The sequence below is a fragment of the Bradyrhizobium oropedii genome (genome assembly GCF_020889685.1).
In the GTDB taxonomy this organism is placed as follows: Bacteria; Pseudomonadota; Alphaproteobacteria; order Rhizobiales; family Xanthobacteraceae; genus Bradyrhizobium; species Bradyrhizobium oropedii.
Genome location: NZ_JACMYO010000018.1, coordinates 1 through 57481 on the forward strand (window position 1 = coordinate 1; position 57481 = coordinate 57481).

Annotated in this window: 52 protein-coding genes (1 of these 52 cut by a window edge); 26 read left to right on the top strand and 26 right to left on the bottom strand. The window is 63.8% G+C overall.

All coding sequences use genetic code 11. The features are described from left to right. Positions 1–717: 717 nt before the first annotated feature. Together H8A95_RS07640 and H8A95_RS07645 are read right to left on the bottom strand one after the other, a co-directional pair. Positions 718–1332, bottom strand: a complete 615-nt coding sequence (locus tag H8A95_RS07640; protein WP_229182616.1) for a hypothetical protein — start codon at positions 1330–1332, stop codon at positions 718–720. Positions 1333–1569: 237 nt separating this feature from the next. Then, positions 1570–1785, bottom strand: coding sequence for a heme-binding protein (locus tag H8A95_RS07645; RefSeq protein ID WP_229182617.1), 216 nt, complete (start codon positions 1783–1785; stop codon positions 1570–1572). A gap of 47 nt (positions 1786–1832) precedes the next feature. Between H8A95_RS07645 and H8A95_RS07650 the strand changes: the two genes are divergently transcribed. Further along, a complete protein-coding gene (locus tag H8A95_RS07650) occupies positions 1833–2603 on the top strand; it encodes an SDR family NAD(P)-dependent oxidoreductase (RefSeq protein ID WP_229182618.1) in 771 nt (256 codons plus the stop codon). A 157-nt stretch (positions 2604–2760) separates the two neighbouring features. Here H8A95_RS07650 and H8A95_RS07655 read toward each other — a convergent pair whose 3' ends face one another. From H8A95_RS07655 to H8A95_RS07665, 3 genes are read right to left on the bottom strand one after another with little or no spacing between them, the layout of a single operon-like run. Then, complete coding sequence (locus H8A95_RS07655) at positions 2761–6279, bottom strand: error-prone DNA polymerase (RefSeq protein WP_229182619.1); 3519 nt, start codon at positions 6277–6279, stop codon at positions 2761–2763. After that, on the bottom strand, positions 6276–8048 hold the full coding sequence (locus H8A95_RS07660) for a Y-family DNA polymerase (protein ID WP_420839347.1): 1773 nt from the start codon (positions 8046–8048) through the stop codon (positions 6276–6278). Before H8A95_RS07660 ends, H8A95_RS07655 begins: the two co-directional genes overlap by 4 nt. Continuing rightward, the gene (locus H8A95_RS07665) at positions 7939–8733 is read right to left on the bottom strand and encodes an ImuA family protein (protein WP_229182621.1); all 795 of its coding nucleotides are present in this window, start codon (positions 8731–8733) and stop codon (positions 7939–7941) included. The genes H8A95_RS07660 and H8A95_RS07665 overlap by 110 nt, the downstream gene beginning before the upstream one ends. A gap of 257 nt (positions 8734–8990) precedes the next feature. On the opposite strand from H8A95_RS07665, the gene H8A95_RS07670 reads away from it, so the two are divergent. Both H8A95_RS07670 and H8A95_RS07675 read left to right on the top strand, forming a co-directional pair. After that, entirely contained in the window at positions 8991–10424 is a 1434-nt protein-coding gene (locus H8A95_RS07670) for a UdgX family uracil-DNA binding protein (protein ID WP_229182622.1), read from the top strand. Positions 10425–10964: 540 nt separating this feature from the next. Next, positions 10965–12587, top strand: a complete 1623-nt coding sequence (locus tag H8A95_RS07675) for an inorganic phosphate transporter (protein ID WP_229182623.1) — start codon at positions 10965–10967, stop codon at positions 12585–12587. Positions 12588–12673: 86 nt separating this feature from the next. Here the strand turns inward: H8A95_RS07675 and H8A95_RS07680 are convergent, their stop codons facing one another. Next, positions 12674–13594, bottom strand: a complete 921-nt coding sequence (locus H8A95_RS07680) for a LysR family transcriptional regulator (protein WP_229182624.1) — start codon at positions 13592–13594, stop codon at positions 12674–12676. 137 nt (positions 13595–13731) lie between these two features. Between H8A95_RS07680 and H8A95_RS07685 the strand changes: the two genes are divergently transcribed. Continuing rightward, complete coding sequence (locus H8A95_RS07685; RefSeq protein WP_229182625.1) at positions 13732–14913, top strand: cytochrome P450; 1182 nt, start codon at positions 13732–13734, stop codon at positions 14911–14913. 150 nt (positions 14914–15063) lie between these two features. On the opposite strand, the gene H8A95_RS07690 is transcribed toward H8A95_RS07685, so the two are convergent. Continuing rightward, positions 15064–16236 (bottom strand): M20 aminoacylase family protein, encoded by a 1173-nt coding sequence (locus H8A95_RS07690; protein ID WP_229182626.1) that lies wholly within the window; start codon positions 16234–16236, stop codon positions 15064–15066. Between the two features lie 208 nt (positions 16237–16444). Between H8A95_RS07690 and H8A95_RS07695 the strand changes: the two genes are divergently transcribed. After that, positions 16445–16906 (top strand): T6SS immunity protein Tdi1 domain-containing protein, encoded by a 462-nt coding sequence (locus H8A95_RS07695; RefSeq protein ID WP_229182627.1) that lies wholly within the window; start codon positions 16445–16447, stop codon positions 16904–16906. Positions 16907–17022: 116 nt separating this feature from the next. Continuing rightward, positions 17023–17448: a hypothetical protein gene (locus H8A95_RS07700; protein ID WP_229182628.1), complete on the top strand. Its 426-nt coding sequence runs from the start codon at positions 17023–17025 to the stop codon at positions 17446–17448. A gap of 45 nt (positions 17449–17493) precedes the next feature. Here the strand turns inward: H8A95_RS07700 and H8A95_RS07705 are convergent, their stop codons facing one another. The 3 genes from H8A95_RS07705 to H8A95_RS07715 all read right to left on the bottom strand — a co-directional run bounded on the left by H8A95_RS07705 (position 17494) and on the right by H8A95_RS07715 (position 20472). Next, the gene (locus H8A95_RS07705; protein ID WP_229182629.1) at positions 17494–18114 is read right to left on the bottom strand and encodes a pyridoxamine 5'-phosphate oxidase family protein; all 621 of its coding nucleotides are present in this window, start codon (positions 18112–18114) and stop codon (positions 17494–17496) included. Between the two features lie 106 nt (positions 18115–18220). Then, on the bottom strand, positions 18221–19558 hold the full coding sequence (locus tag H8A95_RS07710; protein ID WP_229182630.1) for an amidohydrolase: 1338 nt from the start codon (positions 19556–19558) through the stop codon (positions 18221–18223). Positions 19559–19701: 143 nt separating this feature from the next. Continuing rightward, positions 19702–20472: an IclR family transcriptional regulator domain-containing protein gene (locus H8A95_RS07715; protein WP_229182631.1), complete on the bottom strand. Its 771-nt coding sequence runs from the start codon at positions 20470–20472 to the stop codon at positions 19702–19704. Between the two features lie 183 nt (positions 20473–20655). Here H8A95_RS07715 and H8A95_RS07720 point away from each other — a divergent pair, with 183 nt between their 5' ends. From H8A95_RS07720 to H8A95_RS07745, 6 genes are all read left to right on the top strand, one after another. Further along, positions 20656–21147, top strand: a complete 492-nt coding sequence (locus H8A95_RS07720; RefSeq protein WP_028331684.1) for a MaoC family dehydratase — start codon at positions 20656–20658, stop codon at positions 21145–21147. An 11-nt stretch (positions 21148–21158) separates the two neighbouring features. Further along, positions 21159–21611: a MaoC family dehydratase gene (locus tag H8A95_RS07725; RefSeq protein ID WP_229182632.1), complete on the top strand. Its 453-nt coding sequence runs from the start codon at positions 21159–21161 to the stop codon at positions 21609–21611. 233 nt (positions 21612–21844) lie between these two features. Then, positions 21845–22231: an MFS transporter gene (locus tag H8A95_RS07730; protein WP_229182633.1), complete on the top strand. Its 387-nt coding sequence runs from the start codon at positions 21845–21847 to the stop codon at positions 22229–22231. After that, positions 22114–22692: an MFS transporter gene (locus H8A95_RS07735; protein ID WP_229182634.1), complete on the top strand. Its 579-nt coding sequence runs from the start codon at positions 22114–22116 to the stop codon at positions 22690–22692. Before H8A95_RS07730 ends, H8A95_RS07735 begins: the two co-directional genes overlap by 118 nt. Before the next feature lie 198 nt (positions 22693–22890). After that, the gene (locus H8A95_RS07740) at positions 22891–24510 is read left to right on the top strand and encodes a GMC family oxidoreductase (RefSeq protein ID WP_229182635.1); all 1620 of its coding nucleotides are present in this window, start codon (positions 22891–22893) and stop codon (positions 24508–24510) included. 6 nt (positions 24511–24516) lie between these two features. Next, positions 24517–25419: an alpha/beta fold hydrolase gene (locus H8A95_RS07745; protein ID WP_229182636.1), complete on the top strand. Its 903-nt coding sequence runs from the start codon at positions 24517–24519 to the stop codon at positions 25417–25419. A gap of 45 nt (positions 25420–25464) precedes the next feature. Here H8A95_RS07745 and H8A95_RS07750 read toward each other — a convergent pair whose 3' ends face one another. Further along, a complete protein-coding gene (locus tag H8A95_RS07750) occupies positions 25465–25659 on the bottom strand; it encodes a hypothetical protein (RefSeq protein WP_229182637.1) in 195 nt (64 codons plus the stop codon). A 131-nt stretch (positions 25660–25790) separates the two neighbouring features. Beyond that, positions 25791–26183, bottom strand: coding sequence for a hypothetical protein (locus H8A95_RS07755; RefSeq protein ID WP_229182638.1), 393 nt, complete (start codon positions 26181–26183; stop codon positions 25791–25793). Positions 26184–26591: 408 nt separating this feature from the next. Here H8A95_RS07755 and H8A95_RS07760 point away from each other — a divergent pair, with 408 nt between their 5' ends. Both H8A95_RS07760 and H8A95_RS07765 read left to right on the top strand, forming a co-directional pair. Then, complete coding sequence (locus H8A95_RS07760) at positions 26592–26825, top strand: hypothetical protein (RefSeq protein WP_229182639.1); 234 nt, start codon at positions 26592–26594, stop codon at positions 26823–26825. A gap of 162 nt (positions 26826–26987) precedes the next feature. Continuing rightward, positions 26988–27317, top strand: a complete 330-nt coding sequence (locus H8A95_RS07765; RefSeq protein ID WP_229182640.1) for a hypothetical protein — start codon at positions 26988–26990, stop codon at positions 27315–27317. 82 nt (positions 27318–27399) lie between these two features. Here the strand turns inward: H8A95_RS07765 and cax are convergent, their stop codons facing one another. Then, the gene (gene cax, locus H8A95_RS07770) at positions 27400–28503 is read right to left on the bottom strand and encodes a calcium/proton exchanger (RefSeq protein WP_229182668.1); all 1104 of its coding nucleotides are present in this window, start codon (positions 28501–28503) and stop codon (positions 27400–27402) included. 358 nt (positions 28504–28861) lie between these two features. Between cax and H8A95_RS07775 the strand changes: the two genes are divergently transcribed. Then, positions 28862–29239 (top strand): Spy/CpxP family protein refolding chaperone, encoded by a 378-nt coding sequence (locus H8A95_RS07775; RefSeq protein ID WP_229182641.1) that lies wholly within the window; start codon positions 28862–28864, stop codon positions 29237–29239. 159 nt (positions 29240–29398) lie between these two features. Next, entirely contained in the window at positions 29399–29668 is a 270-nt protein-coding gene (locus H8A95_RS07780) for a hypothetical protein (protein WP_229182642.1), read from the top strand. A 120-nt stretch (positions 29669–29788) separates the two neighbouring features. Here H8A95_RS07780 and H8A95_RS07785 read toward each other — a convergent pair whose 3' ends face one another. Beyond that, entirely contained in the window at positions 29789–30196 is a 408-nt protein-coding gene (locus tag H8A95_RS07785; protein ID WP_229182643.1) for a GFA family protein, read from the bottom strand. Positions 30197–30446: 250 nt separating this feature from the next. Here H8A95_RS07785 and H8A95_RS07790 point away from each other — a divergent pair, with 250 nt between their 5' ends. The 4 genes from H8A95_RS07790 (at position 30447) to H8A95_RS07805 (ending at position 33167) form a co-directional block, all read left to right on the top strand. Beyond that, positions 30447–31406, top strand: coding sequence for a metallophosphoesterase family protein (locus tag H8A95_RS07790; RefSeq protein WP_163163131.1), 960 nt, complete (start codon positions 30447–30449; stop codon positions 31404–31406). Positions 31407–31430: 24 nt separating this feature from the next. Continuing rightward, on the top strand, positions 31431–31754 hold the full coding sequence (locus H8A95_RS07795) for a cupredoxin domain-containing protein (RefSeq protein WP_229182644.1): 324 nt from the start codon (positions 31431–31433) through the stop codon (positions 31752–31754). A 94-nt stretch (positions 31755–31848) separates the two neighbouring features. After that, positions 31849–32406: a sigma-70 family RNA polymerase sigma factor gene (locus H8A95_RS07800; protein WP_229182645.1), complete on the top strand. Its 558-nt coding sequence runs from the start codon at positions 31849–31851 to the stop codon at positions 32404–32406. Continuing rightward, positions 32403–33167 carry an anti-sigma factor family protein gene (locus tag H8A95_RS07805; RefSeq protein ID WP_229182646.1) on the top strand — a complete coding sequence of 255 codons (765 nt, stop codon included), beginning with the start codon at positions 32403–32405 and terminating at the stop codon, positions 33165–33167. Before H8A95_RS07800 ends, H8A95_RS07805 begins: the two co-directional genes overlap by 4 nt. Positions 33168–33269: 102 nt before the next feature. Here the strand turns inward: H8A95_RS07805 and hpnO are convergent, their stop codons facing one another. Then, a complete protein-coding gene (hpnO, locus tag H8A95_RS07810; protein WP_229182647.1) occupies positions 33270–34661 on the bottom strand; it encodes an aminobacteriohopanetriol synthase HpnO in 1392 nt (463 codons plus the stop codon). A gap of 102 nt (positions 34662–34763) precedes the next feature. Here hpnO and H8A95_RS07815 point away from each other — a divergent pair, with 102 nt between their 5' ends. Next, a complete protein-coding gene (locus H8A95_RS07815) occupies positions 34764–35420 on the top strand; it encodes a DUF2147 domain-containing protein (RefSeq protein WP_229182648.1) in 657 nt (218 codons plus the stop codon). 83 nt (positions 35421–35503) lie between these two features. On the opposite strand, the gene hpnN is transcribed toward H8A95_RS07815, so the two are convergent. Further along, the gene (gene hpnN / locus H8A95_RS07820) at positions 35504–38119 is read right to left on the bottom strand and encodes a hopanoid transporter HpnN (protein ID WP_229182649.1); all 2616 of its coding nucleotides are present in this window, start codon (positions 38117–38119) and stop codon (positions 35504–35506) included. A 454-nt stretch (positions 38120–38573) separates the two neighbouring features. Here hpnN and ispH point away from each other — a divergent pair, with 454 nt between their 5' ends. Next, positions 38574–39500, top strand: a complete 927-nt coding sequence (ispH, locus tag H8A95_RS07825) for a 4-hydroxy-3-methylbut-2-enyl diphosphate reductase (protein WP_229182650.1) — start codon at positions 38574–38576, stop codon at positions 39498–39500. Between the two features lie 46 nt (positions 39501–39546). Continuing rightward, complete coding sequence (hpnH, locus tag H8A95_RS07830; protein ID WP_229182651.1) at positions 39547–40707, top strand: adenosyl-hopene transferase HpnH; 1161 nt, start codon at positions 39547–39549, stop codon at positions 40705–40707. 281 nt (positions 40708–40988) lie between these two features. Here the strand turns inward: hpnH and H8A95_RS07835 are convergent, their stop codons facing one another. From H8A95_RS07835 to H8A95_RS07860, 6 genes are all read right to left on the bottom strand, one after another. Next, the gene (locus H8A95_RS07835) at positions 40989–41747 is read right to left on the bottom strand and encodes a phosphorylase (protein ID WP_420839348.1); all 759 of its coding nucleotides are present in this window, start codon (positions 41745–41747) and stop codon (positions 40989–40991) included. After that, a complete protein-coding gene (gene shc, locus H8A95_RS07840; RefSeq protein ID WP_229182652.1) occupies positions 41744–43705 on the bottom strand; it encodes a squalene--hopene cyclase in 1962 nt (653 codons plus the stop codon). The genes H8A95_RS07835 and shc overlap by 4 nt, the downstream gene beginning before the upstream one ends. A 163-nt stretch (positions 43706–43868) precedes the next feature. Beyond that, positions 43869–45119, bottom strand: coding sequence for a hydroxysqualene dehydroxylase HpnE (gene hpnE, locus H8A95_RS07845; protein WP_229182653.1), 1251 nt, complete (start codon positions 45117–45119; stop codon positions 43869–43871). Continuing rightward, positions 45119–45955 (bottom strand): presqualene diphosphate synthase HpnD, encoded by an 837-nt coding sequence (gene hpnD / locus H8A95_RS07850; protein WP_229182654.1) that lies wholly within the window; start codon positions 45953–45955, stop codon positions 45119–45121. The genes hpnE and hpnD overlap by 1 nt, the downstream gene beginning before the upstream one ends. Beyond that, positions 45952–46830 (bottom strand): squalene synthase HpnC, encoded by an 879-nt coding sequence (gene hpnC / locus H8A95_RS07855; RefSeq protein WP_229182655.1) that lies wholly within the window; start codon positions 46828–46830, stop codon positions 45952–45954. The genes hpnD and hpnC overlap by 4 nt, the downstream gene beginning before the upstream one ends. A gap of 196 nt (positions 46831–47026) precedes the next feature. Then, on the bottom strand, positions 47027–47263 hold the full coding sequence (locus H8A95_RS07860) for a hypothetical protein (protein WP_229182656.1): 237 nt from the start codon (positions 47261–47263) through the stop codon (positions 47027–47029). A 406-nt stretch (positions 47264–47669) separates the two neighbouring features. Here H8A95_RS07860 and H8A95_RS07865 point away from each other — a divergent pair, with 406 nt between their 5' ends. Continuing rightward, positions 47670–48173 carry a hypothetical protein gene (locus tag H8A95_RS07865; RefSeq protein WP_229182657.1) on the top strand — a complete coding sequence of 168 codons (504 nt, stop codon included), beginning with the start codon at positions 47670–47672 and terminating at the stop codon, positions 48171–48173. A gap of 81 nt (positions 48174–48254) precedes the next feature. Here the strand turns inward: H8A95_RS07865 and H8A95_RS07870 are convergent, their stop codons facing one another. The 4 genes from H8A95_RS07870 to H8A95_RS07885 form a co-directional block, all read right to left on the bottom strand. Next, a complete protein-coding gene (locus tag H8A95_RS07870) occupies positions 48255–50639 on the bottom strand; it encodes an efflux RND transporter permease subunit (protein WP_229182658.1) in 2385 nt (794 codons plus the stop codon). A gap of 197 nt (positions 50640–50836) precedes the next feature. Beyond that, complete coding sequence (eutC, locus tag H8A95_RS07875) at positions 50837–51631, bottom strand: ethanolamine ammonia-lyase subunit EutC (protein ID WP_229182659.1); 795 nt, start codon at positions 51629–51631, stop codon at positions 50837–50839. A gap of 4 nt (positions 51632–51635) precedes the next feature. Beyond that, entirely contained in the window at positions 51636–53222 is a 1587-nt protein-coding gene (locus tag H8A95_RS07880; protein ID WP_229182660.1) for a B12-binding domain-containing radical SAM protein, read from the bottom strand. Between the two features lie 128 nt (positions 53223–53350). Further along, positions 53351–54733, bottom strand: coding sequence for an ethanolamine ammonia-lyase subunit EutB (locus tag H8A95_RS07885; protein WP_229182661.1), 1383 nt, complete (start codon positions 54731–54733; stop codon positions 53351–53353). 346 nt (positions 54734–55079) lie between these two features. On the opposite strand from H8A95_RS07885, the gene H8A95_RS07890 reads away from it, so the two are divergent. Together H8A95_RS07890 and H8A95_RS07895 are read left to right on the top strand one after the other, a co-directional pair. Further along, positions 55080–56786: a methyl-accepting chemotaxis protein gene (locus H8A95_RS07890; RefSeq protein WP_229182662.1), complete on the top strand. Its 1707-nt coding sequence runs from the start codon at positions 55080–55082 to the stop codon at positions 56784–56786. Positions 56787–56957: 171 nt separating this feature from the next. Then, positions 56958–57481 carry the start of a sensor domain-containing diguanylate cyclase gene (locus H8A95_RS07895; RefSeq protein ID WP_229182663.1) on the top strand. It continues 979 nt past the right edge of the window, so only the first 524 of its 1503 coding nucleotides appear in the window; the start codon lies at positions 56958–56960; its stop codon lies beyond the right edge, outside the window.

Below are 57481 nucleotides of genomic sequence, written 5' to 3' on the forward strand. Positions count from 1 at the left end.
TGCGCAATTGCGCACGGGAGCAAGGACCCATAACCACAGGATCAAGTTGTTGGGCACGCTATGGCTCCAGCAACGCCTGATAAGTGCCATTCGTGGTTATGGGTCCCGGGTCGCGCTGCGCTTGCCCGGGACGACATCGAATGTGTTGCATCAAGCGAGAGTCATACGTCCGCGATCTCGCGACATGATCTGTCCGAGCTTTGCTCTTCGTTCCGCCCTCCTCTCACAGAGGGCGCAGGGAAAGCCGGGTGCCGATCGCACCCATGGGCCCCGTGCAAAAGGTAGAAAGCACGGGGGTAGGACCACAGGTGTAACCGGAAACAACCCGGCTTTCCCTGCGCGATGGTTGTGCGGCTTACTTCGTGCTCTCCCCGGCGAGACTGGGCTTTCTTGTCACCGCCTTCGCAACATGCTTTCGCATCTTGCGCGAGGACACCTGCCACTAGGGCGTCAGGACCACACGACTTCGCCGTCCGCTTCATGCGCACTCGTCAGTTGCGCAATCGGCGTCCACCGCATCTCGACCCACGTTCGTGACGACCGCGAAGCGCCCCTCGTGCCGGGTGAGACGGGAGCATTGAACATCTGAGTTGGGTGCGGCGTCAAGTTAAATTCTGAAAAGCCGAACGAATAGATTGCCGGCTCGAAGGATGGGTAGAGCGCAGCGAAACCCACCCACGATTCCCTTCGAGCTGCAGCGGACAGATCCCGCATTCCTCATTTTGCAGCCTGCGCGGCGAACCGCCGCAATCGACGTCTCCAGATCACCCACAAGGCAAATCTGACAAACCAGTTCGGCACATTGAGGTGGCGCAGGGTTTCAATGTGGCCGTGATCCTCACGCTGCTGGAAGTTTGGATCAGAGAAATATTCCCGATCGCTCGCACACCACTCAATCGTCCGAACGATCTCGTCCCGCGCATGCTCCGTGTCAGGCAATCCGGCGAGGAAGTTGAGTTCGCGGCGCAGGCAGACCGCCTCGATCCGGTATCGGCTTTTCTCGTAATAATAGATCCCCCGCCCCTCGATCCTCGCATGGGTTGCTTCATGGACGATGGTGGATGCGATCTTCGCGACCGTCATCGTCTCCTGGAGGACATAGCGCTCATCCAGCACACAACCGTTCAGCGATTGATCGTAGTGCGCCTGGGCACTCGGGATCAGATTCACCCAGATCCGATCGAGCCTGCTGATGACGCGTGAATAATGCAGCGCGTTGTGACGCTTGATCAAGGCGAGCGCCTCCAGGACGAGATCCAGGGCAGGATGCGGTTTGCCTTCGCTGGTCCCGACCCAGAGGCCGTCAATCGTTCGGCTCTTCGAGAAACGCATGAACAGCCGATCAACGAAGGGCGGCTTCGGTCTCGGCTGTTTCGCAACAACCGGTCCGCGCAGATCGTGTTGCCTATCTAAGTGCTGCGGCACGTGCCCTCGTCGTCGCCGGCTTTCCGGTAACGCGTGTAGCATGTCCTCCTTTCGACCGCTTTAGGAGGTTGATTCAAATACCAGGGAATTCGCCGCCACCTGCCGGAGTGGTGTTCCGGCAGATGGCATGGAACGCAGCTCGTTTCACTTTAGCGCGGCCTGGCCGGCGAGCGAGATCACGTTGTCCTGCGAGCCCGAACCGCCGCTGACGCCGATGGCACCGACGATCTTGCCGTCGACGATCAGGAGATTGCCGCCGCGTGAGGCGATCACGTCGTCGAGGGTCGTGAGATAGGCGAAGTAGGCTCCCTTGCCGATCAGGAAAACCGCGTGACGCGCGCGAATATCGAGGTCGCGCAATGCTGCGATGGACGCTACAGTTCGCGTGCATCAGAAAGGATATCCGAATGGATCTGGGTTTGAAGGGACGAAACGCCATCGTGCTCGGCGGCACGCGCGGCATCGGGCGGGCGATTGCGGCGACGCTGGCCGGCGAAGGCGCAGGCGTCGCGGTCTGCGCCCGCAATGCCGAGCAGGTAGCGGCCAGCGTTGCCGAATTGAAAGCCAGCGGCGTGCGCGTCACCGGCGCGGCCGTCGATATCACCGACGCCGCGGCGCTGAAATCGTGGATCGCCGGTGCCGCGGCTGAACTCGGCAGCATCGACATGATGTTCTCCAATGCAGGCGCCATGGCGCAAGGCGGCGATCCCGCATCATGGGAACAGAACTTCCGGCTCGACGTGCTCGGCGCGGTGAACGCCTTCGAGGCAGCCCGTCCGTTCCTCGAAGCGAGCGGCGAAAAGACCGGCGATGCGGCCTTCATCATCATCTCGTCGATCTCGGCAGCGCAAGCGGATCGCGCCGGCTCCTACGGCCCGATCAAGGCGGCACTGGTGCACATGGCAAAGGGACTGGCGCGGCAATACACGGCGAAGAAAATCCGCGTCAACGTGGTGTCGCCGGGTACGGTGTATTTCAAGGGCGGCATCTGGAACATGGTGGAGCAGAACACACCGAAGATTTATCAGGACGCGCTGGCCCGCAACCCGACCGGCCGCATGGCGACGCCACAGGAGATCGCCAGCGCCGCGGTGTTCCTGGCAAGCCCGATCTCCTCGTTCACGACAGGCTCGAACCTCGTCGTCGACGGCGCGATCTCGAACCGGGTGAATTTTTGAGGAGAGACGACATTCACGGCCGCCCCGTCATCCTGAGGTGCGAGCGGAGCGAGCCTCGAAGGATGCACGGCCCTGCTGGTGGCCGTCGATCCTTCGAGACGCGCGCAATGCGCGCTCCTCAGGGTGACGGTGAGAGGCAACACGCTGGCGATATCCCTCAATGAAAATCCCGTGACGGCGGCAGGATGCGGACGTTGCGGGGGTGGCGGATCTTTTGCGGCGGGTTGTCGCCGTGATCACGGCTGATGTCGTTGAGCGGCTCGATCAGCGCCGGGCCTGCCGGCACCGGGTGCTTGCTCCCCGGGGATTCGTTGGCGAGGCCGATCAGATCGTGGGAGCGATCGGTCATGCGCTGCGCCACCAGATGCGTCACGCCTTCGGGGCTGCTCTGGATATAGCCCTCGACCAGGATCAGGCGCGCACCCATCACCTCCTTGCGGTACTGCTCCATCACCTTCGGCCACACCACGATGTTGGCGATGCCGGTCTCGTCCTCCAGCGTCATGAACACGACGCCCTTGGCACTGCCCGGCCGCTGCCGCACCAGCACCACACCGGCGCAAGCGACGCGACGGCGATCGTTGCTGCGGTTGATGCTGTGGCAGGCGACGACGCGCTCCTTGGTGAACATCTCGCGCAAGAACTCCATCGGATGGCCCTTCAGCGACAGGCGGATGGTCTGATAGTCGGCGACCACCTGCTCGGGCCGCGGCATCTCCGGCAGCGGTTTTGCACCCTCATCCGGCTGCTCGCGCGCGGTGGCGGCCTCGAACAACGGCAGCGGCACGTCGTCCGGCAGCCGCCGCACCGCCCATAGCGCCTCGCGGCGGTCGAGCCCGAGCGAGCGGAATGCATCGGCATCGGCAAGCAGGATCAGCGCGCGCTTGGGGAGAGCGGTGTCACGGGCGAAGTCTTCGAGCGACGTGAACGGCCGGCGGTTGCGCGCGGCGACGATGCGGTCGGCCCAGTCTTTCTCCCCGTCATTCCGGGGCTCGCGAAGCGAGAGCCCGGAATCCATCGGGCCGCGTCTATGCTGAGAAATGGATTCCGGGCCTGCGCCTGACGGCGCATCCCGGAATGACGATTGTAACTGCTTCAGCCGCTCCTCATCCTCATCCAGCCAGTGAAAGCCGTCGATCTGGCGGAAGCCGAGCCGCACTGCGCAGTGGTCGCCGACTTTCTCCTCCAGCGTGTTCTGCGCGAAGCTGAAGGAGACATCGACCTCGCGCACCGTGACGCCGTTCTTGCGGGCGTCGCCGACGATCTGCGCCGGGGCGTAAAAGCCCATCGGCTGCGAGTTGAGCAGGCCGCAGCAGAATGCATCGGGATGATGGTGCTTCAGCCATGAGGAGATGTAGACGAGCTGGGCGAAACTCGCGGCATGGCTTTCCGGGAAGCCGTAGGAGCCAAAGCCCTTGATCTGGTCGAAGCAGCTGCGGGCGAAGTCCGGATCGTAGCCGCGCGCCACCATGTTGCCGACCAGCTTCTCCTCGTAGGTGCCGATGGTGCCGACGTTGCGGAAGGTCGCCATCGAGCGGCGCAGGCCGTTGGCTTCTTCCGACGTGAAATGGGCCGCCTCGATCGCGATCCGCATCGCCTGCTCCTGGAACAGCGGCACGCCGAGCGTCTTGTGCAGGACATTGTAGAGCTCGTCCTTGTCTCCCTTGTCAGGCGCCGGCGACGGATAGCTGACCTTTTCCTGGCCGTTCCGCCGCCGCAAATACGGATGCACCATGTCGCCCTGGATCGGCCCGGGACGCACGATCGCGACCTCGATGACGAGGTCATAGAACGTCCGCGGCCTCAAGCGCGGCAGCATGTTCATCTGCGCCCGGCTCTCGACCTGGAACACGCCGAGCGACTCGCCGCGACACAGCATGTCGTAGACTTCTTCTTCGTCCTGCGGGACGGAGGCGAGCTCCCAGCGCTTGCCCTTATGGTCATCGATGAGATCAAAACATTTACGAATGCAGGTCAGCATGCCCAGCGCCAGCACGTCGACCTTCATCATATGAAGCGCGTCGACGTCGTCCTTGTCCCACTCGATGAAGGTGCGGTCGTCCATCGCGGCGTTGCCGATCGGCACATAGGTGTCGAGCCGGTCCTGGGTCAGCACATAGCCGCCGACATGCTGCGAGAGATGGCGCGGAAACTCGATCAGCTCGGTGGCGAGCTCGACCGCGAGGTTGATCATCGCGTTTTTCGGGTCGAGCCCGGCCTGACGCACCTGCATGTCGTTGAGGCCCTTGCCCCAGCTGCCCCACACGGTATCGGCGAGCGCCGCGGTGACGTCCTCGGTCAGCCCGAGCGCCTTGCCGACATCGCGGATCGCGCTGCGCGGACGATAATGGATGATGGTGGCGATGATCGCCGCGCGATGGCGGCCGTAACGGCGATAAACATATTGCATCACCTCCTCGCGCCGCGAATGCTCGAAATCGACGTCGATGTCGGGCGGCTCCAGCCGCTCCTTGGAGATGAAGCGCTCGAACAGCAGATCGACCTTGGTCGGATCGACCGAGGTGACGCCGAGTACGTAGCAGACCGCGGAATTCGCCGCCGATCCCCGCCCTTGGCACAGGATGTTCTGGCTGCGCGCATAGTGCACGATGTCATGCACGGTGAGGAAGTAATGCGCGTATTTCAACTTTCTGATGAGACGCAATTCCTTGTGCAGGGTCTTCTTGAGTTTAGGCGAAATGCGAATTGGAAATTTCCTATGCGCTCCCTTCCAAGTTAAATCCTCCAAATGACGTTGCGCGGTCTTGCCCGGCGGCACCGGCTCGTCGGGATACTGGTATTTGAGCTGGTCGAGCGAGAACGAGATGCGTTCGGCAAAGCGCATGGTTTCCGAGATCGCATCCGGCAGGTCGCGGAACAAACGCACCATTTCATGCGCCGGCTTGAGATGCCGCTCGGCATTGGCCTCGAGTTTGCGGCCGACAGCCTCGATCGTGGTCTTTTCGCGGATACAGGTCAGCACGTCCTGCAACGGGCGGCGCGCGGGATGGTGATAGAGCACCTCGTTGGTGGCGAGCAGCGGCACGCCGGCCTCGGTGGCGAGACCATGCAGCCGCGCGAGACGGCGCTTGTCGTCGCCGCGATAGAGCAGGCTTGCGGCAAGCCAGACGCCATCGGCCGCGCTGGCCTTGAGCTGCGCGAGCAGATCAAGCGCTCTCTCCTCTTCGAAACGGTGCGGCAGCGCCAGCACCAAGAGCTGGCCTTCCGCGAAGTCGATGAGATCGGACAGAGCGAGACGGCAGTCGCCCTTCTCGATGCGCTCGAATTCTTGTTTTGACGCGTTTTCTTCACGCGAACCGGTGTCCACTTCGCTGGAAAACGCTCTGCTGCCACCGCGCTTGCCGCGGGTGAGCAGCTGGCAGAGCCGGCCATAGGCGGCGCGGTCGCGCGGATAGACCAGGATGTCCGGCGTACCGTCGATGAAGACGATGCGGGCGCCGACCAGAAGCTTGGGCGGATGGGCGACCTTGTCGCTGTCGAGCTCCTTCCAGGCCCGCACCACGCCGGCCAGCGTGTTGTGATCGGCGAGCCCGATCACGGGGATCCCGAGCTCGCTCGCCTGATGCACATAGGCGCGCGGATCGGAGCCGCCGCGCAGGAAGGAGAAATTGCTGGTGATGCCGATCTCGGCATAGTCGGGCGCGGGCGTCGTCATGCGAACAGCCCGTGCACGTACCAGTTGGCGGGGACCGGCCTGCCTTCTTCGTCGCGCAGCTCGCTCTCGTAGAGACCATCGCGAAAGATCCAGAAGCGCTGGCCCTCGGCGTCCTCGACGCGGAAGTAATCGCGCGTCAGCGCCGCGCCGTCCTGCTTCCACCATTCCATCGCAATCCGCTCGGGGCCCTCGACCCGCACCACCGCATGCAAGGCGCGCCGCCAGGTGAATTGATGCGGCGGACCGTCCGGCACGCTCGCGAACGGCACCTTGATCGGTTCGGGCCGCTCGAACAGCCTGAGCGGCCGCAGGGGCGGCTCGCCGGTGACGCGTTCCGGCCAGGCGGCGGCGCTGGCGGCGGCCAGATGCTGCTGCGCCGGCAGCGCCAGCGCTGCGCGCTCGGGGATGTGGCTCTCGAGCGGTAGATGCACGACGACGCGCTTGCCGCCGATGCGGGCGGCGATGCGGTCGATCAGCGCCGAGATCTCGTCATTGTCGTGCACGGTCGTATCGAGGTCGCGCTGCTGCTGCACCACGATCTCGGTACGCCCGGCGGCGAGGCGAATGAGATCGAAGCCGAAGCCGGGATCAAGGGGATCGTTGAGCGCATCGAGCCGCTCGCGGAACAGGCGGTCGATCATCTCGGGTCGCGTCACCGGACGGCCGGTCTCGACCATGATCGCGCGCACCGCGCCATCGGTGCGGAAGAAACTCGCCTCCAGCTGCCGCGCGCCCTTGCCCTGTCTGTCCATCGCCGCAACCAGCATCTTGGCGAGGCTTGAGAGCGTCAGTGCGATCACGGTGTCGGTCGCGATGGGTTCCGGGAAACGCTTTTCGACGATGTAATCGGGCAGCGGCTTGCGCGGGCTGATCGGGGCATCGCCCCGCCCGAGCGCGTGATTGAGCAAGGTGGTGAAATCAGCACCGAACCGCGCCGAGATCTCATGCGGCGCGCGCGCGGCGACATCGCCGATGGTCTTCAGGCCGGCGCGGCGCAGGCCGATGGTCACAGCAGCATCGGCGCCGAGTGCCGACACCGGCAGCGGGCCGACCGCCGCCGCTTCCGCGCCATCGGCGACAATCTGCCCCGAACTGTAACGCGTCAGCGTGCGCGCCGCGATCGAGGTGCCTGATATCGCCGCGCTGACGGCAAAGCCGCGCCGGCTCAGCGCATTGGTCACGATCTGCAACAGCGCGCGCTCGCCGCCGAACAGATGCGCGCAGCCGGTAATGTCAAGGAACAATCCATAGGGCGGATCGAGCGCGACCAGCGGCGTGAAGCGGTCACACCAGTCGGCGATGTCGTTCAGCGTCTTCAGATCGGCAGCGGGGTCGGCGTCATAGACCGTGAGCTCCGGGCAGATCGCCCGCGCATTGGCCAGCGGCAGCCCGATCGACAGCCCGGCCCGCACCGCGGCCTCGTCGATGGAATGAAGCAGGATGGCGTTGTGGTCTTTTGCGACGACGACGCTGGGGAGCTCTGCTTGCGAAAAGCGAGGTTCTTTCTTCGCCTCTCCCGCTTGCGGGGGAGGCCGCAACGCATCGCCAGATGCGTTGCGGGTGGGGGCTCTCTCCCGACGAAGAGCGTCGTTCGTGGCAAGACCACTACCCCACCCCTCCCCCGCAAGCGGGAGAGGGAGCCCGGCCACTTCCCGCGGCTCAGCTTGCGAGGCGATGTCCTGCGCGAGCTTGCGCTTGATGCGGTCGATGGGCAGGCGTGGCAGCCACAGGCTGAGAATGCGCCGACGGTTCACTGAATTGGCACTCATCACATTTCCATTCCATGATCCATCGCCCGACCGGGCCATGACGATTGCGCACGAGTTCGGCCTCGAAGCGCGGCGCGCCCCAGGCGCAAGCCGCATTGCCCGGCGGCGAATGCGCCGCGCGCACGATCCAGCGCGTCTCCGCGGTCGAGGGGATCGGAGTCGCCGCGATCCGCAGCACCAGCGCGGTGACGCCGGAGGCTTGCGCGGCCAAGGTCAGTTTGCGGCTGGCGACGAGATCGAGCTGGCGCGCATGGCCCCAGACCTCGAGCACGACCGCGCCGAGCGCATCGCAGGCGAGCGCATCGGCTGCGGTGCGCAGGCCGCTGTCGACATCGGCGGCACGCACGGTGACCAAGAGGCGCGGATCGAGGCCGAGCTCGGCGAGCCCGCGCATCGACAGCGCGCCGTTTTCGCGATCGGAAAAATCCTGCCGCACCCAGACCAGCGGCTTGCGCGCTGACACCCGTCCGGCGAGCCCGGCGATGAAGCCGGTTGCCGCGCCGCCTTGATGGCCGGCCGCGAACACCTCGTGCAGCGCGGCCGGCGCGAGCCCGCCGCGCAGCATCGCGTCCGCGCTCGTGTGTCCAAGCGCGATGCGGTTCGGCATCGCCGCCTCCGATGGCGCCTCGATGCGCGCGATGCTGCCGCGCAGAGACGCAAGCGTACCCGTGCGTGCGCCATTCATTGCGCCGCTCCTTCCACCTGAAAATTTGAGGCCGTCACTGACCAGAACAGAGAACCAGGGACTGGCTCATTTGTTCATGATATGTTCTAATATAAAGCTAACAGAGCCCGCGGAGTCAATCGGATTGGTGAGTTCAGTTATTCCTGAGTGGAATCAATGGGATTGAGCCACAGCCGAACCGGGCGGGCGCTGATCTTCCGCAATGTCAGGCGCGGAAGGCCGCGAAAATGGCGGCGTGACGGAAACGGAGCAATCGCATGCGTATCATCGTGCTCGACAACGACACCGATTTCGAGGGCTGGCGCAAGGCCGCGCGGCGATTGGCGCTGAATGACGTGAAGCCTGCGGAGGTCACGTGGACCGTACGCAAGGACGACGAACTGTCGTCAGCCTCCTGCGTGAATGACTTGCCCGATGCACCACAGGCGCGGTTCAACGTGACAGCCATTTTCGTCGAGCTCGCAAAGGCCGCGATCCTGCATCGGAGTGACGCGCGCTTCGCCCTGCTCTATCGCCTGCTGTGGCGGCTGCGCAGCCATCACGACCTGCTCAGCGCGACTGACGATCCTGATGTCGCCGAGGTCCACGCGATGGCGCGCGCGGTGTATTGCGACATCGACAGGATGCACGCGCATCTCCGCTTCCGCGAGATCGGCCGCGAGCGGACGGCGCATTACGTCGCCTGGTTCGAGCCGGAGCATCGCATCGTCGAGCTCGCCGCACCTTTCTTCGCCGGCCGCTTCGCCGACATGCCGTGGTCGATCCTGACCCCCGACGTGTCAGCGCATTGGGACGGGCATGCGATCTCGATCTCGCCGGGCGTCGCCAAATCCGAGGTGCCGAGCGAGGACCGGCTCGAGGAAGCCTGGCGGCGTCATGACAACGGCCTCTTCAATCCCGCGCGGCTGAAAGTGATGGAGATGCCGCAGGCCTATTGGAGGAACCTGCCCGAGGACTCGATCATTAAGCCGCTGATCGAGGACGCCATGCGCATGACCAGCGGCCCCTTCATCGCACGCAAGGCGGCAGAGCCGCAGCAGCGGCAGGATCAACCGATGGCCCGCAAGCAAGTTCAAGACAAGCAAACTCACGATGCGATTGCCGCCTTGCGCGCCGAGGCCGCCGATTGCCGCGCCTGCCCGCTGTGGAAGGACGCCACCCAGATCGTGTTCGGCGAGGGACCGCAAGGCGCAACGCTGATGCTGGTCGGCGAGCAGCCCGGCGACAAGGAAGATCTCGCCGGCCATCCCTTCGTCGGACCGGCCGGGCAGATGCTCGATCGCGCGCTCGAGGACGCCGGCATCGATCGCGGCAAGGTCTACATCACCAACGCCGTGAAGCATTTCAAATTCGTGCCGCGCGGCAAGATCCGGCTGCATCAGAAGCCGGGCACAGCGGAGATCCGCGCCTGCCGTCAGTGGTACGAGCGCGAGCTTGCCGCCATCAAGCCGGAGCTCGTGGTGGCGCTCGGCGCCACCGCAGCGCAAAGCGTGCTCGGCAAGATCACGCCGGTTAACAAGAACCGCGGCCATCTGATCGAACACGCCGGAACCAAGGTGCTCGTCACCGTGCATCCATCCTATCTGTTGCGGCTGCCCGACGAGAAAGCCAAGGCGCTGGAATATCAGCGCTTTATCGACGATCTGAAAATCGCCGCGGATCAGTTACGCAATTCGGCTCGCGCGGCGTGAGTTCCACCAAACCGACGGAACCGGGAAACCACACGTCAACGTGAAATTGCTCTAAGCGCCAACAAAGGCCTACAACCTTTAATTGATCCGTGGTACGGTGACATGTTCCGCAGGTAATCGGGCGTCATGTTCACGCCATGGCGTACCCCGAGGCGGGCGCGCTGCGCGATTTGCTAGCCCCGATCGTGCGGCGCGCCACCTCATCTCTCACCCGCCTTACCATCCTCCCCTCGCTCGCCGCGCCCGCCGGATTTTTCCGGTCGCGAAGCCCTGTCGGCTCGGTCGCATCGCCTGTGTGATCTCACCTGCACAAAGTTCTCGCCCCGCGAAACGCAGGCAGCGCGTTTCCGTCGCGATCGGTGATCGTCTGTTGCAGAAGATTGCCACGAGGTCGCGAAGGCGCGTGAGCCGTCAACGCGTTGCACAAAAATTCGCCCCGATGTCCACCGTGATGGCTGAGCGCCTCATTTCACGGGGCGGATTTCAATTGCCTGTCATATGCATCGATCAAAATCGGAGGCATTGGGACAGGAGTTTACCATGAGCGATATGGCGTTACCCGGCTCGATCGAGCCCGCCCTGAAAAAGGGTCCGGACCTCGACAAGGGCTTCCACCCGATGACGGGGATCATCTATTTGGGCGTGGTTGCGGCCGCGCTGCTGTTCGTTGCCTACAGCATCTATGCCGACGTCGACGCCACCGGTGCGCGTGTCACGTCGTTCCTGCCGTACATCATGCTGTTCGTTGCGCTGCTGATCGCGCTCGGCTTCGAATTCGTCAACGGCTTCCACGACACCGCCAATGCGGTCGCGACCGTGATCTACACCCGCTCGCTGCCCGCGCATGTCGCCGTGGTGTGGTCGGGCCTGTTCAACCTGTTCGGCGTGCTGCTCTCGAGCGGCGCCGTCGCGTTCGGCATCGTGTCGCTGCTTCCGGTGGAGCTGATCCTGCAGGTCGGATCGAGTGCCGGCTTTGCGATGGTGTTCGCGCTCTTGATCGCCGCCATCATCTGGAATCTCGGCACCTGGTGGCTCGGCCTGCCGGCCTCGAGCTCGCACACCCTGATCGGCTCGATCATGGGCGTCGGCATCACCAACGCACTGCTGCGCGGCCGTGACGGCACCTCGGGCGTTGACTGGTCGCAAGCGACCAACATCGCCAAGGCACTGCTGCTGTCGCCGCTGTTCGGTTTCGTGCTCGCCGCCGGCCTGCTCTATATCCTCAAGGCGGTGCTGGCGCGCGCCACACCAGCACTGTTCGGCGAGCCGGTCGGCGACCAGCCGCCGCCGTGGTGGATCCGCGGCATCCTGATCCTGACCTGCACGCTGGTCAGCTTCTTCCACGGCTCCAACGACGGCCAGAAGGGCATGGGTCTGATCATGCTGATCCTGATCGGCACGGTGCCGACCGCCTATGCGCTGAACCGCGCGCTGCCCGCGAGCCAGATCGAGTACTTCGGCGCGCATTCGACCGCGGCCAGCAAGGTCATCGAAGGCAAGGCTGCCGGCTACAACGTGATCGGCAATCCGCGCCCGGCCGTGACCAACTATGTCTCGCAGCACCAGATCAATGAGGGCACCTTCCCGTCATTGGCGGTGCTGGTCCGCGACATCGGCCAACAGGTCGCCCAGTACGGCTCGCTGGCCAAGTTCCCGGCTGACGTGGTCGGCAACACCCGTAACGACATGTACCTCGCCTCGGAAGCGACCCGCCTCCTGATGAAGGACAAGGAAGCCGAGCTGACCGCTGCCGACGTCGCCACGCTGAACGAGTACAAGGGCTCGCTCGATGCCGCGACGAAGTTCATCCCGAGCTGGGTGAAGTTCGCCGTCGCCATCGCGCTCGGCCTCGGCACCATGGTCGGCTGGAAGCGCATCGTCGTCACCGTCGGCGAGAAGATCGGCAAGACCCACCTGACCTATGCGCAGGGCGCCTGCGCCGAGATCACGGCGGCTGCGACGATTGCGGCGGCCGACGGCTACGGCCTGCCGGTCTCGACCACGCACGTGCTGTCGTCAGGCATTGCGGGCACCATGGCAGCCAACGGCTCCGGTCTGCAATGGGCGACGATCCGCAACATCGCGATGGCCTGGGTGCTGACCCTGCCGGCCGCGATGATCCTCTCGGGCTGCCTGTACTACGTGTTCTACCACGTGTTCTGATGCGCCATGCTTTCGGCGCGGCAACGCGCCGGACAGAAGGCCCGCACCGTCGTGCGGGCCTTTTGCTTTCTGGCGTCGTCCCGCACTCAGGCAGCGTGACCCTTGTCGCAAGCCTTGGCGACCTCGGCCAGCAGGCCGCGTGCCCATTTGTGCACGCCTGATTTCGCCGTCCTGGCGCTCCAGTACATGTCGATCGAGATCGGCACCCGGAACGGCAGCGCGGCGACGTGCAGGCCGCCGCGCATGGCCCGCGCCAGATGATGCGGGATGGTCGCGACGAGCCGCGTGCCGGCAATGATGCGCTCCAGGCTGTCGTGGTTCGGAAGGCTGACCATCGGCGCGATCTCGATCTTCCTCGCCTTGAGCGCAGCGAGATAAAGCGGCTGCCACTCGCCGCTATGGGTGATGAAGACATGCTCGGCCCTGGCATAGGCCGACAGCCCGATCCGGCCGCGCGCCTGCGGATTGGCCGGATCCATCACGCAGACATAGTGATCGGTCAGGACGTGGCGCCTGAAGAAACTTTCGCCGACGACCCCGACCGGGCCAAGGACGATGTCGCACTGGTTCTGCTTGAGATGGACGTCGCCATGGCCCGCGGCATCGAGCAAAACGAGGCCAACCTGCGGTGCGCCCGCACGCAGCCGCGCACTGAATTGCGGGATCAGGGTCTGGCGTTCGTGATAATTGCAGGAGATCGTCACGCTGCCCTGCGCCGTCACCGGGTCGAATTCGACCGGTGAGGCGAGCCCGTCGATCTCGCCGATCATGTCCCGCGCCCAGCCGACCAGCGCCGCGCAACGCTCGGTGGCCGCCACGCCATTGCCGTTGCGGACGAACAGCGGGTCATGCAGCGCGCCGCGCAGCCGCTCGACCGCATAGCTGATGGTCGACTGATTGACGTCGAGCCGCTTCGCCGCCGCCGAGAACGACCGCAGATCGTAGACCAGCACGAGCGTCCGCAAGGTCCCGATGTCGATCGGATCGATCGAGGAATTGGCCGCCACGCTGCACCTCCCGCTTTGCCGGCACCCCAGCCTAGCACAAGATCATCGACTATTTCGATGGCCTATATCGATCCTATCGAATTGAGCGATTGCATCCCCGGCGCTAGCCTTCACAAAAAACCGCTCCGGGAGGACCAATGGCCAGCACCGTGCCTGTCGTCACTGACATCGCGTATCAGGATCTGCTCGACGACCCCTATCCGATCTTCCGCCGCCTGCGCGAGCTGGCGCCGGCGGTCTATGTCGAGCCCGCGAAGCTGACGCTGGTGACGCGCTTCGACGACATCACGCGGATCGAGCGCGATCCCGCGACCTACTCGGCCGATAACCCCGCCTCGCTGGTCAACAAGGTGATGGGGCCGACCTTCATGCGCAAGGACGGCGCCGAGCACGCGATCGGCCGCAAGGCGATCGAGCCCTCATTCCGTCCGGCCACGATCAAGGAACATTGGGCGCCGCAATTCACCGCGATCGCGGAAAAACTGATCGATGATCTGTCGGTGGCTGACAACGCCGATCTGTTCTCCACACTCGCCGCGCCGATGGCCTCGCTCAGCCTGATGGCCATGATCGGCTTTCGTGCGATGTCGTGGCAGACCCTGGCCGAATGGTCGCAAGCCTTGATCGACGGCGCCGGCAACTATGCCGCCGATGCCGAGATCGAGCGCAAGGCGATGCAGGCGAGCGCCGACGTCGATGCCGCAATCGACGCCGTGCTCGAGGATCACCGCAGCCACCCCAATCCCTCGATCCTGTCATCGATGGTCAATGCCGATCCGCCGATGCCGATCGACGGCATCCGCGCCAACATCAAGGTGATCATCGGCGGCGGATTGAACGAGCCGCGCGACGCGATCCTGACGCTCGTGCTTGGCCTTTTGGAAAACCCTGCACAGAAGGCCGACGTGCTGGCCAGGCCGGAGCTATGGCCAGCCGCGCTCGAGGAAGCGGTGCGCTGGATCTCGCCGATCGGCATGTATCCGCGCCGGGTGACCCGCGATGTCGAACTTTCCGGCACCATGCTGCCCGAGGGCCTTCAGATCGGCCTCTGCGTCGGCGCTGCGAACCGCGACGGCAACCGCTTCGCCGCGCCCGATCGCTTCGACGTGACGCGGCCCAAACAATCGCATCTGGCTTTCGGCGCCGGACCGCATTTCTGCGCCGGCACCTGGGTGTCGCGGCTCACCGTCGGCAAGATCGTGGTGCCGATGCTGTTCGACCGCTTGCGTAATCTGCGCCTCCACGAGGAGACGCCGCCGATCGTCCGCGGCTGGGTGTTCCGCGGTCCGGTGTCATTGCCGGTGCGCTGGGAGGCTTAATGAAGGGCGCTTCCCACCACTCGTCATTGCGAGGAGCTCGCGACAAAATTGCGAAGCAATTTTGCGCTGAAGCGACGAAGCAATCCATTGTGTCGCGCAAGCGGATAGATGGATTGCTTCGCTTCGATCGCAATGACGGCTCGGTGAGCCTCACGCCGCCAGCGCGTTCTCCACGATCTTCACGAAATACGAGGTGCCGTAAACGATCGCCTCGTCGTTGAAATTGTAGGCGGGGTGATGCAGGCCGGCGCTGTCGCCATTGCCGCAGAAGATGAAGGCGCCGGGCCGTGCTTCCAGCATGTAGGAGAAATCCTCGGCGCCCATCAGCGGCGGCATTTCGTGCACGTTGGACGCGCCGGCGACCTCGCGCGCGATGCGGCCCGCGAATTCGGTCTGCGCCTCATGGTTAACGGTGACCGGATAGCCGCGCTCATAGGTAAGATCGATCTTCGCGCCGGTCATCTTGGCCACGCCATCGACCACCTCGCGCACGCGCTTCTCGATGAGGTCGCGCACTTCCCGGGTCAGCGTGCGCACGGTGCCGCGCAGCTCCGCGGTCTGCGGGATCACGTTGCGGGCATTGCCGGCGTGGAATTCGCACATCGAGATCACGGCGGAGTCGAGCGGATCGACAGTGCGCGCGACGATCTGCTGCAACGCCGTGATGATCTGCGCGCCGACCAGCACGGAATCGATGCATTTGTGCGGCCGCGCGGCATGGCCGCCGAGCCCTTCGATCTTGATGTCGATCGCGTCGGTCGCAGCCATGATCGGGCCGGTGCGGATCGCGAACGAGCCGATCGGAATCCCCGGGCCGTTGTGCATGCCGTAGACCTGCTCGATCCCGAAGCGATCCATCAGGCCGTCCTTGATCATGGCGGCCGCACCGGCGCCACCCTCCTCGGCCGGCTGGAAGATCACGACCGCGTCGCCGGCGAAATTGCGCGTCTCGGCGAGATAGCGCGCCGCGCCGAGCAGCATCGCGGTGTGGCCGTCATGGCCGCAGGCGTGCATCTTGCCCGGCGTCTTCGAGGCGTAAGGCAAATTGGTCTGTTCGTGAATCGGCAGCGCATCCATGTCGGCGCGCAGGCCGATCACCTTGACGTCGCCCTTGGCCGGCCCCTTCTTGCCCTTGATGACCCCGACCACGCCGGTCTTGCCGAGCCCGGTCGCGACCTCGTCGCAGCCGAACTCCCGCAACCGGTCTGCCACGAATGATGCAGTGCGGTGCACATCGTAGAGCAGCTCGGGGTTTTCGTGGATGTTGCGGCGCCAGGCCTGGATATCGGGTTGCAGATCGGCGACGCGGTTGACGATGGGCATGAGAATTCTGGCCTCGGAGGTTGGACGTAGGTCCTGTCTAGCATGCAAGAGCCGGTCCACCCAAACAGATGTGGCATGCTGCTGGCTAGGGCCCACGGCGCGGCAAATGCAGAGCGACCGAGAGAATGCGCCGGGCCGTGCTTGGACATCCACTCGCATAACGAGCTTCCGACTTGCCGTAGCGCCACCGGGCATTCATGATCTCGGGATGGAACAGGTCCGCTCAGACTTCCTTCCTCTTGAAATAACGCTCGCCGACCTCGCCGCCTGGTCGGACATCCTGCCTGCCGCGAGCCGCGTCCTGGGAGCCAGCCTGTTCGCGGACATTTTTTTGGCGGACGCCACAGGAGCGGTTCACATGCTGGAAGTATCGGCGGGCTCAATCGCAAGGATCGCCGCTTCCGAGGGTGCGTTTCGCGAACGTTGCGTCGATGACGCGGATGGTTGGCTGCTGCGCCCACTGGTCGATCAGTGCTGCTCGGCAGGACTGATGCTTGGCCCTTCCCAATGCTACGCCTTTACGACGCTTCCCATATTCGGAGGCGAATACACGGTCGACAATGTGTGGATGTGCTCGTGTCGAGATTGGATCGCCTTTACAGCAATGATGTATTCAAAGACGAAGGACTTGCCGAACGGGTCTACCGTCAAAATCGTTGTTACTGACTGACCCGGACTATGCGATCGCATCCGACCAAAGCCCAATAGTGCGGGAGATATCCCGCACGGATACTACCCCAGGTTTTCCGCGGCAAATCCTCTCGCCTTCCAACCAGGAGCGGCTGCATGACGCCAGATCAAGCGGTCCTGTTTTCCACCATCATCCTGCTGGTGCCGATGGGATACTTCCTGCTGGCGGCGCCGGCGTTCCTGCTTGTGAAGCTCGACGTCCCGCCTGTCACCCGCCTGCTGCGCGGCATGTTCAATGCGTACTTTCTGGTACTGGCGGTCGCAGGCACGATCGGAACCCTTGCGTTTGCCGCAGCGGGCCGTCCGGCCGTCGCGTTTGCCATCGCCTTGATCGCGGCATTCGCAGTGCTGGCGCGCCGATGGTTTCTGCGCCGGCTCGATGCCGAGGCGGACGCGAGAGACCTAGGTGATCCGACCGCGGTGCGGCGGCTGCGCCGGCTGCATTGGGGCGGCATGCTGTGCAATGCCGTTCAGGTGTTCGTGCTGGTCGGCAGCATTCCCTACATGGCGCCGCTGCCTTGATCGCGGTTGGCTCCTTCCCCGGATGCTGTTGCCGTCCGCGATGCCTCACGTTTTCCGATGCGGATCGTATTTCGAAAGCACCTCTTTGAGGTAATCCCGGCTCTTCCATTCCGGGGCGGGCGGCTCGTAACCGGCCCGTGGAACGAATGGATTCGCAGGCACATCCGCTGAAGCGCCCATCAGGTCCGGAACGTAGCGCGGGCAGTTTGGAAAGATTTCGCATTTCACGCGTACGACTACCTTCGCGCCGTGATGCCCGGCAAGCGTTTCCGCGTCGTCGTGGATCGTTGCCTTGCCGCGGACGCGGGTACGAAACGTCTTGCCGTCGAGGCGTACGAACAGCAGCCCGATGTTCGGGTTGCGATGAATATTGCCGAGTGTGCGGTACATGTTGTTGCCGTCGTACTCGGGAAATTCAAGCGTATCGGGCCCGGTGATCTTCACGAAGCCCGGGTCGCCGGAACGCATCGAACAATCGACGTTGTCCTGATAGCTCGTCGCAATGAAAAAGAATCGTGTCTCCTCGATTAGCTTTCGGTCCTGTTCCCAGAATTCGAAGTGGAGGCGATGCTTCTCGAGGCCGTCGGCGACACGACGACCGTCGAAACGGTCCTGCAACTCGCGCATTCCGTCGTGGTAGAAAGGGGCTCGGAGCAGGTCTGCCACGGGAATCCTCCAGCAAGTTGGGCAATCGATTGCAAGTTTTGGCACGCCCAGAGCGTGCGGCGCAACGGCAGTAGAAATTTTCCTGCGCGCGCCGGCCGGCAGGCGGTTATTGCCCCCGCGCCTGCTGGTCGAACACGCTCAGCACGGCGAGCGTCATGGCCTCGACACCGGTCTTGATGGTCGGCTCCGGCACCGGCGCGAACAAGGGCGAGTGGTTGGTCGGCAATGGTGGGCCGTTGCCTTCGCGGGCCGCGGCGACACGCTCCGGCTCGTAGACACCGATATTGAAGAACATCGAGGGCACCCCGGCGTTGATGAACTCCGAATAGTCCTCGCTCGGCGTGCCCGGCGGTGAAGGCGCGAACTTGTCGCCGAACGCCGCCTTCAGCACCTTTTCCGCCGTGCCGACCACGTTGGGATCATTGATCACGGCCTTGGTCCCTTCGGCGAGGTTTATCTCGGGCTCCGGCGCATTCGACATCGCGGCGACCGCCTTTGCCGTCCGCTCGATGCCCGCCAGCATCTTGGCACGCACCTCAGGCTTGAAAGCCCGGATGGTGCCGAACAGCACCACATCGTCAGGAATGATGTTTCCAGCGGTGCCGCCGTGAATTGAGCCGATGCTGACGACGCCAAATTCGGTCGGGTCCTTTTCGCGGCTGATCACGCTCTGGACATCGACGACAAAGCGCGCGGCCATCATCAGGGGGTCGATGGTCGCCTGTGGCACCGCACCGTGCCCGCCGCGGCCACGAAATTTGATATAGAGGCCATCGGCGCTGGATGAGCCGATCCCGACGCGATAGCGCACCGTTCCATAGGCAAACGGGGCATCGTGCAAGGCGAAGCCGAAACTCGGCTTTGGAAACCGCGTGAACAGACCATCCGCCAGCATCGCCCTGGCACCCGCCACGATTTCTTCGGCCGGCTGGGCAATGAACATCAGCGTGCCGTGCCACTGCTCCTTCAGGCCGATCAGCGTCTTCGCGGTCCCGACCCAGCTCGCCATGTGAATGTCGTGACCGCAACTATGGGCCACGAAGGTCTCGCGTCCCTGCCAGGTCGTCTTGTCGCGGCTGGCATAGGGAAGGCCGGTCTTTTCCTCCATCGGCAGCGCATCGAGCTCGGTGCGCACCATGACGACAGGACCCTCGCCGTTCCTGTAGATCGCGACCAGCCCGGTCTTGCCGACGTGCTCCGTCACCTCGAAGCCCAGCGCCCGCATTTCGGCAGCCAGCTTAGCCGCGGTCTTCTCTTCCTGAAAAGCGATCTCGGGATGGGCGTGAAGATCCTTGTAGAGCGCGTCGAGTTTCGGATAGTCGGTCGCGACGGACCTCTCGATTGTCCCCTTCAGCGCGACGACATCAAGTTCAGCATGCGCGTGGTGCGGCAGTGAGGCGCAGAGTCCGGCTGACGCAAGCAGCGTCAGAACAACCTTGGTCATGGCATCGCTCCAAGTGAAATTCATACTGCATCCCGGGCAACCTTACATCGCCAGGCAAGGCTCGGCTGCATGATCTAAGCAGGCAAGTCGGTGCGAAACAATGACCTATCCAGAGCGTGTCCGGACGATGGCGAATCTCGGGGCTAGCCCGTCGTCAGCATCTGGCTGCGGATCTCCTGTGCGGTGCGGCGCAACGGCAGCAGAAACTTCTTGCGCGCGCCGGCCTCGCTGACCGTGCCGGAGATGGTGTTGACGCTGAGCGCTGCGACCACCGCGCCGGCCGGATCGCGCAACGGCACCGCAATGCCGCAGATCGCCGGGTCGAGCTCGCCGTCGACCCACGCATAACCGTCGCTCTCGACCCGCACTAGCAATTCGCCGAGGCGCTCTGGATCGGTGACCGTGCGCGGCGTGACCTGCTTGAAGCCGCCGGTCGCGAGATATGTTTCACGGGTGCCAGGCGGCAGCGCTGCGAGCATGACGCGGCCGAGCGACACCAGATGCGCGGGCAGCCGGCTGCCGACACCGAGATTGGCCGAGAGGATCCGCCGCGCCGGCAGACGTAGCGCATAGACGATCTCGTCCTCGTCGAGCACCGCCATCGCGCAGGACTCACCGATCTCGTTGCGCAGGTTTTCCAGCGCGCGTTGCGCATGCGCCCAGTAGGGCAGCGCGTTGAGATAGGACAGGCCGAGCCCGAGCGCGCGCGGCCGCAGGCTGAAATAGCGTCCGTCGGAGGCGCAGTATTGCAGCGCCACCAGGGTCGCGAGGATGCGGCGCGCGGTGGCGCGATTGAGGCCCGCAGTGTCGGCCGCCTCCGCCAGCGTGTGCCGTCCCGGCGGCTTGCCCAGCGCCTCGATGATCGAGAAGCCGCGCGCGATCGCGCGCACGAAGCCGTCACTCTCTTTGCTCATCGCGTTTTGCTCATGGCGCCGGTTTGCGGGGGACGCTGGTTCTGCTCACGACATCGCAGGCCGCATGGCTGCCTGCATATGACGCGGCACTGCCCGCTTGTCAGGGGCTCCCGACCGCGCCAGCGTCAATTCATCTTGCGAATGAAATGTTCGCCTGGCGAACTCATAACAGGAGGATGCACGATGGCGCAAGCGGAAAGTTCTGCGGCCACACCGTTCGAAACCGATTTCTGGAAGGACGCGAAGCTGCGCAAGGTGTGGGACGACATCGTCCCCGGCGAGCCGCGCAAGACGCTGCCGTACAAGCTCACGCAAGAAGCGATCGCGCTGTACTGCCGCGCGGTCGGCGAGACCAATCCGCTCTATCTGGACGAAGCGGCCGCGAAGGCCGGACCCTATGGCGGGCTGATCGCGCCGCCCGCGATCCATATCCTCTTGATGTTCGCCTGCACGCCGGCCGACGACTGGATGCGCTCGCCGGGCACCGTCAATGCCGGGCAGTCCTGGAGCTACAACATCCCTGCCCGTCCCGGCGACACCATCACCTTGCAGGCCCGCGCGCTCGACAAGTTCATCAAGCGCGAACGGCTGTTCGTGGTGCACGACAACGTCTTCTTCAACCAGCATGGCGACGTGATCTGCTCGGGTCGCGGCCAGACCATCCGTCCGATGTAAGGAGGATCACGATGACCACAGCGAATTTCGATGCTCTCAAGGCCGGCGACAGCATCGACGGCCCCGCATTCGCCGTCTCCCGCGAATCGATCCGCCTGTTCTGCGATGCCTCGCTCGACTACAACCCGCTGCATCTCGACGACAACTACATGAAGGGCGATTTCGGCAAGACCAATTTCGGCGGCATCATCATGCACGGCATGAACAATTTCGGCCTGATCTCGCGCATGCTGACCGACTGGGCTCTTCCTGCGGGCGCGATCCATCGGAGATTAGAGACGCGCTGGCTGAAGCCGGTGAAGCCCGGGGACACCATCCGCCCCGCCGGCACCATCAAGGCCAAGCAGACCACCGCCAACTCGCGCTGGGTGCTGGTCGACGTCGCCGTGCAGAACCAGCGCGGCGAGACGGTCGCGGCCGGTGAAGCGATGCTGGAGTTTCCGGCAAGCGCGAAGGCGGGCTAGCGGCAATTAGCAGAACGGGCTCCACTTACCTCTCCCCGCCTGCGGGGAGAGGTCGGAACGCATCGTCAGATGCGTTCCGGGTGAGGGGGAGCCTCCGCGAGCTCGCCAGTTACCGTCTACGCGGAGACAGCCCCTCACCCCAGCCCTCTCCCCGTAAGAACGGGGCGAGGGAGTGTAGCGCCGTCGCGGCACCATCCCACTCAACAAATCAAAAGAATTACTTGGAGGTTACGATGCAGGATGCGGCCCATTCGCGGCTCTATGGACGGATCGCCTGGCGCCTGATCCCGTTCCTGCTGGCGTGCTACACGGTTGCGATCATCGATCGCTTCAACATCGGTTTTGCCAAGCTGCAATTCCTGCACGATCTGAACATCGACGACGCCGTGTTCGGGCTTGCCGCCGGCATCTTCTCGGTCGGCTATGTCGCGCTCGAAGTGCCGAGCAATCTGCTGTTGGTCAAGGTCGGCGTCCGCAAGACGCTGCTGCGGATCATGGTGCTGTGGGGCACTGTGACCGTTATTTCGCGTTCTTCTGCTCGCTCAACACCATCCTGTTGTGGACGCCGACGCTGCTCAAGCGTGTTGGTGTGGCGACTACCACCGAGATCGGCTGGCTGAGCGGCGCGATCTCGGTCGCCTCGGCGATCGGCATGGTCGCGATCGGCTACAGTTCCGATCGCACGCGGGAACGGCGCTGGCACGTGGTGTGCTGCGGTCTCGTCGCAGCGGCCTGCTTCATCGCCTTGCAGGCCGCGCAGGGCAGCATCCTCCTGACCGTGACGCTGCTCGCCATCGCCTCGATCGGCATCTTCGCGATTCTCTCGCTGTTCTGGACCATTCCGAACGCGATGCTGGACGGCAGCGCTGCGGCGGGCGGTATCGCGCTGATCAGCGCCATCGGCTCGTTCGGCGGCGCAGTGTGCCCTGCCCTGATCGGATGGATGAATGTCGCAACCGGGAGCATCTACGCACCGCTCGCCCTCGTCGGTGCCGTGCTCGGCGTCGGCATGTTGACGCTGATCGTCTGCGTTCCCCGAGCGAGACATGAGGTCACACTGGCCGAACCGAGCCGTCCCTGATCATCCAGCGCACGTCCGGCATCGACGGGCCGGGCTTGTCTCGACCGGCTGCGTCTGGATAGAACTCGGTTCTGACCTCATCAGAACCGAGTTCTATTTTCTTGTATTGACGCGTTTTCTTCACGCGAACCGGGCTCCACTTCGCTCGAAAACGCTATAGAAGGAAGCCAACAAAAGACGCTTGCCGGGAACGAGGACATGCCGCGAAGGCTCGAGGGTGATTTCGACTACATTATCGTCGGCGCAGGCACGGCCGGCTGCATCATGGCCAACCGTCTGTCGGCCGATCCGAAGAACCGCGTGCTGCTGCTGGAAGCCGGCGGCAAGGACAACTGGATCTGGTTTCACATCCCGGTCGGCTATCTGTTCGCGATCGGCAATCCGCGCTCGGACTGGATGTTCAAGACTGAGGCCGAGCCCGGCTTGAACGGCCGCGCGCTCGCCTATCCGCGCGGCAAGGTGATCGGCGGCTCGTCGGCGATCAACGCCATGATCTCGATGCGCGGCCAGGCTGCGGATTACGATCACTGGCGGCAGCTCGGCCTCACCGGCTGGAGCTACGACGACGTGCTGCCGGCGTTCAAGCGGCTGGAGGATCATTTCCTTGGGCCGAGCGAGCATCACGGTGTCGGCGGCGGCTGGCGCATCGAGGCACCGCGGCTGTCGTGGCAGATCCTCGATGCGGTCGGCGATGCCGCCGAAGAGATGGGCATCAAGCGGATTCCCGATTTCAACACCGGCGACAACGAGGGCACCAGCTACTTCCACGTCAACCAGAAGCGCGGCCGGCGCTGGTCGTCGGCGCGCGGTTTTCTGAAGCCGGTGCTGAACCGCAGCAATCTCAGGCTCGAAACCGACGTGCTGGTCGACCGCCTGATCATCGAGAGCGGCCGCGCCGCCGGCGTGCTGTTCCGCCAGGGTAATGAGGCCGTGGGGGCGCGCGCCAAGGGCGAGGTGATCCTCTGCGCTGGCTCGATCGGAACCACGCAGGTGCTGCACCGCTCCGGCATCGGCCCGTCCGAATGGCTGTCGCCACTCGGCGTCGACATCGTCGCCGACGTGCAGGGCATCGGCCATAATCTGCAGGATCATCTGCAGCAGCGCGCGATCTACAAGGTGTCGGGCGTGCGCACGCTGAACGAGACCTATTACAACCTGGTCCGCCGCGGCCTGATGGGCCTCGACTATGCGTTCCGCCGCCGCGGGCCGCTGACCATGGCACCGTCGCAGCTCGGCATCTTCACGCGCTCGGATGCGACGCGCTCGCGCGCCAACATCCAGTTCCATGTGCAGCCGCTGTCGCTCGACAAGTTCGGCGATCCGCTGCATCGCTTCCCCGCGATCACCGTGAGCGCCTGCAATCTGCAGCCGACCTCGCGCGGCACCGTGCGCATCCGCTCCACCGCACCCGACGACAAGCCGTCGATCGCGCCGAATTACCTCTCGACCGAAGACGACCGCCAGGTCGCAGCGGATGCGATCCGCACCACGCGCAAGCTGATGAAGCAGAAGGCGCTGGAGAAATATCATCCCGAGGAGTTCCTGCCCGGCCCCTCCGTCGGCGACGACGATGCCTCGCTCGCCAAGGCCGCCGGCGACATCGGCACCACGATCTTCCATCCCGTCGGCACCGCCAAGATGGGAACGGCCAACGATCCGATGGCCGTGGTCGACGAGCGCCTGCGCTTCTACGGCCTGCACGGCCTGCGCATCGCGGATGCCTCGGTGATGCCGACCATCACCTCCGGCAACACCAACACGCCGACCGCGATGATCGCCGAGAAGGCCGCGGCGATGATTCTGCAGGATGCGCGATAACAGCCAATGACGCAGCCGCGGCGGATTCTCGTTGGTGATGCCGGCGCGCAGATCGCGGCGGCACGTTGGGGCGAGCCGTCATCCGGCAAACCGCCGGCGCTGCTGCTGCACGGCACCGGCTTTGTCGCCGAGGTCTGGACCGAGGTCGCGGAAGCGCTGGCCGCCGACTACACCGTCTACGCACTCGACCGCCGCGGCCATGGCCTGAGCCACAAGCCGGCGGCCGAGCACTATCAGTTCCAGGATTTCGCCGACGATCTCTGCATGGTGGTCGAACGTCTCGACCTCCGGAACATCTACGGCATCGGTCACAGCGCCGGTGCGACCGATCTGATGCTCGCCACCAAGCTGATGCCGGACCGCTTCGCGCGGCTGTTCGTGACAGAGCCGACCGCGATGGATCCGCGCGCGCCGCGCAGCGGCGGCTTGAGCGACATCGCGAACGGATCGGTGCAGGGCGTGCTGCGCCGCCGGGCCGAATTCGACAATGCCGACGATCTGTTCCGCCGATTGCGTGCTGCGCCGGCGTTCGCGCCGTGGACCGAGCCGTCGCTTTGGGCCTATGTCCATCATGGCTTTGCAACGCTGGACGACGGCCGCATGCAGCTGCTTTGCACGCCCGAGATCGAGTCGGCGCTGCTGGGACCGATCTTCCAGGCGATGGAGCAGATCTACACCGGCGACACCCGTGGCAATCCGTTCCCATGGTTCTCCGAGATCGCCTGCCCGGTCCGTATCGCGACCGCCGAACAGTCATGGCCGATCTACAAGGAGATGGCCGACCGCGCCGCAGCGCTGATCCCGCATGCGAGCCGCTGGACGTTCGCAAACGTCGGTCATTGCGTCGCGCAGGAGGCGCCGGAGTTGATGGTTGCGGCGCTCAGGACATTTGCTGCGCGCGCGGACTAGCGCGCGTTCTGATCATTTGCGCGCCAATCGCAACCGATCATCGCGTCATCGTTGATCGTTGAACGGTTTGGCCAGGTAGACCGGTGCGCGCACTGGCTGGATCGTCAGCCGATAGGCGATCAAGTTGGTGCCGTCGAACGCCTCAAGCAAGTAGTCGCAAACGGGACAGTGATACTCACCCTTGGCGCCAGGTTCAGACCATAGCTCCAACCGCCGGAAGCCCGCGCCACAGCCGCGCACGTTACATCCGCTTTCCGCACGTTCGTCCTCTTGGCAGCACTCTACAGGAAGCAAAAGAATTGGTGAAACCCGGCAAGAAATGCGTCTTTCGCCTGATTGAGGCGAGACCAAATGTCGTGGAACTCTTCAGATCATTCTAGCCAGGTTGATCCGGCAGCAAAGTGCAGATTGTGCCTGCAGGCTTGATGGAACGAGCCAACGCTTCGTTCGAACGCGCGCCCCCGCAGAGTGGCAATTTTGAGCGCGATTGCGTTCCGTTGATCTACGTCAATCTCGCGCACCGAAATTGTCGCAGCTTCGTCGTTCGCAATTTCGTCCGTTAGGGAGGACACGCCATGCTTCGTTGTATCCTCGCCATTCTGGCAGCTGTAGTTCTCGTTGCCGTCTGCCTGCTTCCTGATGACGCTTATGCCCGTCGTGGAGGCGGCGGCGGCGGCTTCCGTGGCGGCGGTGGCGGCGGGTTTCATCGCGGAGGCATGCATGCCGGCGCCGGTAGAATGCACGCTGGTGCGGGAAGGATCCACGGCGGAGGATATCGCACTGCCGGCCGCGCGCGCCCCTCACACCCGATCGCTGGCCGTCCGGGCCGACCGATTGCAGGCCGTCCAGGCTATCCCGGTCGACCGGTTGCAGGTCGTCCTGGCCGACCAGTCGCAGGCTATCCCGGGTATGGTGGAGGCTACTATCGACCTGGCTGGGGTTATGGTGCTGCAGCAGCCGGCGCTGCGGCTGCGGCCGGCGCGTATTACGGCAGCTATGGCTACTACGGGAACCAGAACTGCTACTACAATGAATACAATCAAATGGTTTGCCCGCAGTATTGATAGCAGTTCGATTGAGCCGCGATCGGTTGCTCGTTCGTCGCGCGGCAAGGTCGCGATGATGAGACCTGTGGTGACCTCCTCCGTTTGCGTATCAAGGGAGATGAACCGATGGAGTACAGCGCATTCAGCGATGCGAGCCTGAAGATGATGCACGAGGCGGTTCGCGGCGCGCTCCAGGCCGACGATGAATTTGAGGGTCGCGGAGACGCGCCGGTGTTTCGGGTGCGGACGACAGCCGAATGGAAGCGTCACGCCGGCAATCTCGAGGACGAGATGTCGAGGCGAGGACTTCAGGTCGACGTCATCGACTGGACGAGCAGGCAGGGAGAGTTTGCGCTTTGAAGTCGTCGCATGCGCAGCGGCGACGCGGCTCCGTATAGCGCAAATGCCCTCGCGCCCTTCCCCGCCTGACGCATCTGGAAAGGCTTGATCCAGATCAACGGCTCCCCGATTTCATGGTTTTCAAACCAGGCTGGGTAGGACCACAGGATTTGGAGGAGAGCCATGAAGACGAAACCAGGGACATTCGCGTTGACTGCGACCATCATCGCGTGTGCCACGCTGCTATCCGTCGGTCGATCGGAACAGGGCGGCGTCTTGATTTCCGTCGAGAGCGCGCAAGCGCGGGTCGGCCGCCCCTTGACGCCCGTGAGTGTCGCGGGCGTTGCCCGTCGCCAGACACGCAGAGCCGTGTACGGCACCGCTGCCGTGGGAGCCGCGGCGGCCGCCGGCGCCTATGGCTATTATCACTATCCTTCCAACGGTCAGGGCTTCGTCTGTCAGCCGGGCACGTATTTTCGTGGCGAGGACGGCCGACAGCACCTCTGCCAGTAAGCCAATGCCAACGGGGCAAGACGATAACGTCTTGCTCCCCATTGCCCGAGAGGCATGCGCGACCAGGCAAGCGCGTTGCTGGTCAGACCGGACCGTGCGATCCCGGCGGCACCATATACAGCGTCATGGCGAAAATCACATAGATGAACACCAGCAAGGCGCCGATGAACCATGCCGACCTTCCGCTGTTGGTGACGAAGCAGGACGTCACGGAGGCGATCATGACCATCGTCACGGCCCCCGGCCAGAACTGCAAGTCCATTGGCTTCGGACCGATGACGTAGCTGAGCAGAACCAGTGCCGGCGCGACAAACAAGGCGATCTGCGACGCACTTCCGAGCGCAATGCTGACGCTCATGTCCAACCGGTTCTTGCGCGCCGCGGAGAACGCGACCGCCATTTCCGCCGCAGCGCCGACCAGTGCGACGATGATGAAGCCGACGAACGCCGAGCTCAATCCCAGCGTCTCTCCCGCCTTCTGCACCGAACTCACGAATATCTCGCTTACCAGCGCAACCAGCACCGTAACCACGAGAAGCGTGCTTACGGCCAGTCCGATCGGCCAACCGGCACCGCCTGTCTCGCCATGGTCCCCGCTTTCGAACAACTCCTTGTGTGTCTTGAGCGAGAACAGCAAGCCTAGTCCATAAGCACATATCAGCAGCACCGCGAGGCCGGTACTGAGCGTCTGCGCCATGACCTGGCCTCGCGCCGGGTCGAGGTCGGCAACGGCTGCGGGTGCAAGCAGCGCAATCGTCGCCATCAGCAGCAGCGCGGCGTACATCCTCCCGCCGGCTCTATTGTACTCCTGAACGTGATGGCGGAGGCCGCCGAGCAGGAATGATGCGCCGAGCATGAAGAGTGAGTTGGTGACGATGGCACCGGCGATCGATGCCTTGACCAGCATGTATTCTCCGGCATGAAGCGCGGCGATCGCGATGATCAGCTCCGTCAGATTTCCCAGGGTTGCGTTGAGCAAGCCTCCGACCGCATCGCCGGTTTTCTCGGCGACGCTCTCCGTTGCGTGGCTGAGAAGGGCAGCCAGCGGCACGATGCTCAGGACGGCGAGGACAAACAGTGCTGTGTGGGCGGTTGGGGCCACATGTTCGAGCACCAGCACAATCGGCACAAAAACGAGCATCCAGAGTAATGGATTGTGACGAATTTCCTTGAGCAAAAGTTGCATGGGACCGCCCGGTTGAAGGAAGCCTGACGGCAATTTCTGAACCCCATGGGCCGCTCGAGCTTGATCTAGCTCAACCCGGCGGCACCAAGGTCCCGCGGCATTTTGCGAACGGTCAGAAGCGCGTTCCTATCTCCGGCTCGCTGCGCTTTGACCTGGATCAACCGGCAACGGATGCAGCTGTGTCTTCTTCTCGGGACGTCCACGAAGTGTAGTTCAGGAGGTCGCAATGACGAGGAACGCAGCCGCCGCAGCGATTGCACTTTTGATGACAACCTCGTCTCTTGCCTTCGCAGCAGAGACATCCCCGACTGTCGGCGTCGCGACACCCAGCGCCGCCGACCTGAAGAGCCTGACCGACATGCGCGTCGGCATCGTCAAAGCCGCCTTGCAACTCACCCCCGATCAGGAGAAGTACTGGCCGGCCATCGAGGATGCGATCCGCACCAGAGCGAAGAACCGGCAGGCCCGGTTGGAGCGGATTGCCGAATTGCACGAGAACGACCCGATGGACGGAATGCATGAGGGCAATCCGGTCGAATTCATGCAGCGCAGGGCAGACCGGCTCATTCAACGCGGGACCGACCTCAAGAAGCTCGCAGATGCCTGGGAGCCGCTCTTCAAGACATTGAGCGATGATCAGAAGAGAAGGATGGCTTTCGTGTCGTTCGCCGTCATGCGCAGCGTGCGAAATGCGATCGAGCAGCAGGGCGGCGGTCCGGAAGACGAGGACGAATAGGCATAGACGGTTACTGCCGGCGCATGTGAGATCGCCGTGCTGATTGCCAGAGAATGATCAGACGCTCGACGAGCGCGTGCGTTACGCGTACCCGCCAAAAGAAACCGCCGTCCCCCTGCGGGGACGGCGTAAGCCACTCACGCAGTACTGGAACGCTTATTGGTGGTTGCCGTGGTGCTCGGCGTGATGCCGGCTCGCCTCGGTGTGGTGATGCTGGGCATGGCTGGCGTGACCATGGGCGCTGTGGGCGTGGTGCGCCGCCTTATGGTGATCGCCGGCTTCGTGGTGCTTGGCCGCTTCGCGGTGATGCCGCGCCGCGTGCTCGTGATGCTCAGCTGCCTTGTGATGATGCTCAACGCCTGCGTGGTCGCTCATGATGATCTCCCGGTGTGGCGAATGAAGTCCATCATTCTTACGCAGCAGCGCTGACATTATGCTGACGGCTGCAAGACAGCTTTGTTGCGGCCGTTCATCTATGTTGCAGACGCTTCGGTGCTGCGGCGCGCATGTTCGCACTGCCGGAACAGCGCTGCATTGATCGGCCGCCGGTCATGTCGATGGCGGAAAGCGGTCGAAGGTCGGCAGCTCATGCGTCGCTTCCATCCAGCGCAGCCGCTCCGCGACCTGGATATGCACCACGGCCGGCACCGCGTCGGGATCGTCATAGGTGCCGCTCTGAATGTCGATGAACCCGGGCAACATGTTGCCATTGGTGTAGAAAAGCCCGGTGCCGCAATCCGCGCAGAAGTGCCGCCGGCCATGCTCCGAGGATTGGTAGATGCTGGGCTGTCCCCTGGTCACCTTGACCATGCCTTCTGCGACCATCACCCAGCCGACCATCGGCGCACCGGCGTGGCGCCGGCAATCGGTGCAGTGACACAGCGCATGCACGACCGGTTCCCCGGTCACCTCGTAACGAACCTTGCCGCAGTGACAGCCGCCGGTGACGTCAGCCATGTTTTCCTCCGACCGATCAGTGGTTTGCTTGGTCGATAGCGTTGCGGGCCCCGGCGCTTCAATGCCGCAGCTTGCCGTTGCGTCCACCTGTCGCGCGGCCTCTTATGTCCGCCGACGATGCAGCCGGCTTTCAGGCCTCACAAAATCGTCATCCCGGCCCTCAACCCCCTCCAAAACCCCGGGAATAAAGCCCCGGCCCCGCCGATCAACTCCCCGGAAACCCAATCCCTGGGCCCACGGGAGACTTGCCATGAGCGGACACGGACACGATCACGACCACCACGACGAGGAAAAAGGCGTCAGCCGACGCAAGGTGCTGGAATGCATGACCTGGGCCGGCACCGGCGTGCTGTGGACCGTTACCGGCGGCATACCGCACTCGCTCGGCATCGTCGGCTCGGCCGCGGCGGCGGAAGCGGCGCCCGGCATGACCTTCATGCAGATCAGCGACAGCCATGTCGGCTTCGACAAGCCGGCCAACCCGAATGCCATCGGCACGCTGGAGGAGGCCATCAACAAGGTGCGGGCGATGCAGGTCAAGCCGTCCTTCATGATCCATACCGGCGACATCACGCATCTGTCGAAGGCGTCCGAATTCGACGACGCCGATCGCATCATCTCACAGGCCAAGCTCGACGTGCACTACGTGCCGGGCGAGCACGATTTCATCGACGAGGAGGTTAAGCTCTACAAGGAGCGTTACGGCAAGGGCACCAAGGGTCCGGGCTACTATTCCTTCGACGCCGGCGGCGTGCACTTCGTCGGTCTCGTTAACGTCGTCGACCTCAAGGGCGGCGGCCTCGGCAATCTCGGCAACGAGCAGCTCGAATGGCTGGAGAACGACCTCAAGGGCCGCTCCAAGTCGACGCCGATCGTGCTGTTCGCCCACATCCCGCTGTGGACGGTCTATCCGCAATGGGGCTGGGGCACCGAGGACGGCGCACGCGCGCTGGAATACGTCAAGGGCTTCGGCTCGGTCACCGTGCTCAACGGCCACATCCACCAGGTGATGCAGAAGGTCGAGGGCAACGTCACCTTCCACACCGCGCGTTCGACTGCGTTCCCGCAGCCGGCGCCGGGTGCCGCCCCCTCGCCCGGTCCGATGAAGGTCGAGGATGCCAAGCTGCGCAGCATGCTCGGCGTCGCCAGCATCAACTTCAAGCAGAACAGCCAGCCGCTGGCCATCATCGACACGCCGCTGCAAGGCTAACGGACAGGGCTGAGGAAGAGACCGATGAGTACGATCAATCGACGCGACTTCGGTATTGCCGTGGTCGCGACCATGTTGCTGCCGGTCACGGCGGCCCGCGCCGAAGATATCGCGGTCCATATCGACAACTTTTCGTTCGCGCCGAACCCGCTCGACGTGAAGGTGGGCACCACCGTGACCTGGACCAACCGCGACGACATCCCGCACACCGTGGTGTGCGCGGGCAAGTTCCGCTCCAAGACCATGGATACCGACGGCACCTTCTCGTTCACCTTCACGGAGCCCGGCGAGTACAAGTATTTCTGCTCGCTGCATCCGCACATGACAGGCAGTATCAAGGTTGGGTAACGTGACCACCCATACAATCACAACCATGCCCGGTCGGTGGCCCACAGCCCCCGCCCGGGCACAAGCCGTCTCTCGACATGCCGGGCAGAACAAGATGGTTGTCAACGCGTCGCAAGACGATCCCGAGAAGGCGCGGCGCTTCCGCGACGCCGCGCTGCCCTACCTCGACGACGCCTACACCCTGGCGCGCTATCTGCTGCGCGATGCCGCCGACGCCGAGGATGCGGTGCAGGAATGCTATCTGCGCGCCTACAAGCATTTCGACAGCTACCGCGGACCCGCGATGAAGCCCTGGCTGTTCGCGATCCTGCGCAATGTCTGCCGCGCCGAATATGCCCGGCGCAAGACCGCCCCCACCGCGGTCGAGGAGCTGCCCGAGGGCGGCGATCAGACCCCGATGTGGAATGAAGCCCCGGAGACCCCAGAAAAGCAGATGCTGCGCCGCTTCGACGGCGACACCGTGCGCAAGCTGGTCGCGGCGCTCGCCGAGCCGTTCCGCGAGACCTTCGTGCTCAGAGAAATCCAGAATCTATCATACCGCGAGATCGCCGATGTCGCTGCCGTGCCGGTCGGCACCGTGATGTCCCGCCTCGCGCGCGCCCGCGCCATGCTGCGATCGGCCTGGCTTGCGGAACAGGAGCAAGTGAAATGACCTGCGAGGAAGCCGAAGTGCTGATCCACGCGCTGATCGACGGCGAACTCGATGCCGGCCATGCGCGCGAAGTGGAAGCCCATGTCGAGGGTTGCGCGCATTGTGCCGCTCTCATGAAGGAGTATCAGGAGATCCGCCAGGCGATCGCCGAGAGCGACGTGCGCTACAAGGCGCCGCTCGAGCTGCGCCGCAAGATCGAGAAGGCGTTGCCGCAGCCCCAAGCTGCGCCAACCCGGCGCTCGGTGCTGCGCGGCTTTGCGATGGGCTCGGCGGTATCGGCGATAGCCGCGACGGGGCTGGTCGCGATCGTGCTGCGCAACGATGACGAGCAGCGCATCGAGAACGAGGTGGTGTCGGCGCATCTGCGCTCGCTGCAGGCCGGCCACCTGATCGATGTGGTCTCGACCGATCAGCATACGGTCAAGCCGTGGTTCAACGGCAAGCTCGACGTCTCGCCGCCGGTGATCGACCTCACCGCGCAGGGCTTTACCCTGATCGGCGGCCGGCTCGACTACGTCAACGCCCGCGAGATCGGCGCCGTGGTCTACAAGCGGCGTCAGCACGTGATCAATCTGTTCGTGGCGCAGACCGCGAGCACTGAACGGAAGACGGCGCAGACCTCGACCTTGCAGGGCTTCAACATCCGCCGCTGGAGCGACCGCGGCCTGAACTACTGGGCGGTCAGCGATCTCGGCGCCGACGAGCTCTCCGAGTTCGGCGACAAGTTCGAGAGCGCTATGCGCGCGAACAAGGAGGGGTGAAATCGCGTAGCCCGGATGGAGCGAAGCGTAATCCGGGAACGGTCTCGCGAGTGTCAAGAACCCCGGATTTCGCTTCGCTGCATCCGGGCTACGGGGTCGTGTTTACGCCGACTTGCGCACTGCGTTGTCGACCAGCGTCTTGCCGAGCGACCAGATCGCGCCGGGGACCTTGTGGCTGCCGGCGATCACGTCGTCGAACGACTTTTCGATCCAGCTGCAGTCCTCTTCGGTGATCATGAGCGGCGGCAGCAGCTTGATGGTGTGGAGGCCGTGTCCGGCGACCTGGGTCAGGATCTTGTGATCCTTGAACAGCGGCACCGTGATGAGCTGGCAGAACAGGCCCTTGTTGGCGGTCTCCAGCAGATTCCACGACGCCTTCAGCCGCAGCGATTTCGGCGGACCGAACTCGACGCCGATCATCAGGCCCTTGCCGCGGACTTCCTTCATCAGTTCATAGCCCGGCACCATGCGCGTCAGCGCCAGGCGGAGCTCGGCGCCGCGTTTGGCGGCGTTCTCGACGAGCTTCTCGGCCTTGATGACGTCGAGCGTGGCGATGCCGGCGGCCATCGCCAGATCGTTCTTGGCGAAGGTCGAGCCATGCACGACCGCACGGTCCATCTGGTTGAAGATCTTGTCGAAGATGTGCTTGCGCGTCAGCAGCGCGCCGATCGGCACGTGACCGCCGGAGAGCGCCTTTGCGAGCAGCACCATGTCGGGCTCGATGCCCCAGTGCTCGATCGCGAGGAATTTTCCGGTGCGGCCGATCCCGGTCTGGATCTCGTCGGCGATGAACAGCGTGCCGTATTTGCGGCACAGCGCCAGCGCGCCGGGCAGGAACTCGTCGGTGGGCATGTTGACGCCCTTGCCCTGGATCGGCTCGACGATGAATGCGCCGACCTGCCGCGACGACAGCGCTTTCTCCAGCGCGTCGAGATCGTTGTAGGGTATCGGGGTGCAGCCCGGCAGCAGCGGCTCGAAGCCGCTACGGAAATTCGAATCGTCCGTCAGCGACAACGCGCCGTAGGACAGGCCGTGGAACGAATGCCCGCAATAGACGATGCCGGGACGACCGGTCGCGCCGCGCGCGAACTTGATCGCGGCCTCGACGGTTTCGGCGCCGGAATTGGCGAAAAATACCTTGTCCAGATATGGGACATATTCCAGAAGCCGTTCCGCGAGCACGCCGGCGAGGGTCGAGACATCGAGCTGCACCAGATTGGGCAGATCAGCGTCGAGCACGCTCTTCAGCGCCTTGCGCAGGTCCGGATGATTGCGGCCAATCGCAAAAACGCCAAATCCGCTCAATAGATCAAGGTAACGAGCCCCCTGACGATCGAAGAGGTATTGGCCTTGCCCCTTCTGGAAGCCGACGTCATAGCCGATGGTCTTGAGGACGCGAACGAGCTGCTCGTTGAGGTGACGCGTGTGCATGGCACCGCGCTGCCCCTCGCGCTCCACAAATATCTCGGAAACGTCTAAATTGGAACTTACCATTCGTTACATACGTCGGTTGATGGCCATCTCGTCAACTTAAAACGCTCGCTAGCGGCGTTTTGACCCCCGCTCGGATCGTCGAGTTAAGCACAGGTTTGGACCATGTTGCACTGCCCAAGAACTTTCGCACGCACAATAGCCTTCTCAGGTTTATTTTTGGCCACCGTATTATCACCGGCTCTTGCAGCGGACCCGACCGGCGACTGGAAGGTCGCAGACGGTGTCGCCACCATCCGCGTCGCCCAGTGTAATGGCAACATGTGGGGTGCGGTGTCCTGGGAAAAAACCCCCGGCGGCAAGGATAAGAACAATCCTGATCCTGCGAAGCAGAGCAGGCCGACGCTCGGCATGCCGATCCTAATCGACATGAAGAAGAAGGCCGGTGCCGATGCCTGGGAAGGCCAAGTCTACAACGCGAAGGACGGCCAGCTCTACAGCTCGACCATCAAGCCTGTCGGCACCGATCAGCTCGAGATCCAGGGCTGCGTGCTCGGCTTCCTGTGCGGCGGCGAAACCTGGACCCGCGTTGGTCCGCCGATTCCGATGAGCACGGCCGGTAACCCGGCTGTCGCAGGCAGCTCGGCAGCGAAGGGCACCGTTCCCAAATCGACGGCGCCGCAGAAGACCACCGGCGCTGTGGCACCTGCCACCAAGCCGGGCCAAAAGCAGGCAACCAATGCCCCTGCCAACGCCAATGCGTCGGCTGACACCGTAGGCGATATCTGCCTGCTCCCGGACATCGCGCGACCGACGCATTAAAGCGCGGGCCGGCGGGGCAACACCGCAGTCGCGGCTCGGCGGCACCTGCCGCCAAGCCGGATCGGAATCGGATCGCCGACGCGTCAGGTGACGTCGTTGGCGATATCTTCCTCCTTGAGAGCCTCGCGCGGCTTGCCCATCAGTGCCGGCTGGAACAGCAACACCGCCGCAAGCGTGGTGACGAGCGACAGCGCAAGCAGCTTGCCCATGCTCGCGGTGCCGGGATGGCTGGACAGCCACAGGCTGCCGAATGCGGTCGCCGTGGTCAGCGCGCTGAAAAAGATCGCCCGCGTCAGGCTTGATTGCAGCAGGTTCGTCCTGCCCTGCCGCCATGCCGTGACATAGTAGATCTTGAACGCCACGCCGACGCCGAGCAGCAGCGGCAGCGCGACGATGTTGGCGAAGTTGAGCGGCAGCCCGATCAACACGCAGATCTCCAGCGTGACGATTCCGGCGACCAGCAGCGGCACCAGCGTCATCAGCACGTCGACGACGCGGCGCAGCGTCAGCCACAGCAGCAGGCCGATCGTCACCAGCGCCAGGATGCCGGCGTGGATGAACGCATTCACGATGACATCGCCCGACTTCAGGATCGAGACCGGCCCACCGATCGCGGTCGGCTCGGCGGCGAGCACGGCGTCGGCAAAGTGGCGCAGATTGTCGTTATCGTTCGGATCGCCCTTCGGCTCGACCTCGACACGCATCAGGCCGTCCTTGGTCTTCCAGCTCGCGACCAGTTCCGGCGGCAGGTTCTGCAGCGTGACGGTCTGGGCCTGCAGCGTGTTGCGGAGCTGATCGAACACGATCCTCATCGGCGCGACGAAGACGTCCTGTGCCTTGTCGCGGATGGCCTGGTTCGAATCGGCCAGCTTCTGCAGAGCGTCGGCGAGCCGGCGCGCGGCAACCGCGCCCGCCCCCTTGGCGTCGCCCGCGGTCCTGCGCAGGCCGTCGACCGAGCTCTTCAGCGACTCGACATTCTCCTGATCCGACGGCGCCGGATCGACCGAGTCAGGGTTGAGCGCGGGGCCGAGCGTCTTGGCGGCCTGCGCGATCAGCTTCAGCTTGGCCGGCTGGTCGTCCGGCACGAAGCTGTCGAGCGACATCACCCGCGACACTTCCGGCAGCTTCTCGAGCTTGGCCTCGATCTTCTTGGCGTCGGCCTCCGAGCGCGTCATCACATTGATGGCGTTGGCGCCGGTGTTCGGATCCTTCCGCAGGTCGAGGAAGGTCGCGATCGATTCCGCGTGCTTGTTGCGCAGATTGATCGGGTTGAAGTCGAACTTCATGTAGTGCAGCAGCGGTAGGCCCGCGACCGTGACCAGGATCGTGCCGACGATGATCGGGACGCGATGCTTTTCGAGGAAGTGATCGAGCGGCGCCAGGAAGGCGTAGCCGACCGGCTCCTTCTCGCCGGGCGGATTGAGCAGGTCGAGCAGCGCCGGCAGCACCGTGATGCTGGTGATGAAGGCCACCAGCATGCCGGCGCCGGCGATCTTGCCGAGTTCGGAGATGCCCTTGTAGTCGGTCGGCAGGAAGCACAGGAAGCCGGCGGCGGTCGCCATCGCCGCGAGCGACAGCGGCACCGCCGAGCGGCGCGCGGCGTTTTCCAGCGCCAGCGTCAGATTGTCGTTCTTGTAGCGCTCGGAGCGGTAGCGGACGCTGAACTGGATGCCGAAGTCGACGCCGAGACCAACGAACAGCACCGCGAAGGCGATCGAAAGCAGGTTCAGCGATCCGACCATCATCAGACCGACCGCCGTGGTGAGGGCAAGACCGATGAACAGGTTCACGAACACCGCGAAGATGATCTTGCCGGAGTGCAGCGCCAGCCAGAGGATGATCAGCACGATCACCACGGTGCCGATGCCGTTGCGGATCGCGCCGTCCTGCACGGTGGCGTATTCCTCGTTGGCGATCGGCACGGGTCCGGTCAAGCGGACGCGCGCGTGATACTCGGTCGGGAATTTCAGGTCGGCCGCCGCCTGCCGGATCGCATCGGTTGCGTCCTTGCCCGGCTCCAGCGCCGAATAGTCGATGATCGGCTTGATCTCGATGAAGGCGCGCTTGTCCGAATCGGTCAGCGGCTTGTCGCTGGTGAGTTCACGCCAGGAGAAGGTCGCGTTGCCCTTGGCGAGGACGGTCTCGACGGTCTCGGAGATCAGGTTGAAGGGCGGCGCGGCGTTGTCGAGCTTGACCTGTCCGCGCTTGACGCCGGCAAGGCCGGTCTCGAGCGCACCGGTCAGTCCGCGAATCGAGGGATCGCCGGCCATGATCTCGATCAGCGGCGCGGCCGATTCGAGCTGGCCGGTGACCTTGCCGACCTCTTCGGTCGGCAGGAACAAGAGGCCGTTCTTCTCGAAGAATTCGCCTGACCCGAGCGCGCTGATCGCCTCGAAGTTCTTCTTGTCGGCTTGCAGCTTCGCGGTGAGCGCCTTCGCGGCCGAGCTGGTCAGCTCCGGCGTCGCTCCTTCGACGACGGCAAGGATCAGCCGCTCGCGGTCAAAGGCTTCCTCGAACTGGTTGTCGCGCTTGCGCCAATCCAGATCCGGCGAGATCAGCTTGTTGATGTCGGTGTTGATCGAAAAATTGCGGGCCGTATAGAAGCCGGCGCCGATCGACAGCAGCACAGAGAGAATGACAACCGGAAGGGCAAAGCGCGTACAGGTCCTAACAACGGAGACGACAATATTTGTCAGCACTTCGTTTCTTTCTAATCTCGGGGAAGCATGGCCGAAAACGCTCGCTCTGTAGCGGAGTTCCCGGGACCGATCTAATGTTGTTTTGGTTATCTTCCTCGACGGGATGGCGAGGAGGTTCCAAACGACAGGAAACGGCCACGAGTGGCCGGTATAAACCGCAGGAGTGGGCGATAAAGTGACGAACAAGTGAGGGGACCGAGGGTCGCAGGGATCCCAATCCCATACTATATTACCTCAAACGTTCCTCCCCATCTGCCCCGCAATCTTTCGAAACGCTACCTTTTTGCCACAAAAGCCTGTATTTCCATGCCCTTGAGGGCGCGGATCACGTGCAGGACCTGAGATGGTGCGGACATTGCAACTGAGGTTGCAGCGTCCGACCAGGCGGAGTGCGTTGCCGAAAAGGCCGCAGGGCATGGAATGAGATTGGTGCAATTTGCGTAACGGACGTCCGATGGAAGTGTTTCTTGCCCAGCCGCGCGGCTTTTGCGCGGGCGTTGTGCGCGCGATCGAGATCGTCGAACGCGCGCTCGCGAAGTATGGCCCGCCGGTCTATGTGCGGCACGAGATCGTGCACAACAAATACGTGGTCGAAAGCCTGAAGAAGAAGGGCGCGATCTTCGTCGAGGACCTGTCGGAAGTGCCGGCCAGGGCCGTGACCGTGTTCAGTGCCCATGGCGTGGCCAGGAGCGTCGAGGAGGAGGCGGAAGCCCGCGACCTGCCCGTGCTCAACGCCACCTGCCCACTCGTCACTAAGGTCCACAACCAGGGCAAGCGCTATATCTCGAAAGGCCGCGCCCTGATCCTGATCGGGCATGCCGGCCACCCCGAGGTCGAGGGAACCATGGGTCAGGTTCCGGGGCCGGTTCTCCTGGTCCAGAGCGTCCAGGATGTGGCGGAACTGAGGCTGCCGACCGACACGCCGGTCGCCTATATCACCCAGACCACCCTGTCCGTGGACGATACCAGGGACATTATCGCGGCCCTTCAGGCAAAATTTACAGATATTCAAGGCCCGGACATCAGGGATATCTGCTATGCGACACAGAACCGCCAATCTGCGGTAAGGGACCTAAGTAAGCTGGTGGACGTCATTTTGGTGGTGGGGGCCGCCAACAGTTCCAACTCGAACAGGCTTCGTGAGATCGGCACCGAGGTCGGCGTCGCGAGTTATCTCATTGCCGATGGGAGCGAGCTCAACCCGGATTGGCTGAAGGATGCGAAGGCCGTCGGCATCACCGCGGGTGCATCGGCACCTGAAGTCCTGGTCGACGATGTCATCGAGGCCCTGCGGCGGATCGGACCGGTATCGGTCTCGGTCGTTCCGGGCCGAGAAGAGAATATCGAATTCCGGCTGCCGGCCGAACTGACTGCGGGCTGATCTGAACCCACTTCCCTTTGAATAAGTGCAGAAAGAAAATCCTCTAATGGCAATACCGTTCTTCAAGGAAATGCGTATCGGCGGTTATCTGATCAAGCAGAAGCTGCTTGGCCGCAAGCGCTATCCGCTCGTGCTGATGCTCGAACCCCTGTTCCGTTGCAACCTCGCCTGCGTCGGCTGCGGCAAGATCGACTATCCCGATGCGATCCTCAATCGCCGCATGACTGCGCAGGAATGCTGGGACGCTGCCGATGAGTGCGGCGCGCCGATGGTGGCGATCCCCGGCGGCGAGCCGCTGATCCACAAGGAGATCGGCGAGATCGTGCGTGGCCTCGTGGCGCGCAAGAAGTTCGTGTCGCTGTGCACCAACGCGCTGCTGCTCGAGAAGAAGCTCGATCTGTTCGAGCCGTCGCCCTATCTGTTCTTCTCGGTGCATCTCGACGGCCTGAAGGATCATCACGACAAGGCGGTGTCGCAGAAGGGCGTGTTCGATCGCGCCGTCTCCGCGATCAAGGCGGCCAAGGCGCGCGGCTTCACGGTCAACGTCAACGCCACGATTTTCGACGGCCATCCCGCCGAGGAGATCGCAAAATTCCTCGACTTCACCACCGAGCTCGGCGTCGGCGTCTCGATGTCGCCGGGTTACGCCTATGAGCGTGCGCCCGACCAGGAGCACTTCCTCAACCGCACCAAGACCAAGAAGCTGTTCCGCGACGTCTTTGCGCTCGGCAAGGGCAAGAAGTGGAACTTCATGCATTCCGGCCTGTTCCTCGACTTCCTCGCCGGCAACCAGGAATACGAGTGCACGCCCTGGGGCATGCCGGCGCGCAACATCTTCGGCTGGCAGAAGCCCTGCTATCTGCTCGGTGAAGGCTACGCCAAGACCTTCAAGGAGCTGATGGACACCACCGATTGGGACACCTACGGCACCGGCAAGTACGAGAAGTGCGCCGACTGTATGGCCCATTGCGGCTACGAGCCGACCGCGGCCAGCGCTGCGATCAACAATCCGCTGAAGGCGATGTGGGTTGCGCTGCGCGGCATCAAGACCACTGGTCCGATGGCGCCGGAGATCGACATGTCCAAGCAGCGTCCGGCGCAATACATCTTCGCCGAGCAGGTCGAGAAGAAGCTCTCGGATATCCGCCGCGACGAAGCTGCGGCCGCCGCTGCCAAGCTGCAGCAGAAGGCTTCCACGGCCGCCTGAAGCTCGATGTGAGCGAATGCATAGACATGAAAGCCCCGGTTCAGCGAACCGGGGCTTTTTTCTTGGATCAAGATGCCGCCTGCTCTTCCAATCTCGTCCGCAGCAGCAGCCTCTCGATCTCTGCCGCGCGGGGCACGCTGAGTGTGCCACGCTCGATCCCGAGCGGGACATTGCGCAGCGCCAGCTCGCGATACAACGCACCTGAGGATGGAAAGCGCTCGTCGAGCGCCCGGAGGTGCTTGAGGATCGTTCCAACGTCGCCGCGCGCCGGGACGGGCAGATCAGGCTGCCTTCGCCGTGATCAGAGCGTCTTCCACCGGCATCAGCACGTCGTTGCCGAGCAGGAAGCCGCGGCAGCTCCGCAGCGAGCGCAGCGCGCGGTTGAAGTCGATGCCGGTCGAGACCAGCGCCCGCAGCGTGCGCGGATTGCGCGCGATGCCGCGCAGCACCTTGCGCAGGTCGATGTCGCCATTCGGCTTCACCGCAGATTTCGCAAGCTCCGGCAGCGCCCGATGCGCGGGATCGCTGATCACGCGCAGCGCGGCAAACGGAATGCCTGCTTTGGCGGCGTAGGCTGCCGCGATATGGCTCTCCATGTCGACTGCGGCAGCGCCCGTGATCGAGCGCAGCGCAGCCTTGCAGGCCTTCGCCGCAATCACTTCTTCCACACCTGCGAGGCCGCCGCGGACGATCCTGCGACGCTTCAGCGCGGCGCTGGCGATCATCTCTTCATTCAGGGCGGACGCGGCCAGGAAACGGGTATCGCCGGACATCACCTCGGTCGCGACCACGACATCGCCCGACTTGAGCGACGGGTCGAGCCCGCCGGCCACGCCGAACGAAATCACGCCACGGAAGGTCGTCGGATCCAGCGTCGCCAGCAATGCACGCAATTGCTGCGGATCGCTCGAGCTGCAAATCACGATCATGCCGGGGCCTGCCGCGATGCGGGCCTCCTGCACCAATCCAGTCACAATCAATACCGGCCGAGGATCAATTCTACTGCCCACGGTCTCGGCGGCCCCCGCCTCAACAATCACATCCCGACCCCTACCACCCTGCTATTGGTGCTTCTTAAATTCCGATACCGCGCCAGCGCCCAGAGCGGAAAGAACTTCGAGTAACCATGATATCGCAAGTAAAATACCCGCGGAAACCCCGTAGCTGTGTATCGCTGCTCGTCCCACAGCCCTTTTTCCGTCTGTGTTGCCTTTAGGTACTCCACCCCCCGCACAACTGCTGGATTTTCGACCTCTCCGGCCGCCATCAATCCAAGCAAGGCCCATGCCGTTTGCGAGGAGGTCGACGGCGCAACTTCATAACCCTTGTAATCCAGCCGGTAACTGAGGGCGTCCTCGCCCCAGCCGCCGTCCTGATTCTGGACTGACGCCAGCCAATCTACCGCTTTCCGAACCATCGGGTCGTTGCGGTCGATCCCTGCGACATTTAGCGCATTGAGCACCGACCAGGTGCCGTAGACGTAATTCAGGCCCCAGCGGCCGTACCAGGAGCCCTCGGCGAGCTGGGTACGGCGCAGGTAGGCAACACCATCTGCCATCGCCTTGCTGCTCTCGGTCGTCTCGCCGAGCTGGCCCAGCATCGAGATGCAACGCGCGGTGACATCCTCGGTCGGCGGATCGAGCAATGCTCCGTGATCCGAGAACGGGATGTTGTTGAGGTAATATTCGAGATTGTTGACATCGAACGCGGCCCAGCCGCCATCGCGGCTCTGCAGCCCCTCGATCCATTCGCGGCCGCGCGCGATCGCCTCGTCATATTCCCTGGTGCCGGTATGACGCCGCACGCGGTCCATTGCCATCACGACCACGGCGGTGTCGTCGAGGTCGGGATAGTGGTCGTTGTTGTACTGGAACGCCCAGCCGCCGGGGCGGACGTCCGGCGCCTTGACCGCCCAATCGCCCTTCAGTTCCAGCACCTGGCGCGGCTTCAGCCAGTCGAGCCCCTGCTTGGCCTTGGCGAGCGCATCGTCGCCACCCACTTCCTGCAGCGCATGGCAAGTCAGCGCGGTGTCCCACACCGGCGAGACGCAGGGCTGGCAATAGGCTTCGTCGTCGCCGATCACGAGCAGCTTGTCGATCCCGCGGCGGGTGATGGCGCGCGGCGGAAAATTCTCGTCCTTGCCGAGCGCCTCATACATCATGACGATGTTGGCCATCGGCGGATAGATCGCGCCCATGCCGTCTTCGCCGTTCAGCCGCTCCTCGGTGAAGGCGAGCGCAGCGTCGATCGCGCGCTGGCGCAGGCTCTTGGGAAACACCGGCTCGATCACACGCAGCACCGCGTCGAGCGAGCGGAACAGATAGAACCAGCTCGCGCTCTGATGCGGCGCCTTCGGCGCCATGCGGAGCGATTTCGGATCCTCCAGGAACAGTTCGTCGATGCCGACGCCTTTCGGGTTCTTCGCACGCGGCTTCAGCGCGGCAAGCACCATCAGCGGCACCATGGTGGTGCGCGCCCAGTAGGAGATCTTGTTGATGTGGAACGGCGACCACATCGGCAGCAGCATGATCTCGATCGGCAGCACCGGCGTTGCGCGCCAGGTCACGACGCCATAGAGCGCGAGCAGGAAGCGCGTGAACACGTTGCTGGCCGAAGCGCCGCCGCGCGAACGGATCGCCTCGCGCGCCCGCACCATATGCGGCGCGTCGACGGAATCGCCGATCATCTTCAGCGCGAAGTACGACTTCACGCTCGCGCTCATGTCGAACGGGCCATCATGCACCAGCGGCCAGCCGCCATGCGCGCCCTGGACGCGGCGCAGATAGTTGCCGATCCTGGCCTCGAGCCCGGCGTCGACCGGCTCGGCGAGATAGTGACGCAGCAGGACATACTCGGCCGGAATGGTGCTGTCGGCCTCGAGCTCGAACACCCAGTGTCCGTCGGACTGGCGATAGCCGAGCAGTGCTTCGGTTGCCTTGGAGATGCTCTTCTCCAGCGCGACCGGATCGACTGTTACGCCGTGATCTCTCGAAAGCATTTCGCTCGATATCCTCTTCATCGCGAGCCGGCTGATCGAAAGCCGCGGCCGCTCCCGAACATGATCCGATCAAATCGGATCATGTTCTCATTCATTTGTTGGTCGCATTTTCTTGACGCGAACCGGTGACCACTTCGCTCGAAAATGCTCCAGAAGGTCGAATCTAACGCCTGGCCAGAACCAGATCTGCGGCGCGATCACCCGACCGCACCGATCCCTCGATGGTTGCTGGCAACCCGGTAGCAGTCCAGTCGCCGGCAAGGAACAGGTTTTTTTGCGCCGTTGCGGGCCCCGGACGCAGGGCGTTCTGCTCCGGTGTCGCCTCAAATGTGGCGCGGCGCTCGCGCACGATCTGCCAGGGCGGCAAGTCGCCGGAAACGCCGGATGCCTTGCAGATATCCTGCCAGATCGCCTGCGCGAGCTCCTCGCGCGGCATGTCGACCAGGCGGTCGCCATTGCTGATCGTGATCGATAGCCGCTGCGGGAACGCGAACAGCCATTCCACGAGGCCGCCGACCACGCCGAGAATCGGCGCAGCGTCGCGCGGCGGATCGACGCGGAAATGCGCATTGACGATGGCGCGGAATTTGGTCGGCGTTTTCAGTCCGGGCAGCAAGGATGCCGCTGCGCGCGGCGGCACCGCGAGCACGACGGCATCATCGGCCGCGAGCGTGATCTTGTCGCCACCGCCAAAATCGAGCTCCGTGACGCGATCACCCGACATGCCAAGTGTACGCAATTCGTGACTGAACTGGACGCTGTGGCCCCTCTCCTGCAGCAGCTTCACGGCCGGCTCGATCAGGACCGAGCTCAGGCCGTCGCGCGCGATCAGCGGACGACAGGCCTGCCCGCCCGCAAGCAGCGTCTCGCGCACGATGGCGCCGGCAAGCCCGGCCGAGCCCTCCGGCGGATCGACGTTCAGCGCCGCGAGCAGCAGCGGCTGCACCAGGCGATCATACAGCGTGCCCTTGCAGGGAATGGTGTTGCCGACCAGCGCCTCGGTGCCGGCCCATGCCAGCGGCGCCAATGCGAGATAATCGCGCAGGCCGGTATCCGGGACACGGCGCGCCTCGTCGAACACCCACAACGGCAGGCGGGAGTCGCCGAGGTCGAGCTGCCAGCGCTGGCCGGTAGCCAGATCGACGAACGGAAACTGCGCGCGCGCAGGTCCCACCAGGCCGGCCTCGGTGCCGATCGAGCGCGCGTAGCTCAGCGCATGGCGGTTGCCCGACAGCAGCAGATGGTTGCCATTGTCGATGGTGAGGTTGGTCGCGGCGTCGAAATAGGAGCGGCAGCGGCCGCCGGCCTGCTGTGTCGCCTCGTGGACGGCCACCTTGCAGCCGCCATTGGCGAGCCGCACGGCGGCGGAGAGGCCGGAAATGCCGGCACCGATGATATGAACGGTCTTTTGCATCAGATGATCGCGTAACGAAGAAGAATGCCGATCTTGGCGGCCTTGGACACACGCACCGGCGCACGCGGTGCAGCGAAGCCGCGCGCGATCAGGAGATCGAGGATCGCACGGTAGTATTTCGACATGATCCGCGGCGCACGCACCGCGCGACGCGAATTGCGCTTCATGATCTCGTCGGACTTCTGGAAATGCATCTTGGCGCGCTCGGCGAGCGGCGCGCACACCTTCGGCAGCGCGCGGTCGGCGGTGACGCGGGCCGGGTCATTGTTGGTGATGCCGGCGTGCCAGAGCCATTCGCGCGGCAGATAGAGCCGGCCGAGACCGGCGTCCTCGTCGATGTCGCGCAGGATGTTGGTCAGCTGCAGCGCGCGGCCAAGGTGATACGCGAGCTCGATGCCGTCTTCCTCGGGCAGACCGAACACGCGCACCGACAGCCGGCCGACCGCGCTCGCGACGCGATCGCAATACAGGTCGAGTGTCGCGAGATCCGGCGCGCGGATGTCCTGCGGCACATCCATCTCCATGCCGTCGACGATCGCGACGAAATCCTCGCGCTTCAGGCCGAAGGTCTTCACCGGTCCGACATAGTCCGTCAGCCGTTCCGGCGGATGCCCCGCATAGAGCGCGTCGATATCGTCGCGCCACTGCTGCAGCGCGGCCAGGCGCTCCCGCCGCGGACCGTCGGAATCGGCGATGTCGTCGACCTGCCGACAGAAGCTGTAGATCTGGAACATCGCCTCGCGCTGCGCGTGCGGCAGGATGCGCATCGCGGCATAGAACGAGCTGCCCGACGCGGTGCTTCCGTAATTTGCGTTGGCCGCCGCCTCGACACTCATGCGCCTGCCGCCGTCTTGGAGATCCCGCGCCGTCCGGTCGCGCGCCGGGCGGTCTCGCCGGCCATGCCGCCAAGGCTCCGCAGCAGCAACTCGACCGGGCTCAGATGCACGCGCTCGCTGAGCGGATCGCGCACCTTCAGCATGGTGACGATCTTGTCGGCAAAAGCCTGGATCACCGAGATCTCGAGCCCGAGCCTGAAATCCTTCACCGCGGGGGCGAGCGACTTGCTCTGGTCGAGCAGCGCTTCGGTACGCACCGCAAGCGCCTGCAGGCACTTGAGCAGCGCCGGCTGCGACTTCGCCTCGCCGAGCATCTCAACGGTCGCGCCTGCATCGGCCAGCGCATCGCGCGGCAGATAGACGCGGTTCAGATTGCGGTAGTCCTTACCGCAATCCTGAAGATGGTTGTTGATCTGCAGGCCGGCGCACAGCGCATCCGACGCCGCCCAGGTCGAGACGTCCTCACCGTGCACGTCGAGCATGAAGCGACCGACCGGCATCGCCGAGTAGCGGCAATAGTCGATCACGTCATCCCAGTTCTCGTAGCGCAGCTTGGTGACGTCGAGCCGGAACGCGACCAGCACGTCGAGCGCATGCCGCGGCGGCATGCCGCGCTCGGCGAAGGCCCGGCGCAGGCTGACCGCTTCCTTCTGGGTCTCGCCATTGCCGAGCAGTTCGGCCTCCATGAGGTCGAGATAGCGCAGCTTCTCAGCAGGCTGCAGCGTGGCATGATCGGCGATATCGTCGGCAGTGCGGACGAAATTATAGAAGGCCAGGATCAGGGCACGATGCCGCGGATGAATGATCCACGACGCGACGGGAAAATTCTCGTCGCGGTGGGTCTTTCCGGATCGCAGGTCGCTCGCGGTGGTCATGGGAAATTTGGGCTACACTGGTCATGGCACGACGCAGGCGCGAACGGTCGGGCGCATGCGGGGGATTTGCGAGCCCCATATAGGGGAATACGCCACCAAAACCAATGCTATCTGTGACCGCCAGCATATGCAGCCGCGGCCGGCATGGCTGCCAGCCGCGGTGTCGCTAGCGGTCCCTTGAGACCTGAATCCGGTCTTACTGGCCGTGGATCTTCAGCACCTGGTCGCAGGCGGCGCTGATCTTGCTGCGGTTCTGCTGCAGGCAGGCGAGAATGGTGAAATCGCCCTGATCGATGACGGCGCGGCAGTGACGCTGCACGTCACGCGTGCAGGCCTTCTGCTCATCGGGCGTACCGCGCCCTTGCTGCTGGGCGAAGGCGCTGGACGAGAGCGGGATCGACAACAGGGCAAGTGCCAAGAGAAATTTACGCATCGTATTCCTTCATTTCCGACAGCAGAAAATCTGTTCCCGAAAAGCGTTTCGGCAGGGCCGGGACGGATTTTAGGGATTGCAGACGCCACGTAACGCGGCAACGGATTGACGACAAGCACCGCTAAATGCGGCTAAATTTGCGGCGCTGTAAACCCCCACATAAGCCATTGATTCACAACAACGATTCATGCCATCACTTTGTCGCGTTCGGCTATTGCGGATGGCACTTGCGCAAAGCTACATGCCACGGTGAGGCGAACGGTTTGTGATTCTGGTCGTTGACAATAAAGGCGTACCGGCGCCGCTTCTGTCGTTTGAACCTAACATTCTTCGGTGACACTAAACCTTCGATGCGGCGAGACGTTTTCTTGCGAAGGAAGCGTTGATTTTGATGGGAAAATTCAGAATGAAACTGTTTGGTTCCAGCCTTTATGGTCAGGCTCTCAGGGCTGTGGGCGTCGGCGCCGCACTGATGCTGTCTGCCTCCGCGGTGCATGCCCAGGCCAATGGGCCGTTCGCCGGTTTCGCCGGCTCGTGGGCCGGTACGGGCACGGTGGCGTTGTCCAACGGCACGACCGAACGCATTCGTTGCAAGGCGGACTACAAAGTCGCGCCGTCGGGCATGAGCCTGAAACAATCCCTGCACTGCGCCAGCGACAGCTACAAGTTCGACCTCTCCAGCGACGTCACCAGCCAGGGCGACCGGATCTCCGGCAACTGGAGCGAGGCGAGCCGCAACATCTTCGGCAACCTGCAGGGCACCGCAGGCGGTGGGCGGATCGACGTGTTCGTCGAGGCGTCCGGCTTTGCCGCAAACCTCAACCTGCAAACCAACGGCTCCAAGCAGGTCGTGCAGATCGACTCCAAGGGTGAGATCCGCGGCGTCTCGATCACCATGACGAAGAGCTGACGCTCCAGGGCCGATTTCGCAGGCCAACAAAAAAGGCCCGGTTCCGAACGCTTCGGAACTGGGCCTTTTGTTTGTTGGAGATCAGGCCTTTTCGATCGGCGCGGGTTGCCCACCCTTGCCGCGCAGCTTTTGCGACAGGTTGATCAGGAACATCGAGGTCGGGCGCAGGATGAAGAGATCCGCAACCAGGGCTGCGACCATCGAGAAGGCGCTGAGCCAGCCGAACAGGCGAAGCGACGGCAGGTCGGAGAACACGGTGACGACGAGGCCGCAGGCCAGCACCACCGTGGTCAGGATCAGCGCGGGACCGACCAGCACCGTGGCGCGCTCCACCGCAAGCTCCGGCGTGACACCCGGCTTGGTCTCCAGCCGCAGGCGATTGAGGAAGTGGATGGTGGCGGAGAGACCGAGGCCGAACGACACGGTCAAGGCCACGACGCTGGCGAATTGCAGCCCCTCCCCGAGCAGCCACAGCACCGTGCCTGACAGCACCACAGGGAAAATGCCGGGCAGGATGCAGGAGAACATCACCACGACCGAGCGGAATGCGAGCCCGATGAAGACCGCCACCAGCAGGAATTCGACGGTCAGGCCACGGTTCAGTTTTTCGATCATGTTGGCGCTGTTGCGCGCGGCGATCACCGACAGGCCGGTGACGGCGATCTCGTAACCGGGATGCTCGGCGCGGACCTTGTCCAGCGAGCTATCCAGCTTGTTCACCACCGGAAGCAGTTGGCTCGAATCGAGATCCGGGACCCGGCCCGACACCACGACCGCATCCTGATCCGCCGAGATGAAGCGACGCACCAGATGCTCGGGAATGACGCCGACATACTCCTTCAGCGTCGCGACGTCATTGCTGCCGGCCTTTTCGGCGAGCCAGCGGCGCAGGGTTTCCAGCGACCAGACGTTGCCGACGCCCGCCGCAGTTTCAACCATCGCGTGGACGTCGGCGATCGTCTTCAAGGTCTCCGGCGAGTAGAGCGATTGGCCCTTGGGGAATTCGATCAGCACGTCGACGGGATTGGCGCCGGTCAGCTTGGCGTCGAGCCGGCTCGACGCCGCCACCGCCTGCCGCTTGTCCGGAACCTGGTCGGCGAGCCGGTAGCGCGGCTCGAGATTGGCGTAGATGATGCCGAGCCCGCCGACCACGATCACCGCGATCAGGCTGAACAGCCCGGGCCGGCCCACCATGCGCACCGCGATCCAGTAGCAGAAATTGCGCAACGCCTGGACACCGGCATCGGCGCCCTGGAATTTTACCGCGAACACTTTTTCGTTGCGTACCAGAAGCACGCCGAACGCAGGCACAAGCGAAAGCACGGCGATCAGCGCGATGATGGTCGCGGCGAGCCCGGCCTCACCGAATTTGCGGATCAGGTCGGAATCCGAGAATTGCAGCGCGATGAACGAGATGCCGGCGGTGCCATGAGTGAGCACGCAAGCCGGACCGACCACCATCACCGCGTTCCTGAACGCGGTGTACTTGTCCTGGCCGGCGATCAGACGGTCTCGTGCCGCAAACGTCAGCTGCATCGAGTCGGAGAAGCTGATCACCATGATGAGCGGCGTCATCACGTTCAGGAACATGTTGAGATTGAAGCCGGCCCAGCCGAGGCCGCCGAGCGCGAGAAGGATCGCGATGATCGGCGGAAACGCGGCGATCACCATGAACGATATCTTGCGGAAGAAGACGATGGCGATAATGCAGCCCGCCAGAATGCCGAGAATATTGTAGGTCAGTCCGTCGCGCTTGACCGCGTTGCGGATTTCGAGCTGCATGACCGGAACGCCGGAGAGCTGGGCGTTGAGCCCGCTCCCGCTGAGATCATCGGCCATGATCTTTCTCATGTCCGCGACGACCTTGGAGAGCTTGTTGCTGCCGACCACCTCAGGCTCGAGCGACAACACGATCAGTGCCAGCGTTCCATCCTCGGACAGCAGTTTGCCGCGAATGATCTCGTTGGATTTGACGGTCTCGACGAACTTGTCGTAGGCGGCGCCTTGCGGCAGCTCGGACGGGAACAGCGCGGCCGGCAGTCTGCCGGGCTCCGGCGCCTGGCGCGCCGAAAACAGCGAGACCAGGCCGCGCACGCCCTCGACCAGCTGCAGGTCGGTGACCATGTCGCGGACCTTTTCGAGGTTCTCGCGCGCAAGGAGCGTCTTGCCCTCGATCACGACCAGCACGTCGAACTCGGTTGCCGGGAAGCGTTTGGTGACCGCTTCGTACTGCTTGTAGTCCTTCGAATTGGAACGGAACAACTGGCTGAGTGAGTCGTCGATCTTGATGCGCTCGATGCCGAAAACGGCCGCAACCATCAGCGCCAGCAGAATGATCACAGACAGGACCGGCGCCTTGATCGCGATCAGGCCGATTCGCTCCAACCCGAATGCGATGCTGGTCCCCGGCCGCGGCTCCTCGATCTTCTCGACGTGGACCTGACTTTCGGAGTTCTTCTCGAGCATGCCCTGTCCAGTTCTGAAAACGGCTCAATCTGTCTAGCTTGGGTCTAGGGGCGCGAATGAGGCGGGTGAGCGCGATTGATCGGCGCTAGTCCTTGAAAACACGCGAATATTGACCGGCGCCGGTTTTACCTGTCCACCCCCTTGCTCGCAAGCGCGAGGGTTGAGCCAAATCGACGGGGAACCGCCGATCGCCACCACTAAGTGTCTGATTTGTCACACCCTGGTAGCGCATTCTGTGACGATCCACCGCCGCTTTCGTCCTTCAATGCGACCCCCGTGATCTGGCGTGCCAGGCCCTCGCGCACAAGCCAGGCGATTCTGAATGCGGCTTCCGCATAGCTCAGCCCGGCGCGGTGGATGTTGGAGATGCAGTTGCGGTCGGCATCGGTGAGGCCGATCCGCGGCGCGAAGGTGAGATAGGCACCAAGGCTGTCGGGCGCGGAAAGGCCGGGCCGTTCGCCGATCAGCATCACCAGTATGCGTGCGCCGATGATGGCGCCAATCTCATCGCCGAGCGCGACCCGCGCACCCGACGCGACGACGACCGGGCCGGCGTCGATCTTGTCGGCCGCAAGCTGCGGCAGGAGATGCCGGATCAATTCGACGGCGTGCACATTGACCGCGGTCGGCGAAAGGCCGTCACCGATCACGATGGCGCAGGAGCAGGCGGTGATGCCGCTGCTCTCGAGCGACCGCCGCGATGCGGAGTCCAGCATGCGCCCGAGATCGGGCCGGCGCAGGTAGTCGCGCCGGCTGGGCGCCTGGCTCGATACCTCGCGCGGCGTGATGCCGAGGCCGGCAAGACCGGCCGCAATCCCGCCGACATCGAAAGCCGCGTGGACGGCGTCGCGGGCACGGGCATGGTCGAGCGCGAAGGAAAGCAGCGCATCGGTCGGCAGGCTGGCCCCGGAACGGCCGAGACCGACGCGCGCCGGCGTGAGGTCGCGCAAATCGGGAAGCGAAGGGGGCGATGGCACCGGCGGTGTCGTCATGCTGTTATTCGGCGGGAACGGAAGCCTCGCGCAGCCGGATCGAGTAGTTCGAGGCGTTCTGCCGGCCGCTGGAGGCTGCACGCGCAAACGTGATCAAATGATGCGCAACCAGCGTCGCCGAGATCAACCCCTCGATGTCGCCGCGCTTGAGCCGACCCAGCGCAAACTTCCAGAATACGCGCCTGTAGTCGCCGAGCACGCCGACCTTCCAGAAGATGTTGCGCAGCATGATCAGGCCGCGCCGGATGTTGGCCCAGCTCTTCATCTCCGGGCTGACCGGCACCTTGATGCGATTGGCATAGGTGTAGTTGCATTGATGCAGATAGCGCTCGAACAGCCTTTTCGGCTCGTAAGCAATTTCCATGCATTTGCGCCAGGAACTGACCACGTCCTCATAGGGCAGCAGGAACTCGACGTTGGAGTCGCGGCCCTCGTCATCGACCAGCCGCCCCGCCTTTTCGAGCCGATCCCACAGCGGCGTCTTCGGCAGCGCTTGCAGCAGGTTGATGGTGAGGAGCGGAATCCGGGACTCCTCGACAAAGGAGAGCAGCGCGTCGCCGGTCTGGGGCTTGTCGGTATCGAGCCCCATGATGATGCCGGAGACGACCTCCATACCGAACGAATTGATGGTGCGCACGCCCTCCAGGATCGGAACCATCATGTTCTGATCCTTGTGCATGGCCTTCAGCGCGTCCGGATCGGGCGTTTCGATGCCGACGAAAATCGTCACGAAGAACGCTTCGCGCATCTTCTCCAGTATCTCGGGGCGCTTGGCGATGTTGAGCGTCGCCTCGCAGGCGAGACGCGTGACATAGCCGGTCCGCTTCTGCCATTCGATCAGATGCGGCAGTAGCTCGCTCGCAGCCTTGCGGTTGCCGATGAAATTGTCGTCGACAAAGTAAACGGTATCGGTCGCCCCGCATGCGCGCAGCTTGTCGAGCTCGGCGATGATCTGCTGCGGCGACTTCAGGCGCGGATTGCGGCCATAGAGCCCGGGGATGTCGCAGAACTCGCACTGATAGGGACAGCCCGAGGAGAACTGGATGCTGCCGAGAAAATACTTTTTGGTTTCGGCGAGTTCATACGCCGGCAGCGGGAAGTCCGTCATCGGCAGGCGGTCGATGGTCTTCAGCATCACCTGCTGGTCGGGACGACTGGTGTCCTCCGCCAGACGCTTGATCAGCTCGTTGGTCGCATCGCCGAGCTCGCCGACATGAAGGTAGTCGAATGACGGATAGTAGTCGGGACAGGCGCTGACCGACGGGCCGCCGATCGCGACCACCAGGTCATGGTCATGTGCGCGGCGGCAGATATCGTTCATCTGCTGGCGCTGGATGTGCATGCCGCTGACGAACACGGCTTCCGCCCACTCGAAATCCTCCACTGTAGCCGGACGCAGGTTCTCGTCGACGAAACGGACCTGCCAGTTCTCGGGAAGGTATGCGGCAATCAGCAGCAGGCCCTGCGGCGGCATGAACGCCTTGACGCCGTCGGTCAGGGGATAGGAGTGCTCGAAGGTCCCAAACGACGACGTATAGCGCGGAAAGACGCAGAGGATACGCCGTGCTGTCTTTATGCCCTCAGCTCTCATCAATCGACCCCGAAGCACCCGCAAATCTAACCATGGCGTGGAACGCTGGGCCAGAAATTCTTCAACATTGTGGCGCTTACCAACGTCACAACGGTGAGATAGTTGCTCTGCAGAATTTTGCTATCCCGTCAGGTCAAGAGCCTGGCGGCGAGGTCGGGCAGCCGCCCCGCGTCGGCGACAAGGCGGAAGTCCTGCCCGGCGAGGCCGACGCGCGACAGCCAATCGTCGAATTCAGGCGCCCGCTTCAGGCCGAACAGGTCGCGGACGTAGAGCGCATCGTGAAACGATGTCGACTGATAGTTCAGCATCACGTCATCGGCGCCCGGCACGCCCATGATGAAGTTCACGCCGGCGGCCGCAAGCAGCGTCAGGAGATTGTCCATGTCGTCCTGGTCGGCTTCGGCGTGGTTGGTGTAGCAGACGTCGATCCCGAGCGGCAGGCCGAGCAGCTTGCCGCAAAAATGATCCTCGAGCCCGGCGCGGATGATTTCCTTGCCGTCATAGAGGTATTCGGGACCGATGAAGCCGACCACGCTGTTGACGAGCAGCGGATCGAACGCGCGCGCCACCGCATAGGCCCGCGCCTCGCAGGTCTGCTGGTCGACCTGGTGGTGGGCGTTGGCCGACAGAGCCGAGCCCTGCCCGGTCTCGAAATACATCACATTGTCACCGACCGTGCCGCGGCGCAGCGACAGCCCGGCTTCGCGTGCCTCCCGCAGCAGCGAGAGATCGACACCGAAGCTGCGGTTGGCCGCCTCGGTGCCGGCGATCGACTGGAACACGAGATCGACCGGCAGCCCCTGCCCGATCAGTCCGAGCGTCGTGGTGACGTGGGTGAGCACGCAGCTTTGCGTCGGAATCTCGAGTCGAGTGATGATGTCGTCCAGCAGCCGCAACAGGGTGCCGATGACTTTCGGATCGTCGCTCGCCGGATTGATGCCGATGCAGGCATCGCCCGATCCCAGCAGCAGCCCGTCGAGGATCGAGGCGGTGATACCCTTGGGGTCGTCGAAGGGATGGTTGGGCTGCAGCCGCGTGCCCATGCGCCCGCGCAAGCCGATGGTGTTGCGGAAGCGGGTCGCTACCTCGCATTTCTTCGCGACCAGGATCAGATCCTGGTTGCGCATCAGCTTCGACACCGCGGCCACCATCTCCGGCGTGATGCCGCGCGAGATCTTCCTGATCGCTTCCCCGGTAGCGGCATCCGACAGCAGCCAGTCGCGGAAGCCGCCGACAGTGAGTGACGACACCGGCAGGAAGCCGGCAACGTCGTGGCTGTCGAGGATCAGGCGGGTGACTTCGTCGTCCTCATAGGGGATGACTGGCTCATCAAGAAATTGCTTGAGCGGAACGTCGGCCAGCGCCAGACGGGCGGCGATCATTTGCTCCGCGCTGTCGGCCGCGACGCCGGCCAGGCGATCGCCGGAACGCGGCGGCGAGGCCTTCGCAAGCAGGATGCGCAGATCGTCGAATGCGTAATTGGTGGCAGCGATGGTGTGACGATAGAGCATGGGAATTCGCGTCGGGGCTGAGGCAGCGTAACGTAGCACCTCTTTGCGAAAGTCGTGCCATCAGCTTCGCGCCGTGCGCCGGGGGTGTTGATGAATGATGACGATGGCGGCTCGTCATTCGACAGCGCGGCAGGGCGCCGCGACCCCGGCGACTCGGAACGAGCCATAAGGCATTGGGACTATTTAGGGATTTTAACGGCCGCGGCCTGCACAAAGCGCCCGCGTTAAGAAATTGTCCATGAAGATTTTGCATAAGCTTTAATTGGCCGAAGGTACTCCCCGGCCTCTTGGAGTGCCCTCAATGCCCGCCCCCGCCACATCCCCGATCTCCATGTCCCGGCCTCCAATGGCGTCCCGATTCTCGCTTGCTGCCAGGCTGTACTCGACGTTTGCGCTGATTGCGGCGCTGACGGCAGCCACCGCCTTCCTGTCCGACTACAACGCGCGGCGCAACGCCGAGCTGACCGAGGCCGTCGACCTCGCAAGCCGTGCCGCGCTCAATGTCGAGCGGGTCAACTCGCTGGTCTATGCCGTGGTGATGGAATCCCGCGGCATCTACATGTCGACCGATCCGGCCGCGGTGAAGAAATACGGCGACGGGCTGCTGGCGTTCAACGAACGCATCCTCGGCGTGGTCAAGAACTGGGAAACCCTGGTGCAGGCCGACGACGCTGCCCAGTTCGCGGTGTTCAAGAAGCGCATCGAGCAGTTCATCGAGTTCCGCAAGGAGCTGGTCCGCCGCGGCATCGAGATCGGCGCCGCTGCCGGGCGTGAGTGGGGTGACAACGACGCCAACCGCGACGTGCGCACCGCATTGAACAAGGATCTCGAGGCGCTTTCCAAGGTCTATGCCGAACGCAGCAAGCGACTGGCGCGGCAGACCGACACCAACCGCACGATGGCGCTGGTGCTGACCGGGCTTGGTGCGGCCGCCCTGATCGTGGTGGTGCTCGGCGTCTTGATCATCGCCCGCTCGGTGGCCCGCCCGCTGTCGCAGATCACCGCGACCATCAAGCGCGTCGCCGACGGCGCCGACCATGTCGAAGTGCCGCATGTCGAGCGCGGCGACGAGGTCGGCGCGCTCGCCCGCGCCATCAAGGTCTTCCAAGAGGCAATGGATCGCAATCGCAGCCTGAACGCGCAAGTCGTGCAGGATTCCGAGGCCCGCGACGCGCGCGGCCGGCACATCGAGAGCTTCGTCGACGCATTCCGTGGCGCCATTGGTGAGGTGCTCCGCGCGGTGCATGACAACGCTGCGACGATGCGTCAAACCGCGCAGACCATCGCGACCGTCGCGGCGGACGCCAGCGGCCGGGCGGTTGCTGCGGCAGGCGCGACCGAACAGGCCTCGAGCAACGTCTCCGCGGTGGCGGGCGCGGCCGAAGAACTCTCCGCCTCGCTCGAGGAGATCGGCCGCCAGGTCAAGCAGTCTTCCGGCGCGGTCGATCAGGCCGGTGCGCGCACCGACCGGTCGATCAGCGAGATCGAGAGCCTTGCCGCCACCACCCAACGCATCGATGGCGTGCTGAACCTGATCCAGGCGATCGCCGAGCAGACCAACCTGCTCGCCCTCAACGCCACCATCGAAGCCGCCCGCGCCGGCGATGCCGGCCGTGGCTTCGCTGTCGTCGCGCACGAGGTCAAGGCGCTGGCCGGGCAGACCGCGAAGGCAACCGCAGAGATCAGCGAGAATGTCGGCCTGATCCAGGCTTCGACCCGCAACTCGGTGGCCGCCGTGCGCGAGATCGGCCAGGCCGTGCGCGAGATCAACGACGTCACCGCCAACATCGCAAGCGCGATCGGCCAGCAGGATGCAGCCACGCGCGAAATCTCCGCCAACGCGCAGATGGCGGCCCAAGGCAATGAAACCCTGGTCACAAACGTCGGCTCGCTCCGTGACGACATGGACCAGACCAGCAAGGCGGCGGAATCGGTGCTCGCGGCGTCGAACGATCTGACCGCAACCGCCGAGACGCTGTCGCGCGAGGTCGAGCAGTTCTTCCACAACCTGCGCAGCGACGCGGCCGACGGCCTGCGACCGACCGGAACCTGAACGGATCACGCGCTGTGCCGAGGCTGCGCGACGGGTCTCGGCCAATCCAGATGGTTAAGACTCCCCCAACGCACGCGAATAAATTGCCTGCGCTTGAGGTCGCTTTTTTCAATTTGATGCCCCTATAGAAAGTCACAGAGCGCGGGGGCGCGGGGAAAGTGGAAGCGAGCAATGAACGGGCTGTTGCCAAAGCCGAAGGCGGTGCCGACCAAACGGCTGTTCGCACTCGGGATCGGTTTCGTCTTGTGCTTTTCGGCAATCTGCGCGTCCATTCTCTGGGAGATGGCCGGCAAGGACTACCAGCATGCCAAGGAAGGCGCGACCAACCTCGTCGCCTCCATCGCCAGCGAGATCGACCGCAACATCGAGCTCTATGACCTCTCGCTCCAGGCGGTCGCCGACGGCGTCAAGCTGCCGGAACTCGGCAAGATCAGCCCGGAGCTTCGCCAGGTCGTGCTGTTCGATCGTGCCGCCACCGCCAAGGATCTCGGCTCGATCCTCGTGCTGAGTGCGGCGGGAGATGTCACGCTCGATTCCCGGACATTGACGCCGCGGAGCGCGAATTACGCCGATCGGGACTTCTTCCAGGTGCACCAGAAGCGAGCGGACAGCGGACTGTTCATCAGTCCTCCCTGGGTTACTTCAGACGGCGAGTATCTGATCAGCCTGAGCCGTCGCATCAGCAATAACGATGG

Coding starts and splice junctions, on each gene's coding strand:
- H8A95_RS07640 (WP_229182616.1), bottom strand. CDS start 1,332: ATGCGTTTCTCGAAGAGCCGAACGATTGACGGCCTCTGGGTCGGGACC.
- H8A95_RS07650 (WP_229182618.1), top strand. CDS start 1,833: ATGGATCTGGGTTTGAAGGGACGAAACGCCATCGTGCTCGGCGGCACG.
- H8A95_RS07655 (WP_229182619.1), bottom strand. CDS start 6,279: ATGACGACGCCCGCGCCCGACTATGCCGAGATCGGCATCACCAGCAAT.
- H8A95_RS07660 (WP_420839347.1), bottom strand. CDS start 8,048: ATGAGTGCCAATTCAGTGAACCGTCGGCGCATTCTCAGCCTGTGGCTG.
- H8A95_RS07665 (WP_229182621.1), bottom strand. CDS start 8,733: ATGAATGGCGCACGCACGGGTACGCTTGCGTCTCTGCGCGGCAGCATC.
- H8A95_RS07670 (WP_229182622.1), top strand. CDS start 8,991: ATGCGTATCATCGTGCTCGACAACGACACCGATTTCGAGGGCTGGCGC.
- H8A95_RS07675 (WP_229182623.1), top strand. CDS start 10,965: ATGAGCGATATGGCGTTACCCGGCTCGATCGAGCCCGCCCTGAAAAAG.
- H8A95_RS07685 (WP_229182625.1), top strand. CDS start 13,732: ATGGCCAGCACCGTGCCTGTCGTCACTGACATCGCGTATCAGGATCTG.
- H8A95_RS07690 (WP_229182626.1), bottom strand. CDS start 16,236: ATGCCCATCGTCAACCGCGTCGCCGATCTGCAACCCGATATCCAGGCC.
- H8A95_RS07695 (WP_229182627.1), top strand. CDS start 16,445: ATGGAACAGGTCCGCTCAGACTTCCTTCCTCTTGAAATAACGCTCGCC.
- H8A95_RS07700 (WP_229182628.1), top strand. CDS start 17,023: ATGACGCCAGATCAAGCGGTCCTGTTTTCCACCATCATCCTGCTGGTG.
- H8A95_RS07710 (WP_229182630.1), bottom strand. CDS start 19,558: ATGACCAAGGTTGTTCTGACGCTGCTTGCGTCAGCCGGACTCTGCGCC.
- H8A95_RS07715 (WP_229182631.1), bottom strand. CDS start 20,472: ATGAGCAAAGAGAGTGACGGCTTCGTGCGCGCGATCGCGCGCGGCTTC.
- H8A95_RS07720 (WP_028331684.1), top strand. CDS start 20,656: ATGGCGCAAGCGGAAAGTTCTGCGGCCACACCGTTCGAAACCGATTTC.
- H8A95_RS07725 (WP_229182632.1), top strand. CDS start 21,159: ATGACCACAGCGAATTTCGATGCTCTCAAGGCCGGCGACAGCATCGAC.
- H8A95_RS07730 (WP_229182633.1), top strand. CDS start 21,845: ATGCAGGATGCGGCCCATTCGCGGCTCTATGGACGGATCGCCTGGCGC.
- H8A95_RS07740 (WP_229182635.1), top strand. CDS start 22,891: ATGCCGCGAAGGCTCGAGGGTGATTTCGACTACATTATCGTCGGCGCA.
- H8A95_RS07745 (WP_229182636.1), top strand. CDS start 24,517: ATGACGCAGCCGCGGCGGATTCTCGTTGGTGATGCCGGCGCGCAGATC.
- H8A95_RS07760 (WP_229182639.1), top strand. CDS start 26,592: ATGGAGTACAGCGCATTCAGCGATGCGAGCCTGAAGATGATGCACGAG.
- H8A95_RS07765 (WP_229182640.1), top strand. CDS start 26,988: ATGAAGACGAAACCAGGGACATTCGCGTTGACTGCGACCATCATCGCG.
- cax (WP_229182668.1), bottom strand. CDS start 28,503: ATGCAACTTTTGCTCAAGGAAATTCGTCACAATCCATTACTCTGGATG.
- H8A95_RS07775 (WP_229182641.1), top strand. CDS start 28,862: ATGCGCGTCGGCATCGTCAAAGCCGCCTTGCAACTCACCCCCGATCAG.
- H8A95_RS07785 (WP_229182643.1), bottom strand. CDS start 30,196: ATGGCTGACGTCACCGGCGGCTGTCACTGCGGCAAGGTTCGTTACGAG.
- H8A95_RS07790 (WP_163163131.1), top strand. CDS start 30,447: ATGAGCGGACACGGACACGATCACGACCACCACGACGAGGAAAAAGGC.
- H8A95_RS07795 (WP_229182644.1), top strand. CDS start 31,431: ATGAGTACGATCAATCGACGCGACTTCGGTATTGCCGTGGTCGCGACC.
- H8A95_RS07800 (WP_229182645.1), top strand. CDS start 31,849: ATGGTTGTCAACGCGTCGCAAGACGATCCCGAGAAGGCGCGGCGCTTC.
- H8A95_RS07805 (WP_229182646.1), top strand. CDS start 32,403: ATGACCTGCGAGGAAGCCGAAGTGCTGATCCACGCGCTGATCGACGGC.
- hpnO (WP_229182647.1), bottom strand. CDS start 34,661: ATGGTAAGTTCCAATTTAGACGTTTCCGAGATATTTGTGGAGCGCGAG.
- H8A95_RS07815 (WP_229182648.1), top strand. CDS start 34,764: ATGTTGCACTGCCCAAGAACTTTCGCACGCACAATAGCCTTCTCAGGT.
- ispH (WP_229182650.1), top strand. CDS start 38,574: ATGGAAGTGTTTCTTGCCCAGCCGCGCGGCTTTTGCGCGGGCGTTGTG.
- hpnH (WP_229182651.1), top strand. CDS start 39,547: ATGGCAATACCGTTCTTCAAGGAAATGCGTATCGGCGGTTATCTGATC.
- shc (WP_229182652.1), bottom strand. CDS start 43,705: ATGCTTTCGAGAGATCACGGCGTAACAGTCGATCCGGTCGCGCTGGAG.
- hpnE (WP_229182653.1), bottom strand. CDS start 45,119: ATGCAAAAGACCGTTCATATCATCGGTGCCGGCATTTCCGGCCTCTCC.
- hpnD (WP_229182654.1), bottom strand. CDS start 45,955: ATGAGTGTCGAGGCGGCGGCCAACGCAAATTACGGAAGCACCGCGTCG.
- hpnC (WP_229182655.1), bottom strand. CDS start 46,830: ATGACCACCGCGAGCGACCTGCGATCCGGAAAGACCCACCGCGACGAG.
- H8A95_RS07860 (WP_229182656.1), bottom strand. CDS start 47,263: ATGCGTAAATTTCTCTTGGCACTTGCCCTGTTGTCGATCCCGCTCTCG.
- H8A95_RS07865 (WP_229182657.1), top strand. CDS start 47,670: ATGAAACTGTTTGGTTCCAGCCTTTATGGTCAGGCTCTCAGGGCTGTG.
- H8A95_RS07870 (WP_229182658.1), bottom strand. CDS start 50,639: ATGCTCGAGAAGAACTCCGAAAGTCAGGTCCACGTCGAGAAGATCGAG.
- eutC (WP_229182659.1), bottom strand. CDS start 51,631: ATGACGACACCGCCGGTGCCATCGCCCCCTTCGCTTCCCGATTTGCGC.
- H8A95_RS07880 (WP_229182660.1), bottom strand. CDS start 53,222: ATGAGAGCTGAGGGCATAAAGACAGCACGGCGTATCCTCTGCGTCTTT.
- H8A95_RS07885 (WP_229182661.1), bottom strand. CDS start 54,733: ATGCTCTATCGTCACACCATCGCTGCCACCAATTACGCATTCGACGAT.
- H8A95_RS07890 (WP_229182662.1), top strand. CDS start 55,080: ATGGCGTCCCGATTCTCGCTTGCTGCCAGGCTGTACTCGACGTTTGCG.